Origin of the sequence: Streptomyces sp. S3(2020) (genome assembly GCF_013044505.1) — a bacterium.
Classification (GTDB): domain Bacteria; phylum Actinomycetota; class Actinomycetes; order Streptomycetales; family Streptomycetaceae; genus Streptomyces.
On sequence record NZ_JABERD010000075.1, the window covers coordinates 1 to 43,293 of the forward strand.

38 protein-coding genes, 1 tRNA gene and 1 pseudogene are annotated in these 43,293 nt (G+C 71.3%); 13 read left to right on the forward strand and 27 right to left on the reverse strand.

Going from position 1 to position 43,293, the window contains the following annotated elements:
• The 5 genes and pseudogenes from HLK59_RS23635 to HLK59_RS23655 all read right to left on the reverse strand — a co-directional run.
• Positions 1-277 (reverse strand): annotated as a pseudogene (locus tag HLK59_RS23635) (hypothetical protein); the annotation flags it as partial.
• A gap of 234 nt (positions 278-511) precedes the next feature.
• On the reverse strand, positions 512-1,540 hold the full coding sequence (locus HLK59_RS23640) for an L-idonate 5-dehydrogenase (protein ID WP_171143508.1): 1,029 nt from the start codon (positions 1,538-1,540) through the stop codon (positions 512-514).
• Positions 1,540-2,298, reverse strand: a complete 759-nt coding sequence (locus tag HLK59_RS23645; protein ID WP_171143509.1) for an SDR family oxidoreductase — start codon at positions 2,296-2,298, stop codon at positions 1,540-1,542. The genes HLK59_RS23640 and HLK59_RS23645 overlap by 1 nt, the downstream gene beginning before the upstream one ends.
• A gap of 10 nt (positions 2,299-2,308) precedes the next feature.
• Positions 2,309-3,706 (reverse strand): gluconate:H+ symporter, encoded by a 1,398-nt coding sequence (locus tag HLK59_RS23650; protein ID WP_171143510.1) that lies wholly within the window; start codon positions 3,704-3,706, stop codon positions 2,309-2,311.
• A gap of 73 nt (positions 3,707-3,779) precedes the next feature.
• Positions 3,780-4,286, reverse strand: coding sequence for a gluconokinase (locus HLK59_RS23655; RefSeq protein ID WP_171143511.1), 507 nt, complete (start codon positions 4,284-4,286; stop codon positions 3,780-3,782).
• 128 nt (positions 4,287-4,414) lie between these two features.
• On the opposite strand from HLK59_RS23655, the gene HLK59_RS23660 reads away from it, so the two are divergent.
• Positions 4,415-5,116: a FadR/GntR family transcriptional regulator gene (locus tag HLK59_RS23660; RefSeq protein ID WP_171143512.1), complete on the forward strand. Its 702-nt coding sequence runs from the start codon at positions 4,415-4,417 to the stop codon at positions 5,114-5,116.
• A 25-nt stretch (positions 5,117-5,141) separates the two neighbouring features.
• Here the strand turns inward: HLK59_RS23660 and HLK59_RS23665 are convergent, their stop codons facing one another.
• The 5 genes from HLK59_RS23665 to HLK59_RS23685 form a co-directional block, all read right to left on the reverse strand.
• Complete coding sequence (locus HLK59_RS23665; protein WP_171143513.1) at positions 5,142-5,519, reverse strand: YchJ family metal-binding protein; 378 nt, start codon at positions 5,517-5,519, stop codon at positions 5,142-5,144.
• 19 nt (positions 5,520-5,538) lie between these two features.
• Entirely contained in the window at positions 5,539-6,882 is a 1,344-nt protein-coding gene (locus HLK59_RS23670) for a M1 family metallopeptidase (protein WP_171143543.1), read from the reverse strand.
• 74 nt (positions 6,883-6,956) lie between these two features.
• Entirely contained in the window at positions 6,957-10,808 is a 3,852-nt protein-coding gene (locus HLK59_RS23675) for a Pls/PosA family non-ribosomal peptide synthetase (protein ID WP_171143514.1), read from the reverse strand.
• A 230-nt stretch (positions 10,809-11,038) separates the two neighbouring features.
• On the reverse strand, positions 11,039-12,586 hold the full coding sequence (locus tag HLK59_RS23680; protein WP_171143515.1) for a polysaccharide lyase family 1 protein: 1,548 nt from the start codon (positions 12,584-12,586) through the stop codon (positions 11,039-11,041).
• A gap of 173 nt (positions 12,587-12,759) precedes the next feature.
• Positions 12,760-12,847, reverse strand: a tRNA-Leu gene (locus tag HLK59_RS23685).
• Positions 12,848-13,034: 187 nt separating this feature from the next.
• Here HLK59_RS23685 and HLK59_RS23690 point away from each other — a divergent pair.
• The 3 genes from HLK59_RS23690 (at position 13,035) to HLK59_RS23700 (ending at position 15,765) form a co-directional block, all read left to right on the forward strand.
• Positions 13,035-14,360 (forward strand): M20/M25/M40 family metallo-hydrolase, encoded by a 1,326-nt coding sequence (locus tag HLK59_RS23690; protein WP_171143516.1) that lies wholly within the window; start codon positions 13,035-13,037, stop codon positions 14,358-14,360.
• 158 nt (positions 14,361-14,518) lie between these two features.
• Entirely contained in the window at positions 14,519-14,752 is a 234-nt protein-coding gene (gene chpH / locus HLK59_RS23695) for a chaplin ChpH (RefSeq protein WP_037739130.1), read from the forward strand.
• A gap of 140 nt (positions 14,753-14,892) precedes the next feature.
• Positions 14,893-15,765 (forward strand): chaplin, encoded by an 873-nt coding sequence (locus tag HLK59_RS23700; protein ID WP_171143517.1) that lies wholly within the window; start codon positions 14,893-14,895, stop codon positions 15,763-15,765.
• A 66-nt stretch (positions 15,766-15,831) separates the two neighbouring features.
• On the opposite strand, the gene HLK59_RS23705 is transcribed toward HLK59_RS23700, so the two are convergent.
• Positions 15,832-16,020, reverse strand: a complete 189-nt coding sequence (locus HLK59_RS23705) for a DUF5703 family protein (RefSeq protein WP_005485166.1) — start codon at positions 16,018-16,020, stop codon at positions 15,832-15,834.
• A 47-nt stretch (positions 16,021-16,067) separates the two neighbouring features.
• Here HLK59_RS23705 and HLK59_RS23710 point away from each other — a divergent pair, with 47 nt between their 5' ends.
• A complete protein-coding gene (locus HLK59_RS23710; RefSeq protein WP_171143518.1) occupies positions 16,068-16,751 on the forward strand; it encodes a hypothetical protein in 684 nt (227 codons plus the stop codon).
• A gap of 145 nt (positions 16,752-16,896) precedes the next feature.
• On the opposite strand, the gene HLK59_RS23715 is transcribed toward HLK59_RS23710, so the two are convergent.
• Both HLK59_RS23715 and HLK59_RS23720 read right to left on the reverse strand, forming a co-directional pair.
• The gene (locus tag HLK59_RS23715) at positions 16,897-19,092 is read right to left on the reverse strand and encodes a helix-hairpin-helix domain-containing protein (RefSeq protein ID WP_171143519.1); all 2,196 of its coding nucleotides are present in this window, start codon (positions 19,090-19,092) and stop codon (positions 16,897-16,899) included.
• Positions 19,089-20,072 (reverse strand): aldo/keto reductase, encoded by a 984-nt coding sequence (locus tag HLK59_RS23720; RefSeq protein ID WP_171143520.1) that lies wholly within the window; start codon positions 20,070-20,072, stop codon positions 19,089-19,091. The genes HLK59_RS23715 and HLK59_RS23720 overlap by 4 nt, the downstream gene beginning before the upstream one ends.
• A 178-nt stretch (positions 20,073-20,250) precedes the next feature.
• Here HLK59_RS23720 and HLK59_RS23725 point away from each other — a divergent pair, with 178 nt between their 5' ends.
• Positions 20,251-21,306: an LLM class F420-dependent oxidoreductase gene (locus HLK59_RS23725; RefSeq protein ID WP_171143521.1), complete on the forward strand. Its 1,056-nt coding sequence runs from the start codon at positions 20,251-20,253 to the stop codon at positions 21,304-21,306.
• Between the two features lie 234 nt (positions 21,307-21,540).
• On the forward strand, positions 21,541-22,329 hold the full coding sequence (locus HLK59_RS23730) for a ferritin-like domain-containing protein (RefSeq protein ID WP_171143522.1): 789 nt from the start codon (positions 21,541-21,543) through the stop codon (positions 22,327-22,329).
• Between the two features lie 15 nt (positions 22,330-22,344).
• Here the strand turns inward: HLK59_RS23730 and corA are convergent, their stop codons facing one another.
• Positions 22,345-23,343: a magnesium/cobalt transporter CorA gene (gene corA / locus HLK59_RS23735; RefSeq protein ID WP_171143523.1), complete on the reverse strand. Its 999-nt coding sequence runs from the start codon at positions 23,341-23,343 to the stop codon at positions 22,345-22,347.
• 62 nt (positions 23,344-23,405) lie between these two features.
• Between corA and HLK59_RS23740 the strand changes: the two genes are divergently transcribed.
• The 4 genes from HLK59_RS23740 to mshC all read left to right on the forward strand — a co-directional run bounded on the left by HLK59_RS23740 (position 23,406) and on the right by mshC (position 26,847).
• The gene (locus HLK59_RS23740) at positions 23,406-24,092 is read left to right on the forward strand and encodes a histidine phosphatase family protein (RefSeq protein WP_171143524.1); all 687 of its coding nucleotides are present in this window, start codon (positions 23,406-23,408) and stop codon (positions 24,090-24,092) included.
• 67 nt (positions 24,093-24,159) lie between these two features.
• A complete protein-coding gene (locus HLK59_RS23745; protein ID WP_171143525.1) occupies positions 24,160-24,750 on the forward strand; it encodes a DUF3090 domain-containing protein in 591 nt (196 codons plus the stop codon).
• Complete coding sequence (locus HLK59_RS23750; RefSeq protein ID WP_171143526.1) at positions 24,714-25,523, forward strand: SCO1664 family protein; 810 nt, start codon at positions 24,714-24,716, stop codon at positions 25,521-25,523. Before HLK59_RS23745 ends, HLK59_RS23750 begins: the two co-directional genes overlap by 37 nt.
• Positions 25,524-25,617: 94 nt before the next feature.
• Positions 25,618-26,847 carry a cysteine--1-D-myo-inosityl 2-amino-2-deoxy-alpha-D-glucopyranoside ligase gene (mshC, locus tag HLK59_RS23755; RefSeq protein ID WP_171143527.1) on the forward strand — a complete coding sequence of 410 codons (1,230 nt, stop codon included), beginning with the start codon at positions 25,618-25,620 and terminating at the stop codon, positions 26,845-26,847.
• A 66-nt stretch (positions 26,848-26,913) separates the two neighbouring features.
• On the opposite strand, the gene HLK59_RS23760 is transcribed toward mshC, so the two are convergent.
• Both HLK59_RS23760 and HLK59_RS23765 read right to left on the reverse strand, forming a co-directional pair.
• Positions 26,914-27,531 (reverse strand): hypothetical protein, encoded by a 618-nt coding sequence (locus HLK59_RS23760; protein ID WP_171143528.1) that lies wholly within the window; start codon positions 27,529-27,531, stop codon positions 26,914-26,916.
• Between the two features lie 41 nt (positions 27,532-27,572).
• Complete coding sequence (locus HLK59_RS23765) at positions 27,573-29,303, reverse strand: S8 family peptidase (protein ID WP_171143529.1); 1,731 nt, start codon at positions 29,301-29,303, stop codon at positions 27,573-27,575.
• A 276-nt stretch (positions 29,304-29,579) separates the two neighbouring features.
• Here HLK59_RS23765 and HLK59_RS23770 point away from each other — a divergent pair, with 276 nt between their 5' ends.
• The gene (locus HLK59_RS23770) at positions 29,580-30,518 is read left to right on the forward strand and encodes a superoxide dismutase (protein WP_171143530.1); all 939 of its coding nucleotides are present in this window, start codon (positions 29,580-29,582) and stop codon (positions 30,516-30,518) included.
• Between the two features lie 36 nt (positions 30,519-30,554).
• Here the strand turns inward: HLK59_RS23770 and HLK59_RS23775 are convergent, their stop codons facing one another.
• The 8 genes from HLK59_RS23775 to HLK59_RS23810 form a co-directional block, all read right to left on the reverse strand.
• On the reverse strand, positions 30,555-31,541 hold the full coding sequence (locus HLK59_RS23775) for a PAC2 family protein (protein ID WP_171143531.1): 987 nt from the start codon (positions 31,539-31,541) through the stop codon (positions 30,555-30,557).
• A 711-nt stretch (positions 31,542-32,252) separates the two neighbouring features.
• Positions 32,253-32,924, reverse strand: coding sequence for a FadR/GntR family transcriptional regulator (locus HLK59_RS23780; protein ID WP_171143532.1), 672 nt, complete (start codon positions 32,922-32,924; stop codon positions 32,253-32,255).
• Positions 32,925-33,055: 131 nt separating this feature from the next.
• On the reverse strand, positions 33,056-34,351 hold the full coding sequence (locus tag HLK59_RS23785; RefSeq protein WP_171143533.1) for an amidohydrolase: 1,296 nt from the start codon (positions 34,349-34,351) through the stop codon (positions 33,056-33,058).
• The gene (locus tag HLK59_RS23790; protein WP_171143534.1) at positions 34,348-35,100 is read right to left on the reverse strand and encodes a nucleoside phosphorylase; all 753 of its coding nucleotides are present in this window, start codon (positions 35,098-35,100) and stop codon (positions 34,348-34,350) included. The genes HLK59_RS23785 and HLK59_RS23790 overlap by 4 nt, the downstream gene beginning before the upstream one ends.
• Positions 35,097-35,963, reverse strand: a complete 867-nt coding sequence (locus tag HLK59_RS23795; protein WP_171143535.1) for an ABC transporter permease — start codon at positions 35,961-35,963, stop codon at positions 35,097-35,099. The genes HLK59_RS23790 and HLK59_RS23795 overlap by 4 nt, the downstream gene beginning before the upstream one ends.
• Entirely contained in the window at positions 35,963-37,003 is a 1,041-nt protein-coding gene (locus HLK59_RS23800) for an ABC transporter permease (protein WP_171143536.1), read from the reverse strand. Before HLK59_RS23800 ends, HLK59_RS23795 begins: the two co-directional genes overlap by 1 nt.
• 1 nt (position 37,004) lies before the next feature.
• A complete protein-coding gene (locus tag HLK59_RS23805; RefSeq protein WP_171143537.1) occupies positions 37,005-38,534 on the reverse strand; it encodes an ABC transporter ATP-binding protein in 1,530 nt (509 codons plus the stop codon).
• On the reverse strand, positions 38,515-39,564 hold the full coding sequence (locus HLK59_RS23810) for a BMP family ABC transporter substrate-binding protein (protein WP_171143538.1): 1,050 nt from the start codon (positions 39,562-39,564) through the stop codon (positions 38,515-38,517). The genes HLK59_RS23805 and HLK59_RS23810 overlap by 20 nt, the downstream gene beginning before the upstream one ends.
• A gap of 307 nt (positions 39,565-39,871) precedes the next feature.
• Here HLK59_RS23810 and mtnA point away from each other — a divergent pair, with 307 nt between their 5' ends.
• Positions 39,872-40,903 carry an S-methyl-5-thioribose-1-phosphate isomerase gene (mtnA, locus tag HLK59_RS23815; protein ID WP_171143539.1) on the forward strand — a complete coding sequence of 344 codons (1,032 nt, stop codon included), beginning with the start codon at positions 39,872-39,874 and terminating at the stop codon, positions 40,901-40,903.
• A gap of 53 nt (positions 40,904-40,956) precedes the next feature.
• Here the strand turns inward: mtnA and mtnB are convergent, their stop codons facing one another.
• Genes mtnB through HLK59_RS23830 form a run of 3 tightly spaced genes read right to left on the reverse strand, consistent with a single transcriptional unit; the run spans position 40,957 to position 42,892 of the window.
• On the reverse strand, positions 40,957-41,565 hold the full coding sequence (gene mtnB / locus HLK59_RS23820; RefSeq protein ID WP_171143540.1) for a methylthioribulose 1-phosphate dehydratase: 609 nt from the start codon (positions 41,563-41,565) through the stop codon (positions 40,957-40,959).
• Positions 41,562-42,296 carry an acireductone synthase gene (gene mtnC / locus HLK59_RS23825; protein WP_171143541.1) on the reverse strand — a complete coding sequence of 245 codons (735 nt, stop codon included), beginning with the start codon at positions 42,294-42,296 and terminating at the stop codon, positions 41,562-41,564. Before mtnC ends, mtnB begins: the two co-directional genes overlap by 4 nt.
• On the reverse strand, positions 42,293-42,892 hold the full coding sequence (locus HLK59_RS23830; RefSeq protein ID WP_171143542.1) for a cupin: 600 nt from the start codon (positions 42,890-42,892) through the stop codon (positions 42,293-42,295). Before HLK59_RS23830 ends, mtnC begins: the two co-directional genes overlap by 4 nt.
• Positions 42,893-43,293 lie beyond the last annotated feature (401 nt).

Sequence of the window (43,293 nt, forward strand, 5' to 3'; positions counted from 1 at the left end):
GGGTGGGCGAGGCGTCCGGGCTCCGCAGCGGCCCGGGAGTGGCGGTGGGGCTGTTCACATGTCCGTCGGCCTTGGGCCGTGCCGGGACGACGGGTGGGGCGGGTGAGCCGGTACCGCCCGCCGGCGCACGGCCCGAGGGGCCGACCGTGACGATCGTGGCCCCGCCGTCGCCTCTGTCCGACGGGTCACTCCCGTCACCGGTGAAGGCCGCGGCGGCCACCGCCACCGCTCCGACGACGAGCAGCCCCGAGATACGCATCCCGAGGGAAACCGCCATGACGCCCCCCGACACGGTCGCCCCTGGGATGCCGTTCCCAGGGGCCTTCCATCATCGGGCCGACCGCGTCGGGACGGAAGCCGATTCGGTCCCGAAGTCGAGCAGGATCTTGCAAGCGAACGGGCTCACGGCTTCCGCTTCACGAAGCGGAAGCCGCAGTCAACCCCCGAAGCCCAGCAGGATCTTGCAGGACGACGAAGGAGCCCGGTCCGGCTGCCGACGCGGGAAGCCGGCTCAGCCCTCGAAGTCCAGCAGCACCTTGCAGGACACGGTCCGGTCCGCGGCCAGCGCGAACGCCGACTCCGCCGCCCGGACCGGTACCACCGCGCTGACCAGCCCGTCGAACGACGGCTCGGCCGCGAGCAGATCCAGCGCCGCGTCGAACTCCCCGTCGAAACGGAACGCCCCCCGCAGCTCGATCTCCCGGCTCACCACCAGATTCCCGGCGAACGGCGACTGCCCCGGCGGCAGCATCCCGAGCTGCACGACCACACCCCCGCGCCGCACCAGCCTCAGACAGGTGTCCAGCCCGGCAGCGACCCCGGAAGCCTCGACGGCCACGTCCACCTCGGACGGCCACCCGGCATCATCCGGATCGTCGGCCCGTACGACGGTGTCGGCGCCGGCGATCTCCGCGTACCGCAGTGCCGCGGGCAGCAGATCCGTCACCGTCACCCGGGCCGCACCGGCCGCTTTCGCCGCCGCGACCACCAGACAGCCGATGGGCCCGGCACCGGTGACGAGCACATGCCTGCCCGCGACCTCCCCGGCCCGCCGCACCGCGTGCAACGCGACGGACAGGGGCTCGGCGAGAGCCGCCCGGCGGAGGTCGAGACCGTCCGGCAGCGGCCTCAACTGTTCGGCGGGCACCACCACTTGGGCGGCGAACCCGCCCTGGACATGCGGAAAGCGTGCCGCGCTGCCGAGATAGCGGGTGTCCCGGCAGACATTGCGCCGACCGTCGGCGCACTCCGGACACACCCCGCAGGGCGTGGCCGGGTGCACCGCGACAGCTGTACCGGGAAGGGGACCTGACGCTCCGTCACCGTACGAGAGGACCGTGCCGACCACCTCGTGCCCGAGCAGCATCGGCTCCCTCAGCCGGAAGTCCCCGACCCCGCCGTGCCGCCAGTAGTGCAGATCGGAGCCGCAGACCCCGCCGTAGCGGACCGCGACCAGGGCCTGCCCCGGACCGGGCGACGGCGCCGCCAACTCCTCGACCCGCAGGTCGCCTTGCCCATGGATCACACAACCGAGGGTCATCACAGCACGCTCGTCATTCCGCCGTCGACGTACAGGATCTGCCCGCTGACGAAGTCCGCGGCGGGCGAGGCGAGGAAGAGCACCCCGCCCACCAGGTCCCGCGTACGGCCCCAGCGGCCGGCCGGGGTGCGGCGACGCACCCAGGAGCTGAACTCCTCGTCCTCGACGAGGGCCCGGGTCAGTTCGGTCTCGATGTAGCCGGGGCCGAGGCCGTTGACCTGGACGCCGTGCGGACCCCAGTCGGCGCACATGCCCTTGGTGAGCATCTTCAGCGCGCCCTTGGTGGCCGCGTAGGGCGCGATGCCCGGGCGGGCCACCTCGCTCTGGAGCGAGCAGATGTTGACGATCTTCCCGTGGCCGCGTTCCGTCATCCGCCGGGCCGCCTCCCGGCCGACCAGGAACGCGCTGGTCAGGTTGGTGTCCAGGATGCGGTGCCAGTCGGAGTCGGTGAACTCCAGGAGCGGGGCCCGCAGTTGCATGCCCGCGTTGTTGACCAGGATGTCGAGCGGGCCGACCCGTTCCTCGACGTCCGCTATCCCGGCGGCCACCGAGGCGGAGTCGGTCACGTCGAACACGGCCGTGCGCACATCCCCGGGAAGTCCGGCGGCGGCCTCGGTGAGCCGCTCGCCGTCCCGCCCGTTGAGGACCACCGTGCAGCCGGCCTCCGCGAGACCCCGGGCCAGGGCGAGTCCGATGCCCCGGCTGGAGCCCGTGACCAGGGCGGTCCTGCCGCTGATGTCGAACAGAGGGTGACTCATCGTCGTACCCCTAGATGATGAGGGAGAGCAGCAGGACGAAACCGCCCGCGACCACCGAGATGATCGTCTCCATGACGGACCAGGTCTTGAGCGTCTGGCCGACACTCAGGCCGAAGTACTCCTTCACCAGCCAGAAACCGGCGTCGTTGACATGGCTGAAGAAGAGGGAACCCGCGCCGATGGCGAGGACCAGCAGGGCCGCGTGGGTCGTCGACATGTCGGCGGCCAGCGGTGCCACCAGACCGGCCGCGGAGACGGTGGCCACCGTCGCGGAACCCGTCGCCAGACGGATCGCGACCGCGATCAGCCAGGCCAGCAGCAGGGCCGGGATCGACCAGTCCTTGGAGATGTCGAGGATCATCGCGCCCACGCCGGTGTCGATCAGCGTCTGCTTGAAGCCGCCGCCCGCGCCGACGATGAGGAGGATGCCCGCGATGGGCGCGAGACCCTTCTCCACCAGGCCGGAGACCCGGTCCTTGCCGAAGCCCGCGGGCCGCAGCAGCGTGAAGATGCCGAGGAGCACGGAGGCGAGCAGGGCGATCAGCGGCGAACCGATGACGTCGAAGACCCGCTGGGTGGTGTTCTCCTTGTCGTCGATGATGATGTCGACGAGCGCCTTGGACAGCATCAGGATGACCGGCAGCATGATCGTGATCAGCGTGGCGCCGAAGCCGGGACGCTTCTCCAGGTCCTCGGAGACGCGCTGGGGGATCATCTTCTCGGGCGCCGGGACGTCCACCCAGCGGGCCGCGTACCGGGAGAACAGCGGACCGGCGATGATCACGGTCGGGATGGCGACGAGCACACCGAGCGCCAGCGTGACACCCAGGTCGGCCCCGATCGCGTCGATCGCGACCAGCGGGCCGGGGTGCGGCGGGACCAGGCCGTGCATCACGGACAGACCGGCCAGCGCCGGGATGCCGATACGCATCAGCGAGTAGTTGCCGCGCTTGGCGACCATCAGGACGACCGGGATCAGCAGCACGACGCCGACCTCGAAGAACAGCGGCAGACCGATCACCGAGGCGATCAGCACCATCGCCCACGGCATCGAGCGGCCGCCCGCCTTGGCGAGGATGGTGTCGACGATCTGGTCGGCGCCGCCGGAGTCGGCGAGCATCTTGCCGAGGACCGCGCCCAGCGCGATCAGCACACCCACACCGGCGACGGTGGTGCCGAGGCCGGTCGTGAAGCTGGTGATGGCCTTGTCGAGCGGCGCTCCGGCGAAGGCGCCCAGCGCCAGCGACCCGATGGTCAGCGACAGGAACGCGTGGAGCTTGAACTTGGTGATGAGCAGGACGATGACGGCGATGCCCGCCAGGACTGCGATGCCCAGCTGAGCGTGACCGGCCGAGGTGATGGGCTCGACCGGATCCGCTGCCAGCAACTCGACGCTGAGTCTGGTCACGGGGGTTCCCTTGCAGGTACGGGGATGGGGGAGAGGGTGCTACGGGGGTCCTACGGAGGTGCTGCGGGGGGTGTTACGGGAGCTCGGTCAGGGCCTTGGCCGCCCTGGCGGTGATCTCCTCGGGGCCGCCGGTGACGTCCACGACGACACCCGCCTCGTCGCTCTCCAGGGGCTGGAGGGTCGCGAACTGGGAGTCGAGGAGCGCGGTCGGCATGAAGTGCCCCTGTCGATGGGACATGCGGTCCTCGATGAGGGCGCGATCGCCCGCGAGGTGCACGAAGACGAGCCCGGGAGCGGCGGTGCGCAGCCGGTCGCGGTACGAGCGCTTCAGCGCCGAGCAGCTGACCACCCCGCCGAGCCCCGCCCGGCCGTCCGCCCAGTCGCCGATGGCGTCCAGCCACGGCCACCGGTCGTCGTCGGTGAGCGGGGTGCCGGCCGACATCTTGGTGATGTTGGCCGGCGGGTGGAAGTCGTCGCCCTCGGCGTACGGGACGCCGAGACGGGCGGCGAGCAGCGGACCGATGGTGGTCTTGCCGGTGCCCGCGACGCCCATCACCACGACGACATGGGGGGTGTTCATCGCTGCCTACCTGTCTTCGTTGACGTGATGTCGACGCAACTGAAACCCATTAGGTACGACGAATTCAAGAGTCTGTGACAAATAAGTCTGACTTTTTGGGTCCGTGATCTGACGCGTACGCTGAGTGCATGAGCACATCGGGCCGGGGGCTGCACGGCCAAGTACTGGAATCCCTCGGCCCCGCGATCACCGCGGGCGAGTACCCGCCGGGCAGCGTCCTGCGCACGGACGAGCTGGCCCAGCAGTTCGATGTGTCCCGCTCGGTGATGCGCGAGGCGGTCCGCGTCCTGGAGTCCATGCACCTGGTCGAGTCCCGCCGCCGCGTCGGCGTCACGGTCCGCCCGAAGGCGCAGTGGAACGTCTACGACCCGCAGGTCATCCGCTGGCGCCTGGCCGGCGCCGACCGCCCCCAGCAGCTGCGGTCACTGACCGTGCTGCGCTCCGCGCTCGAACCGGTCGCGGCGGGCCTGGCCGCGAAGCACGCCACGGCGGAGCAGTGCGCCGAACTCACCGAGTGCGCGCTGGGCATGGTCGCCCACTCACGGGGCCATCAACTGGACGGCTATCTCGTCCACGACATGGCCTTCCACCGCGTGATCCTCACCGCCTCCGGCAACGAGATGTTCGCCCGCCTGGGAGACGTCGTCGCCGAGGTCCTCGCCGGCCGCACCCATCACGAGATCATGTTCGAGGACCCCGACCCGGCCGCGGTCACCCTCCACGTCCAGGTCGCCGAGGCGGTCCGCGCGGGCGACGCGGTCCGCGCGGAGACCCTGACCCGGGAGATCACGGTGGGGGCGTTGCAGGAGCTGGACATCCTCGCGCCCTGAACGGGCCGTCGGGCGCCCTGAACGGTCAGTCTCCGAGAAACTCCCCGTCCACGTACACCCACGCCCCGTCCACCCGCTCGAACCGGCTCCGCTCATGCAGCGACCCGCCCCGGAACGAGGCCCGGAAGGTCACCGTCCCCACGGAGTGGAACGCCGACCCGTCACCCGTGCCGAGGATCTCCAGCCCGGTCCAGCGCATGCCCGCATCGAGGTCGAGGCGGGCCGGGCGGGTCCTCGGGTGCCAGGTGCGCAGCAGATAGGCGGCGTCCTGCTCGACGAACGCGCAGTACCGCGACCGCATCAGCGCCTCGGCGGTCGGCGCGGCGGCGGCGCCGGAGTGATAGCGGCCGCAGCACTTGTCGTAGGACTCGGGCAGGCCGCAGGGGCAGGAACGCGTGCTCATGGCCGACATTCTCCCGGAACTAGCCGGCCGCCCGTGTCTCCGGCATCGGCACCGGCGGCAGCGCCGTCCCGTACACCCACGCCTGGAACACCTCGTCCAACGGCTCGGGCGAGAAGCGGGAGGCGTGTGCGGTGAACGTCGTCGTGGTCACCGCTCCGCTCCGGTGCAGCCCCGCCCAGCCGCGCAGCATACGGAAGAAGGCCACGTCGCCCATGGCGCAGCGCACCGCGTGCACGGCGAGGCCGCCCCGTTCGTAGAGCCGGTCGTCGAACATCGACTTGCGGCCCGGATCGGCGAGCTTGAGGTCCTGTGGCAGGGACGACAGCAACCGGTGTGCCGCTCCCGCGAGTTGCTGGGCCGTCCGCCCGCCCGACCGCTCCGACCACAGCCACTCGGCGTACTTCGCGAACCCCTCGTTCAGCCAGATGTGCCGCCAGTCGGCGATGGACACGCTGTTGCCGAACCACTGGTGGGCCAGCTCGTGCGCGACCAGCCGCTCCGAACCCCGCGCCCCGTCCACATGGTTGGCGCCGAACAGCGACAACCCCTGTGCCTCGACCGGGACATCGAGCTCCTCCTCCGTCACCACGACCGCGTACTCGTCGAAGGGATACGGGCCGAACAGCTCCTGGAACAGGCCCATCATCTGCGGCTGGCGCGCGAAGTCCCGGGAGAACTGGGGAAGCAGATGCGACGGGATGTGCCCGTGCTGCGGCACCCCGCCGAGGCCGGGATCGCCCAGCAGCACCGTCTGGTACTTGCCGATCGACAGCCCCACCAGATAGCTGGACGTCGGCGCCGACTGCTCGTACACCCAGGTCGTCGTCGAGGCCTTCGTCGTACGGGTCAGCAGCCGCCCGCCCGCCACCACCGAGTACGCGGACGGCGTGGTGATCGAGATCTGGTACGACGCCTTGTCCGCCGGCCGGTCGTTGCACGGGTACCAGGACGGCGCCCCGATCGGCTGGCTCGCCACCAGCGCCCCGTCCTCCAGCTCCTCCCAGCCCAGACCGCCCCACGGGCTGTTCACCGGCTTGGGATTGCCCGCCCAGTGCACCTCGACCGTGAACGCGGCCCCGGCCCGTAGCGGCTTCGCGGGCCGGATCCGCAGCTTGCCGCCGCGATGCGTGTAGTGCGGCTGCCGACCGTCCACCCGCACCCGGCCGACCTTGAAATCGGCCAGGTTCAGGAAGAACTCGCCCAGCGGCGACCGTCCCGCTATGGCGTTGATCCGGACCGTGCCCGACAGCCGGTTCGGGCCCGGACGGTAGTCCAGCGCGAGCTCGTACCGGTGCACCCGGTACCGCGCGTCACCGTTCTCCGGGAAATACGGGTCCGAACCCGCCGCCTGCTGAACCGCCACCGCTGTGTCTACTCCCTGTGCCATGCCACCACTCCGCTCGGGTCCACCGCTCTCCCGTGCCGAGTGGCCGGCGTTCAGGGACGCCATGCCTCGATCGGGTTGCCGAGCCAACGGGTGTCGTCGGGGACGGACTCCGCTGCCATGACGAGCGACGCGGGACCCAGGGTCGTCCGGGCCCCGATCGTGCTGCCGGGCAGCACGATCCCGCCAGGACCCAGCGTCGCGCCCTCACGGAGGACCACAGTATCCGTCCGCAAGATCCGGTCGTGGAAGAGGTGCGTCTGGAGCACGCAGCCCCGGTTCACCGTCGCCGCGTCCTCCAGGGTCACCAGATCCGTCTCCGGCAGCCAGTAGCTCTCCACCCACACGCCCTTGCCGACGCGCGCACCGAGCCCCCGCAGCCACGCCGTCATCAGTGGCGTACCGGGCACGGAACCCGCCAGCCACGGCACCGCCACGACCTCGACGAACGTGTCCGCGAGCTCGTTGCGCCACACGAAGCCGCTCCACAGCGGATGCTCCCCACTGCGGTGCCGCCCCACGAGCAGCCACTTGGCGACGACGGACACCAGCGCGGCCACGGCACCCGCCGCGAGCAGCACCAGGCCCGACAGCGCCCACGCCCACACACCCAGCGCACACAGCGCCGCCACCGTCAGCACCCCGATCGCCGCCGAGCAGAACACCGGCACGATCCGGCACAGCTCCACCAGACCGCGCGCCCACAGCAGCCGCGCCGGCGGGTCGTACGTCCGGCTCTGGTCGCCGCCGGCGGCGGCCCGGGGCAGCTTCACCGGCGGCAGCCCCAGATACGAGCTGCCCTTCTTCGCCTTCTTCGGCGTCGCCGACAGCACACCGACCAGCCCGCCGTCCGGCACGGACCGCCCCGGCGCGGTCATCCCCGAGTTCCCGAGGAAGGCCCGCCGCCCGATCTCCGCCCGCCCGATCCGCATCCAGCCGCCACCGAGCTCGTACGGCGCGGTCAGCGTGTCGTCGGCCAGGAACGCGCCCTCACCGACCGTCGTCAGGCTCGGCAGCGCGAGCACGGTCGACACCTCCGCGCCCCGCCCGATCCGCATCCCGAGCAGCCGCAGCCACACCGGCGTGACCAGCCCGGCGTACAGCGGGAACAGCACCTCCCGCGAGCGGTCCATCAGCTGGGTGACGGTCCAGGCCTGCCAGCCGACCCGGCTGTGCGTCGGATGCGTGCCCTCACGCAGCCCCAGGCTCAGCAGCCGTACGGCGACCAGGATCAGCAGCGCGTACGCCAGCCCGAACGCGAGCGTCGCCGGTACCAGGGCGGCCATCGCGCCCCGCAGGGGCTGGTCCGGCGTGAAGAGCTCGCGTCCCACGAGGAACGCGGCCACCCCGGCCAGCACCGGAAGCGCGCTGAGCGCGAAGCCCGTCAGGCCGTACATCACCCGCCAGTACGTGCCCTTGCGCGGCCGCTCCTTGGGCCAGTTCCGCTTCGCCTTGCCCAGCTTGACCGCGGGCGCGCCCGCCCAGCGCTGACCGGTGGGCACCTGCCCGGTGACCGCCGAACCCGGCGCCACCTCGGCCCGCTTGCCGACCCGCGCGCCCGGGAAGAGGATGCTGCGCGTCCCGACGACCGCGTGCGCGCCCACCTTGACCGTGCCGATCTCCAGCCGGTCGCCGTCCAGCCACCACCCGGACAGATCCACCTCGGACTCGACGGCCGCACCCCGGCCCAGCTTGAGCATGCCGGTCACCGGCGGCAGCGAGTGCAGGTCGACATCAGGGGCGACCTTGGCGCCCAGCGCCCGTGCGTACCGCTCCAGCCACGACCCGGTCAGCGAGGTCGCCCCGCTGAACTCGGCCAGCCGCTCGGCCGCCCACAGCCGCAGATGCACCCCGCCACCGCGCGCGTACCGCCCCGGCTGCACACCCCGCAGCAGCAGCCGCGCACCACCGGCCGCGATCGCGAGCCGACCGGGCGGGCTGAACAGCACCAGCGCCGCCGCCCCGACCAGCCACCAGGAGGCGGTCGGCAACCACGCATAGGGCAGTACGTTGCCCAGCGCGGCCAGCACCACGGTCCAGCGCAGTCCGAGCACCGTGAACAGGGGGATCAGGGCGAGGAGTTGGACCACCTGGGCGCGCACCGGCACCGGGGCGACGATCCGCGCGGCCCCGTCGTCCTGCGCCGACTCCTCCAGATGCCGCGCCAGTTTCCGCAGCACGGGCTGCTGGTAGATGTCGAGGACGGCCGCGCTCGGGTAACGGGTGCGCAGCCGAGTGGTGAGCTGGGCGGCGGCCAGGCTGCTGCCGCCGATCGCGAAGAAGTCGTCGCGCGCGCTCGACACCGGGATGCCGAGCACCTCGCTCCACTGCTCGGCGAGCCACGCCTCGGTGCCGTACAACTGCTCGGCGGGGCCGCCCGTTTCCAGACCCTCCAGGGGCCAGGGCAGGGCGTTGCGGTCCACCTTGCCGCTGGTGCGCGTCGGCAGTTCGTCGACCGGCGCCAGCAACGGCACCAGCGCCGCGGGCAGTTCAGCCCGCAGCTTCCCGACGGCCGCCGCGTGGTCCCAGCCGTCCTGCGTGACGACGTACCCGACGAGGAGCTGATTGCCGCTGCGGGCGGTGCGCACGGCGGCGGCCGCCCCCGCGACCCCGGGCAGCGCCTGGAGGGCGGCGTCGACCTCACCGAGCTCGATACGGCGCCCACCGAGCTTGATCTGCTCGTCGGCCCGCCCGAGGAAGACCAGCCCCTCCGGCTCCGCCTTGACGAGGTCACCGCTGCGGTACGCCCGCTCCCAGCCCAGCGACTGAAGCGGCGCGTACTTCTCCGCGTCCTTCTCGGCGTCCAGGTACCGGGCCAGACCGACCCCGCCGATCACCAACTGCCCACTCGCGCCCATCGGCACGGGCTCCCCGGCCTCGTCGACGACGGCCAGCTCCCAGCCGTCCAACGGCAGCCCGATCCGGATCGGCTCCGCGCCGCTCATCAGCGAGGCACAGGCCACCACGGTCGCCTCGGTCGGCCCGTACGTGTTCCAGACCTCGCGCCCCTCGGTCACCAGCCGCTGCGCCAGCTCGGGCGGGCACGCCTCACCACCGAAGATCAGCAGCCGTACGTCGTTGAGGGTCTCCGGCTCCCAGAGCGCGGCGAGCGTCGGCACCGTCGACACGACGGTGATCTCCTGCTCCACCAGCCACGGCCCCAGATCGGCGCCGCTCCTGACCTGCGCACGCGGCACCGGCACCAGACAGGCCCCGTACCGCCACGCCAGCCACATCTCCTCGCAGGACGCGTCGAAGGCGACCGACAGCCCCGCCATGACCCTGTCAGCCGGACCGATGGGGTCGTCCGTGAGGAACAGCGCGGCCTCGGCGTCCACGAACGCGGCGGCACTGCGGTGACTGACGGCGACACCCTTGGGCTTGCCGGTGGACCCGGAGGTGAAGATGACCCAGGCGTCGTGCCCGATGCCGGGCCGGGCGGCGAGGACCTCGCTGCGTCCGGTCACGGTCAGCTCGTGACCGGCCCCGACGACGGCACGTACGTCCGCCTCCCCGAACACCAACTCGGCCCGCTCGTCCGGGTCCTCGGCGTCCACCGGGACGTAGGCGGCACCGGCGGCGAGCACGGCGAGAATCGCGACGTAGAGGTCGTTGGTCCCGGACGGCACGCGGACGCCCACCCGGTCGCCGAGCCCGACCCCGGCGTCCGCGAGCCCGCGGCGCAGCCGCTCGACCTCAACGGCCAGCGCACGGTAGGTCAGACAGGTCGTGCCGTCGTCCAGAGCGGGCTCGTCCGGGTACGACCGCACGGAGGCGTCGAAGACGTCGACGAGGGTGCGCGCGGAGGCCGCCGGGCCCCCGGAGAAACGTGCCGTATCACCGAACCGCTCGCGGATCTCTTCCTCGAGCAGGCCGAGAGCGCTGCTCTCGTGTATGGCTGCCATCGGTCCTCGCGTCTCGATCCCGGAAGCCTCCGGGGCGCTGGCGGGCCCGCAGGTCTGCCTGGGGTTGTCCGGGTCCAGCTCCGTAACAAGCCGGAAATTTTAGTACGACGCTAGGTACGAGCCCTCTGAACGGCCACCGGAGAGGCCCGTTCGGGTGGCTTCCCGAACGGGCCTCGTATGGTCTGACCTGCGGTTCGATACGCAGGGCGAGACATGCCCCACATTGCGTTCTACTGGGCGTACGTCTCGAATTCGGCGATCTGGACAGTGCTGTTGGAGCTGGTGACGCTGAAGGTGAGCTTCTTCAGGGAGGTCTGCGGGAAGGTGATCGTGCCCGCTCCGCTGCCGGAGGCCAGGACCGCGCCGGTGTCGGCGTCGAGGAGCTGCCAGGAGCCGATGGCTCCCGCGCCGGCCGAGGTCTCCTTGATGACGGCCTTCGAGACTGTGGTGGCCGCGCCCCACTTGACCGACACATAGCCGGTCGAGCCGTTCGGCGACCAGTACGTGCTCGGGTCGCCGTCCCGCACATTGCCGTAACTCGTGCCGTCGGCCTTGCTCGAACCGTCGGCCCCCGCCCCGATGCTCAGGTTGGTCCCGCCGGTGGCCGTCGGTGTGGGTGTCGCAGTGGTCGTGGGAGTGGTCGTGGCGGTCGGTGTCGCTGTCGGCGTCTGGGCCGTGCAGCTGCCGTCCGACACGGCCAGACCCGTGCCCGCGCCCGCCGTCCTGGCCACGACGGCGGGCACGCAGGACGCCTGGTCGAGGGTGTAGGCGTACGGAATGCTCACCGAGGTGTTGGACACCGGGTCGGGTCCCGCCGGGTTGTTCTCGTCCCCGGCGGCGGACCACGTCACGTTGTCGAAGACGTTCCCGCTGACCTGCCAGTACCCGGCCAGGTCGGTGTAGAAGGTGCCGAGGACGTCCTTGGAGTCCTCGAAGTAGTTGTTGTCCACCTTCGCCTTGGCGCCGGCCCGGGAGTTGATGCCGGACTCGTTCAGGCTCACGTAGTGGTTGTTGTAGAGGTGCGCCGTGCCGCCGCGCAGCAGAGGGGCGCGCGAGTCGATGTTCTCGTACAGGTTGTGGTGGAACGTGACGTAGCTGCTGGTCAGGTCGCTGTCACTGGAGTTGATGAGACCGCCGCGGCCCGAGTTGCGCAGGGTGCTGTACGAGAGGGTGACGTACTGGGTGTTGTCCTTGAGGTCGAAGAGCCCGTCGTAGCCCTCCGACTCGCCGCCGGACGCGACGAGCGAGACATGGTCGACCCAGACGTTGCGGACATCGCTCTCCATGCCGATGGCGTCACCGCCGTTGGAGGTCGGCGAGCCCGACTTCTTGACGTTCTGGACGGTCACGTTCTGGATGACGATGTTGCTCGACTCGCGGATATGGATGCCCAGTTGATCGAAGACGGCACCGCTGCCGACGCCGATCAGGGTGACGTTGCTGATCTGCTTCAGCTCGATCACACCGGCGGCCGTGTTGCAGCTGTCGCCCGAGACCTTCGCCGTGTTGCCGTGGTTGATCGTCCCCTCGACCTCGATGACGATCGGGGTGCTGCTGCTGGCCCGGCCGCACAGGGCCGCGTGGATCTGCGTCCCGGTGGTGGCCCGCACGGTCGTCCCGCCCGCGCCGCCGGTGGTTCCGCCGTTCTGGGTCGCGTAACCGGTGGCGGCCGCGGTGGCCGCCGAGGCCTCCGGCATCACCAGTACCGCGCCGGTCGCGATGGCCAGGCCCAGCCCGGCCATCGCCGCGTACAGCCGTGGTGCACGTGCTCGTCTCATCCGCTTCATCCCTGTTCGTCCCTGAATAAGGGGTGCTGGATGGTGCACTGTCAGGGAGTGGTGACCGCGGAGGGGCACGAAGTTGCCGACTCGGCGGGGGAGATTTCGCAGATGCGCGGGAAGACCAGATGCGCGGGAAAAGCAAAAAACCCCTGATCAACAGGGGTTTCAGCTGGTGTCCGAGGGGGGACTTGAACCCCCACGCCCGATAAAGGGCACTAGCACCTCAAGCTAGCGCGTCTGCCATTCCGCCACCCGGACAAGGTGTCTGTCGCGCGGGGTTCCCCTCGCGGCGACAAAGGAAACATTACCAGGCTTTCGAAGTGCCCCGATCACCCCCTCGTCCCGGCGTGAACGGCGTGTGACGGGCCGGGTCCGCTCTTGGGCGCGGCCGGTCGGGGAGGGAGGATGAGGGGAACCACCAGCAGTGACAGCGGGAGGAACCACCGTGAGCGGGACGGACACGACCAGGCACGTCACCGGCGAGGACGAGGTCGTGGACCTCTGCCGAGAGCTGATCCAGATCGACACCAGCAACTACGGCGACCACTCGGGCCCGGGCGAGCGCAAGGCCGCCGAGTACGTCGCCGAGAAGCTCGCCGAGGTGGGCCTCGAACCGCAGATCTTCGAGTCCCACCAGGGGCGCGCCTCCACGGTCGCCCGCATCGCGGGCGAGGACCCCTCCAAGCCGGCGCTGCTCATCCACGGGCACACCGACGTCGTCCCGGCCAACGCGGCGGACTGGACCCACCACCCCTTCTCCGGCGAGGTCGCCGACGGGTGTGTGTGGGGGCGCGGCGCCGTCGACATGAAGGACATGGACGCGATGACCCTCGCGGTCGTCCGTGACCGGCTGCGCAGCGGCCGCAAGCCCCCGCGTGACATCGTCCTCGCCTTCCTCGCCGACGAGGAGGCGGGCGGCACGTACGGCGCCCGGTATCTCGTCGACAAGCACCCCGATCTCTTCGAGGGCGTCACCGAGGCGATCGGCGAGGTCGGTGGGTTCTCCTTCACCGTCAACGAGAACCTGCGGCTCTACCTGGTCGAGACCGCCCAGAAGGGCATGCACTGGATGCGGCTCACCGTGGACGGCACCGCGGGCCACGGTTCGATGACCAACGACGACAACGCCATCACCGAGCTGTGCGAGGCCGTCGGCCGGCTCGGGCGGCACAAGTGGCCGGTGCGGGTCACCAAGACCGTGCGGTCCTTCCTCGACGAGCTCTCCGACGCGCTCGGCACCGAGCTCGACCCCGAGAACATGGACGAGACCCTCGCCAAGCTCGGCGGCATCGCCAAGATGGTCGGCGCGACCCTCAGGAACTCGGCGGCGCCCACCATGCTCGGCGCCGGCTACAAGGTCAACGTCATCCCCGGCCAGGCCACCGCCCACGTCGACGGCCGCTTCCTGCCCGGCTACGAGCAGGAGTTCCTCGCCGACCTCGACCGGATCCTCGGCCCGCGCGTGCGCCGCGAGGACGTGCACGGGGACAAGGCGCTGGAGACCGACTTCGACGGGAGGCTCGTCGACGCCATGCAGACCGCCCTCAGCGCCGAGGACCCGATCGCGAAGGCGGTGCCCTACATGCTCTCCGGCGGCACCGACGCCAAGTCCTTCGACGACCTCGGTATCCGCTGCTTCGGCTTCGCGCCGCTCCAGCTGCCGCCGGAACTCGACTTCGCCGGCATGTTCCACGGCATCGACGAGCGGGTGCCCGTGGAGGGGCTCAAGTTCGGTGTACGGGTGCTCGACCGGTTCATCGACGCTTCCTGACGCCGGTAAGCCGGGCCTTGACGTCGATATTCGACAGCCCGTGCGGAAATGAATGAGAAGGGTGAATGCGCTCATAGGCTCGTAGCTTCAATACTCCCTCCTCGTTACAGGTGATGCGATCGGCAACACGAGATCGCTTTTGCCAACAAGGAGGAATAATGATCAAGAAGGTCGTCGCCGCTGCGGCTGCCACTGGTGGCCTGGTTCTCGCGGGTGCGGGCCTCGCCGTCGCCGACTCGGGTGCTCAGGGTGCCGCTGTGCACTCCCCGGGTGTCCTGTCCGGCAACGTCGTCCAGGTGCCCGTTCACATCCCGGTGAACGTCTGCGGCAACACGGTCTCCGTGATCGGCGTGCTGAACCCCGCCTTCGGCAACACCTGCATCAACAAGTGACGCCGACCCCCGGAGGGACATTCCTCTGAGGGGCGTTTACACGACCGTCGGCCTCGGAGCGCGCGCCATGCGCTCCGGGGCCGACCGGTCTTTTCACGAGGATTGCAGGTCGTAAGCGAAAAGGCAGGGGGAATTCAGGAATGCGACAGGTGACCCGCAAGGGCCTGATGACGGTGGCGGCCGCGACCGGGGTGATCGCCGCAGCGGGCGGCGCCGCCCACGCCGACTCGGCCGCGAACGGATCGAGCTCGAACTCGCCCGGCGTGCTGTCGGGCAACACGGTGCAGGCGCCGGTGCACGCGCCGGTGAACGTCTGCGGCAACACCGTCGACGTGGTCGGGGTGCTCAACCCGGCCATGGGCAACAAGTGCGCCGACAAGAGCGGATCGTCCGGCGGGTACGGCGACGACGGCGGGTACGGGGGCGGGTACGGCGGCGGGCACGGGGGTGGCTCCGGCGGCGGTGGTTCGTCGTCCGACGGTCACGCGAGCGGTTCGCCGGGCGTCGGCTCCGGCAACCATGTCGAGGCCCCGGTGCACGTCCCGGTGAACGTCTGCGGCAACAGCGTCGACGTCATCGGGATCGGGAACTCCACCACGGGCAACGACTGCGCGAACGGCGGCGGCTCCGGCGGCGGGCACCCCGGCACACCTCCGGGTGGTGGCGGCCAGACGCCTCCGGGCGGTCCGGGCCAGCCGGGCGGTCCGGGCCAGCCGGGCAACCCTGTGGAGCCGGGCACCCCAGGGTCTCCTGGAACCCCTGGAACCCCGGGCACCCCTGGAACCACTCCGGGCACCCCTGGAACCCCGGGCACGCCGCCGTCCTCGGCTCACGGGACGCCGGGCTCACCGGGCGGCGACCACTCCGGTACCCAGTCGGTCACCCAGCCGTACGGCGATGCCCAGCTCGCCCACACGGGCAGCGACCTGCCGCTGGGGCTCACCCTGCCGGTCGGGGCGGGCGTACTGCTGGCGGGCGCGGTGCTCTACCGCAAGGCGCGGGCGTCCGCGTAGCGAACCCGGCGCATGACGGAGCGGGCCCCGCAACGGCGGGGCCCGCTCCGTTTCCGTCGCGTCATCTCACCAGGTGGCACGAACCTGGCGGATGATCCTGCGGCGCAGCCGCACCCTGCGGCTTCCGTCACGCAGCAGGCTCAGGCGGTCCAACTCCCAGTGTCCGTACTCCGCATGGTCGGTCAGCAGTCGTGTGGCGTCCTTGCGGGAGACCCCGCGCGGTACGTACACGTCGACAAATTCGTATTCCGGCATCGCATCTATTGTGCGGGCTGGGGCCCGGTACGGATAGCGTCTGCACTATGTCTGATGCTGTGCAGCCCACCGCTGCCGAGGTACGTGCCGCCGCCGAGGCGGTCAAGACCGCACTCGACCGCCACCTGGCCGCGGTCGAACGCCGGTCGGGGGAGGACGACCCGGCCGTCTACGAGGCGTTCAACGAGCTCGCCGCGGCCGCCGAGGCGTACGACGAGCTGCTCTACGACCGCTACGACGAGGTCACTCCCTTCGAGATCCCCGGCACGGACGACGTGCCGCCGTACACCGGTCCCGAGGAACCGCACGCGGTGAGCGTGCTGATCCGCCGTGACTACGCGGTGGCGGAGCCGCAGCGGCTGCTGGCGCAGGCCCAGCGGGTCGAGGCGGCGGACTACGAGGACGGTGCGGAGGCGTCCGCCACGGTGCACGGAGCGTTGGACATCCTGTTCGGAGAGTTCGAACCGGACGAGATCGCCTCACGGCACAAGGAGTTCGGCCTGGAGGAGGGCGACTCCACGCTGTGGGTGATCGCGGCGGACGAGCAGGCCGCTCCCGGTGAGTGGCTGGCGGGGCCCTTCGAGCAGATCGACCCGCAGCGGGTGGTGTGCCGGTTCGACGTCAGCGCGGTGTTCGACGACGAGATCGACGACGTCGACGACGTCGAGGACGAGCTGGACGAGCTGGACGCGGAGCTGGACGAGGACGAGGATCTGGAGCGGCACGCGTAACACCGCGCTGTGCGCCGGGCTTGGGCGGCGGCGGTCACGGAGGGTTCCGTGACCGCCGCCGTCTTGCGTGTGCGGCTGCGTCGTGGCTGGTCGCGCCCACGCGGCGGAGCCGCGAATCGATACAGCCCCGCGTCCCCGAGGTGGGTCAGCCGGACGCTGGTACCTGCGTCCCCAGCAGCACGGGAAGCCGGGTCGTGCGGGGCTTCGCCTGGATCTCGGCCACGGCTCTCGGGAGGGCCTGGTCCGCGCCCTGGACCACGGAGAGATGGCGTTCCGCCCGGCCGAAGGCCGTGTAGACCCACGGGCGGCTGAGGGCTTGTGCCGCGTCTCCCGGGAGCACCACGACCACCGCCGGCCAGCGGCCGGCCGCGGCCTGGTGGGCGGTCAGGGCCCAGCCGTGGCGTACGGACTCCTCGACACGCTCCTTCGGTACGACGACGGGCTCGCCCGCGCAGGACAGATGGAGTCCCTCCGCGTCCGCCTTCACCACGTGGCCCGGCAGGGAGCGGCCGGGGGCGGGGGAGTAGGCGACGCGGTCGCCGGGGTCGAAGCCGCCGAAACGGCCCGGGCCCGGGTTGAGGCGCTCCTTGAGGGCCGCGTTCAGGGCTCGTGTGCCCGCCGCGCCGCCATGGCCCGGCGTGATCACCTGGGTCTCCTCGGGCGGAACACCGATCGCCCGCGGCACCGAGTCCGCGACCAGTTGCACGGTCCGGTGCACGGCCTCGCCCGCGTCCCGCGCCGGCACGATCACGACCTCCTTGCCGGGGGCCTCGACCTGGTTCAGCTCGCCGATGCCGATACCGGAGACCAGCTCGCCGAGGGGGCCCGGGTCCGGCCGCCGGGAGGCGATCTGGGGGCAGACGCGCGCGGCCAGCAGATCGCTGAACACCCGCCCCGGCCCCGCCGACCCCAGCACCGCCGGATCCCCGGCCAGCACCAGCCGCGCCCCGTCCGGCAACGACTCCGTCAGCAGCGCCGCACTCTCCACGTCCAGCTGCGGAGCGTCGAGGACCACGAGGAGGTCGAGGTCGAGCGCGCCGTCGGCATCGCGGCCGGGACCTTCGGCGCCGGAGAGGAGGCCGGTGACGGTGGTGGCGGTGTCGCGGGAGGCCAGCGCCGCGAAGCGGTCCCGTCCCAGGGGGCCGTGGGCCGCCGCCCAGGCGCGCAGACCGAGTCCGTGGGCCGCCTGGAGCAGGGCCGCCGGTTCCGCCAGGGACGCCTCGCCGCCGGTGTGAAGGACCAGTCCGCCGCCCGCGACCGCGCGGATCAGTTCACCGGCGGAGCCCTTGGCCGAGTCGGCGGCACGCTCCCAGTCCTCGGCCGAACCGTCCTGCTTCGGTACGGAGTTGATCAGCCGGGCCAGTCCGTCGGCGAGGCTCTCCTCCGCCATCGCGTACCGCTCCAGGCCGACCAGGACACGGACCGGGCGCTCCTCGCCCTCCTCCGGTTCCGGGGCCCGCGGGTCGAGGGCGTCCTGGAAGGCCAGCGCCTCGGCCTCCGCGAGGGTGCTCTGCACGGCCGCGTCGGCATCCGGCACGCCCTGCTTGCCCAACGCCGTCGTGAGCGTGGGAAGTTCGAGAGCCGTGTGCCCGGCCACGGCCGCCTGTTCCAGCAGCCAGACGGTCATCGCCCGGCCCCGCCGCTCGTCGTCGGGACCGCACTCCGCGCCGAGCAGCGCCCGCGCGAACCCGTCGGCCTGCTCGGGCCGCACCCCCGCGACCCGCAGCAACTGCCAGGGGTCCTCGCGCAGCTGCTCGGCGGCACCCTCGCCGAGCGCGGCGGCGACCTGCGGGACGAGGGCCTCCGGCGCACCGCCGTCGGCCAGTACCCGGCGTACGGAATCGACGGTCTGCGCCGAGGGAGCCGAGGGAGCCGCGGGCACGTCGGCCGAAACCGGCTGAGGGCGCTGTACGGGCTCCGGCGCGGGCCGGCGCGGTGGCTCGGGCTCGGCGAACACGGTCGCCGCCGGCTTGGCCCCGCTCTCCACGGCCCGTACGGCGGCCAGCAGATCGGCGGCCTTCCCGCTGAGCTTGGTGCCGGCCTCGACGGGTCCCTGCTTCTCGGCCTTCCGCCGGGCGATCCGCTCCCGCTCCAGCTTCTGCGCCGCGAGCTCGGCCGCGGCCTCGGACAGCTTCGCCGCGGCCTCGCCCTGCTCGCCGTCGGACGCGGAAGCCTCACCGGACGCCTCGTCCGAGCCGCCCTCGGCGTCCGCGGCCGTCTCGCCCTCGTCACCTGCGGCCACCGCCCCCGCCTCGGTGTCGTCGGCCTCGGCGACCGCGTCCTCCGCGGTGCCCGGCGATTGCGGCTCGGTCTCCTCCGTGGGCTCCGGCTCCGTGCTCACAGCGTGCTCCAGTCGTGATCGGGATAGCGGTGCACGGGCGCCGACACATCGTCGAGCGCCCGGCAGATCTCGTCAGGAAGACTAAGGGCCTCCACTGACAATGCCGCCGTGAGCTGCTGCGCGTTGCGCGCGCCGACGATCGGCGCGGTCACGCCGGGCCGGTCGCGGACCCAGGCGAGGGCCACCTGGAGAGGGGTCACCGCGAGCCCGTCGGCAGCGGTCTGCACGGCGTCCACGATGTGGCCGGCCGTGTCGTCGAGGTAGGGCGCGACGAAGGGGGCGAGATGCTCCGAGGCGCCCCGCGAGTCGGCCGGCGTGGCGGTGCGGTACTTGCCCGTCAGGACCCCGCGGCCCAGCGGGGACGACGGCAGCAGGCCGATGCCCAGGTCCAGCGCCGCGGGCAGCACCTCGCGCTCGATGCCGCGCTGGAGCAGGGAGTACTCCAGCTGTGTCGCGGCCAGCCGGGTCCGGGTGCCCGGGGCCGCCAGCTGCCAGGTCGCGGCCTTGGCGAGCTGCCAGCCGCAGAAGTTGGAGACCCCGGCGTACCGCGCGCGGCCGCTGCTGACCGCGAGGTCGAGCGCCTGGAGGGTCTCCTCCAGCGGGGTGTCCGGGTCGTAGGAGTGGACCTGCCACACATCGACGTAGTCCGTGCCGAGCCGGGCCAGCGAGGCGTCCAGCGCGGAGAGCAGATGGCCGCGCGAGCCGTCGAACCGCCGATCCGGGTCGGGCACGCTGCCCGCCTTGGTGGAGATGACCAGATCCCGGCGCGGGATCAGCCCTTCTATGAGACGTCCGAGCAGATACTCGGACTCCCCGTCGCCGTACACGTCCGCGGTGTCGACGAGGCTGCCGCCGGCTTCCCAGAACGTCTTCAAGAGGTCCGCGGCGTCGTGCTCGTCGGTGTCCCTGCCCCACGTGAGGGTTCCGAGTCCGATGCGGGACACACGCAGGCCGGTGCGGCCGAGATGCCTCTGCTCCATGAACGCCGACATTACTGGCCTGAACCAGTGGTGTGGGGGCCTGTGGACAACCAGTTTCCCCCAGCGACACGCGCGTTCATGTGGGCGGAAGAACACGACCGCCAGCTGCCCCGATCCGCGCGCCCCGCGCTAAGGTCGGGAAACAAGGGACGTTACTGATGGGTAAGGGGAATCGGCCATGCAGCTCGGCATCAACCTCGGTTACTGGGGCGCCGGAATGGACGCGGACAATCTCGCCGTCGCCCAGGAGGCCGACCGACTCGGGTACGCCGTGTGCTGGGCCGCCGAGGCCTACGGCTCCGACGCGGCCACCGTGCTCAGCTGGGTCGCGGCGCAGACCGAGCGCATCGACATCGGCTCGGCCATCTTCCAGATCCCGGCCCGTCAGCCGGCGATGACCGCGATGACCGCCGCCACCCTCGACTCGCTCTCCGGCGGCCGCTTCCGCCTCGGCCTCGGCGTCTCCGGGCCGCAGGTCTCCGAGGGCTGGTACGGCGTCAAGTTCGACAAGCCGCTGGCACGCACGCGTGAGTACGTCGGGATCGTCCGCAAGGCGATGACGCGCGAGCGGCTGTCGTTCGACGGCGAGCACTGGACGCTGCCGCTGCCCGGCGGCCCCGGCAAGCCGCTCAAGCTGACCGTGCACCCCGAGCGCGAGCACATCCCGCTCTACATCGCCGCGATCGGACCGAAGAACCTGGAGCAGACCGGCGAGATCGCCGACGGCGCGCTCCTCATCTTCCCGTCCGCCGAGCACCTTGAGGAGACGACCCTCAAGCACCTGCGTGCCGGACGCGAGAAGGCGGGCAAGACCCTCGACGGGTTCGACGTCCACCCGACGCTCCCGCTCGCCCTCGGCGAGGACAAGGACGTGGCCACGCTCGCCGACACCTTCCGCCCCTACACCGCGCTGTACGTCGGCGGCATGGGCAGCGCCAAGCAGAACTTCTACAACCAGCTCGCCCAGCGCATGGGCTACGAGGCGGCGGCCGCCGAGGTCCAGGAGAAGTACCTGTCCGGTGATAAGCAGGGCGCCGCGGCCGCCATCCCGCACGACCTGATCGACAAGACGGCACTGCTCGGTTCCGTGGACCGCATCGCGGACCGGATGAAGGAGTACGCGGCGGCCGGCGTCACCACGCTGAGCCTCGCGCCCGCGGGCTTCACGCTCGACGAGCGGATCGCCGCACTGCGGGCCGGATCCGAGGCCCTGGAGCGCGCCGGCCTGGCGTGACACACGCCGGATCCGCCGGAGGTTTCTGCGGCCGTGGTGGGGGCTCGGGGGTCTTCCCCGCCACGGCCGTCACGCAGAACAACGCGCTCGCGCCCGTGTGGTTACGCCTCCGTCGTGACCGCCGGGGTCCTCCTTTTGGCGGAGTTGTCCGACACAGCTGTTGCAGCACCTCTCGCGCCGCATTTGACTCGTTCTTTGCGGAATGCCGCGGAGTCCCGCAGAGAGGTGTCCACGATGCTTTCGGCCAAGAGTCTGTTCCAGGAGATCATCGACAACGACGAGTCCTTCCGCCTGTTCTGCTCCATCGCGGCCAGCGGGGAGTCGCAGGGCGGCTGGGAGAACGCCCGCATTGCCGCGCTCGTCCCGGACAGCGAGCGCGACCTCGCCCCCAAGATCACCCGGCACGGCGCGGACGAGGACAAGCACGGGCGGATCTTCAACGCCCTGATGAAGAAGCGCGGCCTCGAACCCGTCCCCGTACCGGCCGACACCGACTACACGATGCTCCTGGAGCACAGCGGCATCGGTCTCGCCCACGAGAAGCTCAAGGCCGACCAGTCACTGACCGTGCAGGACATCGTGACCTACCTCGCCCACAGCCGCGTCACCGAGCAACGCGCGTCCGAGCAGATGGAACTGCTGCGCAAGCACTTCGCCGACCACCCGGACCTGGGCCGCGCGGTGAAGATGATCTCGGCCGACGAGGACAACCACCTCGCCTACTGCCACGAGGAGTTGCTGCGCTTCGCCCACGCCGGGCACGGCCGGGACATCCAGCGGACCCTGCGGGAGTGCGCACTCGCCGAGATCCGCGTCTACCGGGACGTCAGCCTCGCGGTCATGGCCCACATGGGCCGCGTCCTGGGCTGGCCGACGGCGAAGTCGGCCGTCCTCGCGGCGGGCATCCACGCGGTCTACGCCTACGAACGCGCCGCCGGCTGGCGCCGGATGGTCTCCCTGAAAACGCCCGAGCGACGCGACGCCCTCGGCGGACCGGCCACCTCGGCCCCCGAGTTCGCCTGAACCCGGTGAACAGCCCTACAGCCAGCCCCGGCGCTTGAACAGCCGGAACACCAGGACCTCCAGGACGGCCATGACCGCGATCAGCGCGGGGTACGACCACACCCAGTGCAGCTCCGGCATGTGATCGAAGTTCATGCCGTAGATCCCCGCGATCATCGTGGGGATCGCGGCCATGGCCGCCCAGGCGGAGATCTTCCGCATGTCGTCGTTCTGCCGGACGCTCATCTGCGCCAGATGGGCCGACAGGATGTCCGACACCAGCCGGTCCAGGCCCTCCACGGACTCGTTCACGCGCGTGAGGTGGTCGTTCACGTCACGGAAGAAGGGCTGCGCCTTCTCGTGGACGAACGGGACGCGCACGCCGGACAGACCGCCGCCCGCGAGCCGGGCCAGCGGCTGCGCCAGTGGCCCGGTGGCCCGGCGGAACTCCAGGATCTGCCGCTTGAAGGCGTAGATGCGGGACGCCGTGTGCCGAGAGCCCCCGCCGGTCGGCGAGAACACCTCCGTCTCCAGCTCCGCCAGGTCGGTGCCCAGTTCCTCGGCCACCTCGACGTAGTGGTCGACCACGGCGTCGGCGATCGAGTACAGCACCGCGGTGGGCCCGTGCCGGAGCATCTCCGGCTCCTCCTCCAGCCGGTGCCGCACGGCCGCGAGAGGCGCCTCCTCGCCATGGCGCACGGTCACCACGAACGAGTCGCCGACGAAGACCATGACCTCACCGGAGGTCACGATGTCGCACTTCGGCTCGTACCCCACCGGCTTGAGGACCATGAACAGCGAGTCGTCGTACACCTCCAGCTTGGGCCGCTGATGGGCGTTGAGGGCATCCTCGACGGCCAGCGGATGCAGCCCGAACTCCTCCGTGACCCGGTCGAACTCGTTCCCCGTCGGCTCGTACAGGCCGATCCAGACGAAGGCGTCACCCCCGCGACGGCACTGCGCCAGGGCATCGGAGAAGTCCTGGGGCCCCTCCGTCCGGCGCCCGTCGCGGTAGATGGCGCAGTCGACGATCACAGTGCGTATTCTCCCGCCGCTCGCCGGCCGTCGCACGCGCGCGTACGCCTACGCTGGGCCGCATGCCCACGTTGATCCTCGTCCGCCACGGACGATCCACCGCCAACACCGAGGGACTGCTCGCCGGGTGGACGCCCGGGGTCGCCCTGGACGGACGCGGGGCCGCGCAGGCCGCCGCACTGCCCGCGCGGCTCGCCGGGCTGCCGATCTCCGAGGTCGTCAGCAGCCCGCTCCAGCGCTGCCAGGAAACGATTCAGCCGCTCCTCGACGCCCGTCCCGAGCTGAACCCGCACACCGACGAGCGGATCGGCGAGTGCCACTACGGCGACTGGTCCGGCCGCAAGCTCGCCGAGCTCATGGACGAGCCGCTGATGGAGGTCGTCCAGGCCCACCCGTCGGCGGCCGCGTTCCCCGGCGGCGAGTCGATGCGGGCGATGCAGACCCGCGCCGCCGAGGCCGTACGCGAGTGGAACGCGCGCGTGGAGCGCGACCACGGCGCCGACGCCGTCTATCTCATGTGCTCGCACGGCGACATCATCAAGTCGCTCGTCGCGGACGCGCTCGGACTCCATCTCGACCTCTTCCAGCGGATCTCCGTGGAACCGTGTTCCATCACCGTGATCCGTTACACCCGTCTGCGGCCGTTTCTCGTGCGCCTCGGCGACACCGGTGATTTCGCCTCGCTCGCACCCCGCGAGGAGCCTCCCGCGGGCGACGCCACGGTCGGTGGTGGTGCAGGCGCACCGTGATCGTCGGGCGCAGTAGGGTGAAGCGGTCGCAGCAGCGCCGTACCCACGATTCCAATGGAGACAGGACGTGTCCCGTCAGGTGTTCCTCTATGACCCACCGGAGCGTTTCGTGGCCGGCACGGTCGGACTGCCCGGGCGCCGTACGTTCTTCCTCCAGGCCTCGGCCGGCGCCCGGGTGACCAGCGTGGCCCTGGAGAAGACCCAGGTCGCCGCGCTCGCCGAGCGGATGGACGAGTTGCTGGACGAGGTCGTGCGCCGCAGCGGCGGCAGCGCCTCCGTCCCGGCCATGGCACCCACCGAGATCTCCGACGCCGCCCCGCTGGACACCCCCGTCGAGGAGGAGTTCCGCGTCGGCACCATGGCGCTCGCCTGGGACGGCGAGGAACAGCGGATGATCGTCGAGGCACAGGCCCTCGTGGAGCTCGACGCCGACTCCGAGGAAGACCTCGCCGAGGCCGAGGAGCGGCTCCTCCAGGACGAGGAGAACGGGCCCCCGATGCTGCGGGTCCGGCTCACCGGCGTACAGGCGAGGGCCTTCGCCAAGCGCGCCCTGGATGTCGTCAACGCCGGTCGGCCGCCGTGTCCGCTGTGCAGTCTCCCGCTCGACCCGGAAGGACACGTATGTCCGCGCCAGAACGGATACCGCCGCGGAGCGTGACCACGGCGGAACTGCTCACCCGGGGTGAGCTGACGGTGCGCGGACAGATCCGCGAGGCCTCCAACGCGGTGCTGTACTGCACCGTCTCGCACGAGGGACAGGAGGCCGCGTGCGTCTACAAGCCCGTACGCGGCGAACGCCCCCTGTGGGACTTCCCCGACGGCACCCTCGCCCAGCGCGAGGTCGCCGCGTACGAGGTCTCCGAGGCGACCGGCTGGGGGCTCGTACCGCCCACCGTGCTGCGGGACGGGCCCTACGGCGAGGGCATGGTCCAGCTGTGGATCGAGGCCGAGCCGGGCCCCGAGCTGCTGACGCTTCTCGACGCGCAGGAGCCGGGGCCGGGCTGGAAGGCGATCGGGTTCGCCGAGGTCGGCGACGGGAAGACGGCGCTGCTGGTGCACGCCGACGACGAGAGGCTGCGACGCCTCGCCGTGCTCGACGCCGTGATCAACAACGCGGACCGCAAGGGCGGCCATCTGCTGCCGGCCGGGGACCGTCTGTACGGCATCGACCACGGCGTCACCTTCAACGCCGAGAACAAGCTGCGCACCCTGCTGTGGGGCTGGGCGGGCGAGCCGCTGCCGGGGGACGCCGTCGACGTGCTCAAGGCCCTCAAGGAGGCCCTGGCCGGCGACCTGGGCACCCGGCTGGCCGAACTGATCACGCCCGACGAACTCGACGCCACGCGCGCGCGTGTCGAGTCCCTGCTGTCCACCGGCAAGCACCCGGAGCCAAGCGGTGAGTGGCCGGCCATTCCCTGGCCGCCGGTCTAGCAGCACACTGGCCGGTAGCGCACAAGAAGGCCTTACCGGCCATCCGGCCCGGTCCGGTTCGTATACGGAACATCCGTCCGGTTAGGCTCATGACATGCATGCCTGGCCCGCTTCCGAGGTCCCCGCCCTGCCTGGTCAGGGCCGCGACCTGAGGATCCACGACACCGCGACCGGCGGTCTGGTCTCCCTCGACCCCGGTCCCGTCGCCCGTATCTACGTCTGCGGCATCACGCCGTACGACGCCACCCACATGGGGCACGCGGCGACCTACAACGCGTTCGACCTCGTTCAGCGCGTGTGGCTCGACACCAAGCGCCAGGTCCACTACGTCCAGAACGTCACCGACATCGACGACCCGCTCCTGGAGCGCGCCCAGCGGGACAGCGTCGACTGGGCCGCCCTCGCCGAGAAGGAGACGACCCTCTTCCGCGAGGACATGACCGCCCTCAGGATGCTGCCTCCGCGGCACTACATCGGCGCGGTCGAGGCGATACCCGGGATCGTCCCGCTCGTCGAACGGCTGCGGGACGCGGGCGCCGCGTACGAGCTCGAAGGGGACGTCTACTTCTCCGTCGAGTCCGACCCGAACTTCGGCAAGGTCTCGAACCTCGACGCCGCCGCCATGCGGCTGCTGTCCGCCGAGCGCGGCGGCGACCCGGACCGTCCGGGCAAGAAGAACCCGCTCGACCCGATGCTGTGGCTGGCCGCCCGTGAGGGCGAGCCCAGCTGGGACGGCGGCTCGCTGGGCCGCGGCCGGCCCGGCTGGCACATCGAGTGCGTCGCCATCGCCCTGGACCACCTGGGCATGGGCTTCGACGTCCAGGGCGGCGGCTCCGACCTCGCCTTCCCGCACCACGAGATGGGCGCCTCCCACGCCCAGGTGCTCACCGGCGAGTTCCCCATGGCCAAGGCGTACGTCCACGCCGGCATGGTCGCCCTGCACGGCGAGAAGATGTCCAAGTCCAAGGGCAACCTGGTCTTCGTGTCGAAGCTGCGCTACGACGGCGTCGACCCGGCCGCGATCCGGCTCGCCCTGCTGGCCCACCACTACCGGGCCGACTGGGAGTGGACCGACCAGGTGCTCCAGGACGCCGTCGCGCGGCTCGGTGCCTGGCGTGCGGCCGTCTCCCGACCCGACGGGCCCGCCGCCGACGCCCTGGTCGAGGAGATCCGCGAGGCCCTCGCCACCGACCTCGACACCCCCACCGCGCTCGCCGCCGTGGACCGCTGGGCGGCGTCCCAGCAGGACCAGGGCGGCACGGACGAGGGCGCACCCGGCCTCGTGTCGCGCGCGGTGGACGCGCTGCTCGGCGTAGCCCTGTAAGCGGGGCACAGGCAAAGGGCGCTTCCTTCGCGTGAAGGAAGCGCCCTTCGTGTCACCCGGTGCCCGTCAGAGCTTGCGGATCTGGATGCTGCGCAGGATCTGCGGGGTCTGCGAGTCCCAGATACCGATGACCTGGTGGCCGAAGGCGAAGGCCTCCTGGACCTGGTCGTGGGTCTGGGCGTTCGGGTTGAACAGGACCCTCACCTGGTTGTTGATCACCAGGGCGATCAGGCTGGGCTGGCCCGGCAGCGGCTGGACGACGTCGATGTAGCCGGTGGCGATGCCGGCCTGCAACGCCTGCTGCTGGACCTGCTGCTGGATGTACTGGACGGCGATCTGGGCGATCTGCTGGAGCTGCTGTTGCACCTGCTGCTCGACCTGCTGTTGCTGGCCCTGCTGCTGGCCCATTTGCTGCTGGAACGGCTGCTGTTGGCCGAGCTGCTGGAGCAGTTGCTGGAACGGCTGCTGCTGGCCGAGCTGCTGGAGCTGCTCCAGCGAGCCGCTGCCCATGCCGAACGGCTGCTGGCCCTGCTGCCCGTACGGCTGTTGCTGCTGGCCGAAGCCCTGCTGACCGTATCCCTGCTGGCCGAACGGCTGCTGCTGTTGCTGCTGGTACGGCGAAGTGCTCGGGAACTGCTGTCCCTGCTGTTGTCCCAGTTGGCTCATCTGCGGGGTGGTGCTCATGCGGGTGCCACCTTCCCTGGATGGTTGGGATGTGCCGACCGTCAGCCCGTGACGACCAGGCCGACGATCTCGTCGTCCGCGAACCACACGCGGACGTCGGGACGTCCCCCCGCGAAGGCGGAGTGCACCGCCTGGCGGATCTCGGGGGACGGGTGGTTCAGGTTCCGCCAGCCGCCGGCCACGAACAGCCGGAGCCTGGGCGGGAGTTCGCGCGGGTACGGCAGGAGTTCGTCCCAGTACCGCTCGGCCTGGCCGGAGCCGACCGCGTGCGGCAGCAGATGGGTCACCGCCGCCTTGATGTCGGGCCGGCTGCCGATCCGCTGGGACGCGGGCCGGCCCGGCGCGTCCTGCTGCGGGGCCCCGGTCGCCCGCAGCACCGCGCGGGCCCGCTCCGGGGACAGCGGCGCCTGGGCGGCCGCCCGGAGCATGCCCTGGAGTGCGGCCAGAGCGCCGACCACCATCGGGGAGGCCGAGGAGGTCCCGGAGAACGTGTCCGTGTACCAGGCGATCTCCTCGGGCCCGCCCTGGAGGTCGCCGGGCCTGTCCCAGAAGCCGCCGGTGGTCGTGACCTCGCGTCCCCAGCCCTGGGCGTCCACGCGGGCACCGTAGTTGGAGAACGCGAGCCTGGAGCGGTCCGGTCCGTGGTCGCGGCCGTGCGTGCCGGGCGGCGGGGCGCCCGCGCCGACCAGGACGGCGCCGGAGGACTGGTTGGACGGGTTGAACGGGTTGCGCCACCAGTCGGGGAATTCGTCGGGGCGGCGCTCGTAGACCGCGTCGTCGAGGGACTCGCCGCCGTTGCCGGCGGCCGCCACGACGAGGATGCCCTTGGCGGTGGCGTAGCGGACGGCCGCGAAGTCGTCCGGCCACCACTCCAGGGCGACGTAGCCGCGCTGGTCGTCGCGCTCGGCGAACTCCGACCGCGGTCCGGGCCGGTGGAGTTCGACGAGGACGATGTCACCGGGGCCCAGCCGGTCCGCCGCCGCGTGGATCGCGGCCGCGGTGCCGATGCCCTGGAAGGACGCGGCCGCGGTGGTCGCCTCCGGCACGATGCCGGTGACGCCGTGCTCGCCCTGGTCGCCGCCGATCACGCCGATCACGGCGGTGCCGTGGTTGCGCCAGGCGATGTCGGTCAGCGGGGTGCCGACCACGACACCGGCCAGCTTGGCCGCCAGGTCCTCGTGGCCCAGCTGCCAGGAGCCCTCGACGTCGATCACCGTCACGCCCTGACCGGTCCCGCCGGGCCGCTGCCAGGCCCAGTGCGCGTCGACCCCCTCGGGAGCCGGCCGCAGATAGCCCTGCCGGCTGCTGAAGTCCGGGGTGACCGGGGCGCCTTCCTTCAGCCGCCCGCTCTCCTCGCCGACCTGCCCGACGGCGGCCGGCACGGCGGGCGGCTTCACGTACGCCGTGTCGATGCCCGGCAACGCGGCGATCCGCGACCGCAGTTCCGGGGCACGGCTGCGGTCGCCGCGCACCCGGTAGAACAGCGCGAGATCGGGCACGTTCCCGGAGTCGGCCGCGGCCGACTGCTGCAACCTCTCCTCGCTTCCGAACAGCGGCTCCAGAGCGAGCTGTTCGTCGCTGAGGAACATGTTGAGGGCCGACACGTCGGCGCCCGCCGCCGACCGGACGTCCTCGGCCCGGGCGCGCAGCCGGGCCTCGGGACGGGCGACCACGATCAGTTCCTGCTCGGCCCCTCGATAGGTGAATCCCGCGCCGTCGGGCCCCGGCCCGGAGGCTCCCGGGCCCTGCGCCGGCTGTACCTGGTCCGTCATCGGGTACCGCTCCCTTCGGTCCTTGCGGGTGCCTGGTTGCGGGTTGGTGCGCCTCCGAGGGACAACCAAGCACTCCTGCGGCCCGCCGTCCACCCCTCGTTTCGTGAACTTGGTTTGGAAACAGTTGAATTGGGTAACGTGTGCAATCCGTCCTGAAACAGATGTCACGCCACAATCCGGCCAAAGACTGCGGGGGTGGCTGTCGTGTGATGGGGTGGCAGGCGTCTGTTGACCGTCCGGCCGGCCCTCCGCCGGCCCCTGGCAGAAGGACGCACCGTGGCACCCACAGACCGTTCCTTCGCACGTCGAAGACTCCTCACCGCGACCGCCGCGCTGACCGGGACAGCGCTGCTCGGCGGCACGGCCCACGCGGCCGAAAAGCCCAAGGGCGCCTGGCCCGACCGGTTCCCGCTGCCCGACGGCTTCCAGCCCGAGGGCATCGCCATCGGCACCCGGCCCTTCGGGTACTTCGGTTCCCTGGCCGACGGCGCCGTCTACCGGGCGAGCCTCGCCACCGGCCGCGGCTCCGTGATCAGCAAGGGCCTCGGCGCGGGGCACCAGACCGTCGGCCTGAAGATCGACCGCCAAGGCCGCCGGCTGTTCCTCGCCGGCGGCGGCAGCGGCGAGATCCGCACGGTGGACGTCCGCTCCGGCGAGATCGAGAAGGTGTACGCCACCGGCGGCACCTTCGTGAACGATGTGATCCTCACCCCGGGCGCCGCCTGGTTCACCGACTCGTTCCAGCCACAGCTCTACAAACTGACCAGGGCCGGCGTGGAGACCGTCCCGCTGACCGGCGACTGGGTCCAGGGTGACGACTTCACCGCCAACGGCATCGAGCGCACCCCCGACGGCCGCGCCCTGCTCGTGGTGAACGCCTTCGCCGACGGCGGCACCCTCGAACGGGTCGACCCGCGCACCGGAGCCGCCCGCGCGGTCGACCTCGGCGGGTCCAAGATCCCTAACGGGGACGGCCTGTTGCTGCTCGGCAGGATCCTCTACGTCGTCCAGCAGCAGCAGAACGCGATCGATGTGTTCCGGCTGAACGCCACCGGCACGAAGGGCACGGCGATCACCAGGATCACCGACTCCCGCTTCCGTATCCCGACGACCGTCGCGGCCTGGGGCGAGAAGCTGTATCTGCCCAACGCCCGCTTCGACGTGGAACCGGCACCCGACACCGAGTACGACGTGGTGGCGGTACCGCAGGTGTGACCGTGAGGAGGGCGGTGCGCACCGCCCTCCTCCGTCTCACTCCTCCGACGACTCCTCGTCGTCCGTGCCGCCGCCCGCCTTCGGCGGCTTCGGCGGCCGTGCGCGACCGCTGGGGTTGTCCCGCAGATACGACGTACCGTCGCCGCTCTCGGTCGCGTGCCCGCCCGGCGGGGTCGGCCCGCCGCCGTCCCGTCTGCGCAGATACCGCTCGAACTCGCGGGCGATCGCCTCACCCGACGCCTCCGGCAGCTCGGCGGTGTCCCGGGCCTCCTCCAGCGTCTGCACGTACTCGGCGACCTCGGTGTCCTCGGCGGCCAGCTGGTCCACACCCACCTGCCAGGCGCGCGCGTCCTCGGGCAGCTCGCCCAGCGGGATGCGTACGTCGATCAGGTCCTCCAGCCGGTTCAGCAGCGCCAGCGTCGCCTTCGGGTTCGGCGGCTGCGACACGTAGTGCGGTACGGCCGCCCAGAGGCTGACCGCCGGTACGCCCGCGTGCGTGCACGCCTCCTGGAGGACGCCGACGATGCCCGTGGGGCCCTCGTACTTGGTCTCCTCCAGGTCCATGCGCTGGGCCAGGTCCGGGTCGGACGTGGTCCCGCTGATCGGGACCGGACGCGTGTGCGGAGTGTCTCCGAGCAGGGCGCCCAGGATCACGACCAGCTCCACGCCCAGCTCGTGGGCGAAGCCGAGGAGCTCGTTGCAGAACGAGCGCCAGCGCATGGACGGTTCGATACCTCGGACCAGGACGAGATCACGCGGTTTGTCGCCGCCGACGCGCACGACCGACAGTCGGGTCGTGGGCCAAGTGATCTTGCGCACACCGCCGTCCATCCACACCGTGGGGCGGTTCACCTGGAAGTCGTAGTAGTCCTCGGCGTCCAGCGCCGCGAACACCTCGCCCTTCCATTCCCTGTCCAGATGCGCGACCGCGGTGGAGGCGGCGTCGCCGGCATCGTTCCAGCCCTCGAACGCGGCCACCATGACCGGGTCGATCAGCTCGGGTACCCCCTCGAGCTCGATCACCCAGTGCCTCCTTCCGACGTGCCCTCACGTACGCCCCAACCTTACGGCGTCCAACGGGGGCGTCCGCAGCCCCCTTGCACGGGGGAGTGAACGCATCACTGCCCCATTAGCCACCCCGGAACACCCCTCATTCCTCGGATCTGTACCGGATCACCGAGCCCGACTGTCCCTACAGCGGCCAGGTGACCCGGGTAGACGTCGGATGATCTGGAGAGCTCCGATGACCAGCGGGATTGTTCCCTCACTCGTGTGGCGGTACGGCGACCAGGGCGCCCGACGTGGGGCTCGTGCGCAACTCTTCGTCGGGTGAGCGGAGTTGCCCCAGAGGCGCGGCTACGGCGTGTCGGGATCGTGCACCTGTTCCTGTTCGGCACGGGACCGCGGGGGCACTGGTGGCGGCTCTGCATGTCCAGGACCCCGCGGCCGTGGTCGCCGCGCGGGCGGTGGACCCCGATCTGGTGGAGGTGGCACCTGCGGGCGGGGTGGAGGAGATCGGGGACGGGATCGTCGGCGTCGTGCTCTGCTTCGTGCTCCAGGGCATGCGGATGGCACCCGTGGACCTCGGAGCCCCGGTCGACGCATGGCCCTGCTGCACGGCGGCTCGCCGCTGCATCACCCTGCGGTGGGGCCTCCCGCGCGATGTCGTCGCTTTCCTCGCCGACGCCCACGAACACCGCGGTGTCCTCCGCCGCGTCGGCGCCGTCCGCCAGTTCACAGCGAGGCCCGCAGCCACTGCTCCACGCTCGCGATATGCACCGTCGCCCACGACCTGGCCGCCTCCGCGTCGCGGTCCCGGAGCGCGGCGAGGATCATGCGGTGCTCGTGCAGGGTGCGGCTGACCGCGTCCTCCTGGGTCAGGCCCCGCCAGATGCGAGCCCGGGTCGTGGGGCCCGACAGACCGTCGAGGAGGGAGCAGAGGACGGAGTTGCCGGAGCTCTGCACGATGCCCCGGTGGAAGTCGAGGTCGCAGGCGACCAGTTCCTCCACCGACGGCTCGGCGCCCAGCTTGTCCAACTGGGCCGACAGCGCGTCGAGTTGCTGCTCACTGATCCGCAGCGCCGCCATCGAGGTCGCGGCCGGCTCCAGGATGCGGCGTACGGCCAGGAACTCCAGGACCGTGTCGTCGCGGTGGAAGTCGACGACGAAGCTCAGCGCCTCCAGGAGGAGTTGAGGATCCAGGCTCGTCACATACGTGCCGTCGCCCTGCCGCACGTCTAGGATCCGGATCAGCGACAGGGCACGCACCGCCTCCCGCAGGGAGTTGCGGGACAGCCCGAGCTCGGAGGCCAGCTCGCTCTCCTTGGGGAGCCGGTCGCCGGGGCGCAGGGCGCCCGAGACGATCATGTCCTTGATCTTCTCGATCGCCTCGTCGGTGACTGCCATGGCCGGCCTCCCTGTGGTTCCCGCATGCCCGTCAAGACATCCGATGTCTTACGTCATTATGGGGGCCGACCTGCCGATCGGAGTGCCGAACGCCCCGCTCGGAGTGCTGAACGCCCCGCTCGGACAAGAGTTCAGACCAGGGCCTCCAGGCCGGCGATCACCGCGCGCTCGTCGAGCGTCGTCAGCACCCGGTCCCGCAGGAGGACCCGCCCGTCGACGACGGTGTCCCGTACGTCCGCCGAGTGCGCCGCGTACGCGAGCGTCGACCACGGATCGTGCAGCGGCCGCAGATGCGGCGCGCCCAGGTCGAGCACGACGAGGTCGGCCCGCTTCCCGGCCTCCAGCGAACCCAGCTGCTCCCCGAGCCCCAGCGCCCGCGCGCCCTCGATCGTCGCCATGCGTACGGCCTGCTCGGCGCCGACCGCAGTCGGGTCACCGCCCGCCTTGTGCACCAGCGCCGCCTGCCGCACCGCCCCCAGCACATCCAGCGTGTTGGAGCTGACGGCCCCGTCCGTACCGAGCCCGACGGTCACCCCGGCGCTCAGCAGCCGCGGCACCGGCGCGATCCCGCAGCCCAGCTTCAGGTTGGACACCGGGCAGTGGGCGACCGACGTCCCGGTGCGGGCCAGCGCCGCGATCTCCGGGCCCGTCAGATCCACCGCGTGCGCGAGCAGCACGTCCGGGCCGAGCAGACCGAGCGAATCGAGCAACTCCACCGGCCGCTTGCCGTACTTGACCTCGACGGTGGCGACCTCGGTCGCGTTCTCCGAGGCGTGGATGTGCAGCAGGGCCCCGAACTCCCGGGCCAGCGCGAAGATCTCGGTGAGCTGGTCAGGGCTCAGGGTGTACGTGGAGTGCGCGAAGAGGATCGGGCGGGTGCCGGGGCGGGCCGTGCCACGGGCCTCCAGATCCCGGCGCGCCCACTCCAGGCGGTGCTCGTAGGCGAGACCGTCCGGCGGTTCCGGCACGTCCATGAACGTGGGCCCGGTGTGCAGCCGCCAGCCCGCCTCCCGGGCCGCCTGCTCGGCCGCCTCGTGGAACCAGTACATGTCGAGCGCCGAGGTCACCCCCGCCCGTACGCTCTCGGCGACCGCCAGCCGCACCGCCGCCGCCACGTTCTGCGGCGTCAGCAGCTCGGCCTCCCACTTGAGCACCCGCTCCAGGAAGCCTTGCAGGGTGACGTCGTCGGCGCGACCGCGCAGCAGGGTCATCGCGAGGTGGGTGTGCGTGTTGACCAGGCCGGGCAGGACCAGACAGCCCGCGGCGTCGATGGACTCGGCGGCCGTGAAGCGCGCACGCAGTTCCTCGGCGGGACCCACGGCGACGATCTCGCCCTCGTGGACGGCGACAGCCCCGTCCCGTACGACGGTTCCCTCGTCGTCCACGGTCAGCACATCGCCGCCGTGGACCAGCAGATCGATGCTCACGCCTGGTACTCCTCCGCCAGCAGCCGCAGCGCTTCGAGGGACACCACCGCGCCCCGCTCGACGCCCGCCGCGACGACATCGCGGTGCGGGTCGTAGGCGCTGGCGCCCTCCTCGTCCACCAGCTCGTCCGCGTTCGCCCCGTCGACGACGAGGACGCCGCCCGCGACCAGGCCGCGCAGCGACGCCGTGACCAGCAGCGCGGAGAGCTCCATCTCGATGGCGGCGAGGCCGGCACCGTCGTAGGAGAAGAGCGGGAGGAGGCCGGGCTGGAAGGCCGCCCGGGTCCAGACGATGCCGCGGTGGTGCGGGGCGTTCGCCGCGCGGGCCGCGCGCTGGAGCGCGATGACCGCCTCGGGGGAGGAGACCGCGGGGTACTCCGGCGGCAGCAGCTGCTGGGTGACGCCGTCGTCGCGGACGGCCGCCTCCGCGATGACGAGGTCGCCGTCGCCGATGCCCGGCTTCATCGCGCCCGCCGTACCGAACCGCAGGATGGTGCGGACGCCCGCGTCCGCGAGCTCCTGGAAGAGCAGGATCGCGCCCGGACCGCCCACCCCGTGCGAGGCGACGACGACCGGCAGGCCCTTCCAACTGCCGCTGAACGTACGGTATTCGCGGTGGTACGAGACCTCCTCCGCGCCGTCGAGCAGCTCGGCGACGGCCGCGGCACGCGCCGGGTCGCCGACGACGACCGCGTGCGCGGGCAGGCCGGTGCGGGGTATGCGGGTGATGGGAAGCAGGTCCTGCGTCATACGGCGGCTCCGGTGGACGGACGGGTACGGCGACGGCGCGCCGTCGTGAGGAAGAGGGCGCCGAGCGTGACGACGTACGGCGCGGCGTCGGTCGCCTGCTGCGGCAGGCCGAGACCCTGGAGGCGGAAGCCGGCTGCCTCGGCGAGGCCGAAGAGGAGCGCGGCGAGCAGCACACCCAGCGGCAGGGCGCGACCGAGCATGACGGCGACGACAGCGATCCAACCACGGCCCGCGGTCATGTTCTCGGTGAACAACGTGACGTTGCCGAGCGCGAGTTGGGCTCCGGCGAGACCGCACAGCACACCGGAGACCAGTACGGCCGCGTACTTGTACTTCGCCGGGCTCACCCCGAGCGTGGCCGCCGCGTCCGGCGCCTCGCCGACCCCGCGCAGCCTGAGGCCCCACACATGCCGTGACAGCATCACCGCGGCCACCGCGACCGCCGCCCACGACAGGTAGGCGAGCGGGCTGAGGCCGCCGATCAACGGGAGGCCGAGCAGGGACGGGTCGTCGAAGGTGCCCTGCACGCCGAAGACCGTACGCAGCAGGAAGCTGGTCAGGCCCACGGCCAGCAGGTTCATCGCGATGCCGAGAACCACCGCGTCCCCGCGCAGGGTCACCGTCCCGACCGCCAGGATCAGCGAGTACGCCGCCGCGGCCAGCGCCGCCGCGAGGACTCCCAGCCAGGGGCTGCCGGTGAACCAGCTGGTGGCCACCGCGGTGAAGCAGCCCATCAGCATCATGCCCTCGAGGCCGATGTTGAAGACGCCCGCACGCTCGCAGACGGCTCCGCCGAGCGCGGCCAGCAGGATCGGGGTCAGCGCCCGCAGCGCGGACATGAGGAGGTCGGAGTCGAAGAACATCACGCGGCCTCCTCGGCCTTGCGGCGCGCCAGGCGCGGGAACCGCAACCGGGCCGCCAGGAACACGATCACGATGGCCTGGAGCACCTGCGTCAGTTCCCGCGGCACCTCGGTCGTCCGCTCCATCGCGAGACCGCCGACCGAGAGGACGGCGAAGAAGAACGAGGCGATGACCGTGCCGAACGGGGCGGCGGCGGCCAGCAGCGCGGCCGTGAGTCCCGTCCAGGTGTAGCCCGGTGCGGTGAGCGAGCCGTCGACGAAGCGGTACGGGAAGCTCAACACCCCGATGGCGCCCACGAGTCCGGCGATCGCCCCCGACACGGACATCAACTTCAGGGTCAGGCCCCGGCGTTCGACACCCGCGTACGCGGAGAAGCGCGCGTTGAGACCCGTCATGCGTATCTCGTACCCGATGGCGGTCCGCCGGTCCGTGAACCAGTACGCGGCCGCCGCGAGCACGACCAGAACCAGTCCGAAGGTGACCGTGGAGTCACCGAAGGCGGGCAGCGCCACCCCGTCGGGCATCGCCCGCGTCTGCGGCAGGCTGGACCCGGGCTCCTTGAGCGGGTAGCGCGCCAGATAGGAGGCGAGCGACACCGCCGGGTAGCTCAGCAGCAGGCTGCTGACCAGGAGCGGGACACCGAGGTGGTTCTCGCACAGGGCGGCCAGCAGCGCGTACGCGGCGCCCGCCGCCATGCCCGCCAGCAGCGCGAGGACGACGGTGAGGGGCGCCGGCAGCGGGGAGTACAGGCCGGTCACGGCCGCGGTGATGCCGCCGAGGACCATCTGGCCGTCGCCGCCGAGGTTGATGAGCCCGGCACGCAGCGGGATCGCCAGTGCGAGGGCCATGCCGAGCACGCTGGTGACGGTGGTGAGCGTGGCGCCGATGCCGTCGGCGCCGAGCGAGCCGGTGAGGACCGCCTCGTACGCCGCGATCGGGTCCGCGCCGGTGCCGACCAGGAAGAGCGCGCCGATGAGGACGCCCGCGAGCACGGAGAAGGTGATGGGGGAGCGCAGGGCTCCGGATATCCGGTTGTTCATGTCAGTCGACGGCCTCCACCGTGACCTGGGCGCCCGCCATCGCGAGGCCCAGCGTCCGTTCGTCCGCCTCGTCCTTGTCGTACGACGCCGTGATCCGGCCCTCGTACATGACCAGCACCCGGTCCGCCAGGCCCCGGATCTCGCTCAGCTCGGCCGAGACGAGAAGGACGGCGTGACCGGCGTCGCGGTAGGCGATCAGCTGGTCGTGGATGTTCTGGATGGCGCCGATGTCGACACCGCGGGTGGGCTGCTCTACGAGCAACAGCGGTGAGTCATGGGCGAGTTCGCGGCCGATCAGCAGCTTCTGGAGATTGCCGCCGGACAGCGCGGAGGCGGGCACCTCGGGGCTCGACGCCTTGACGCCGAACTGCTCGATCAGTCGCTTCGCGTGCTCGCGGACCGCCGTCGGCGGCAGCAGGCCGCGGGAGGACAGGGACGTACGGTGGTGGCCCATCGCGAGGTTCTCGGCGACCGACGCCGCAGGCGCCGTACCGACCGCGTGCCGGTCCTCCGGGACGTACGCCAGGCCCTTGAGGCGGCGTTCGGTGGCGGAGGCGTGGGTGATGTCCTCGTTCTTGAGGGTCACCCGTCCCGCGGTGGTCGGCCGCAGACCGGCCAGCGCCTCGACCAGCTCGCTCTGGCCGTTGCCCGCGACGCCCGCGATGCCGACGATCTCGCCGGCGCGGACGGTGAGTCCGGCGTCACGCACCCCGTCGGTGGTGAGGCCGGTCACGTCCAGTACGGCGTCACCGGGTGTGCCCTCGGCGTGGACACGGTCGAGTTCGACCGCGCGGCCGGTCATCGCCGCCGCGATCTCGTCGGCGGAGGTCTCCGCGGTGACCAGCCGGGCGACCACCCGGCCGTCGCGCAGGACGGTCACGTGGTCGCTGCCCTCCAGCACCTCGCGGAGCTTGTGCGTGACGAGGATCACCGTACGGCCCTGTGCGGCCAGCGACTTGAGCACCGCGAACAGGGCGTCGGCCTCGGCCGGGGTGAGCACCGCCGTCGGCTCGTCGAGGATCAGCGTGCGGGCGCCGCGGTGCACCAGCTTGAGGATCTCCACCCGCTGGCGCAGCCCCACGGGCAGCTCGCCGACCCGCGCGTCCGGGTCCACGGCGAGGCCGTGCTCCTCGGCGAGCTCACGCACCCGGCGGCGGGCCGCGGCACGGTCCACCAGGCCGAAGCGGCGCGGCTCGGCGGCGTAGACGACGTTCTCGGCGACCGTCAGCGAGTCGAACAGCTTGAAGCTCTGGTGGACCATGCCGAGCCCGGCGGCCATCGCGTCGGACGGGCTGCCGAAGCGGACGTCCCGACCGTCGATACGGATCGTCCCGGCATCCGGACTCTCCATGCCGTACAGGATGGACATGAGCGTGGACTTGCCCGCGCCGTTCTCGCCCATCAGGGCGTGGATCTCGCCGTGGCGGACGCTCAGGTCCACGGAGTCGTTGGCGAGCGTGCCGGGGAACCGCTTGGTGATTCCCCGGAGCTCGACAGCGGGGCTCTCGACGTCAGCTCGCGGCGGGGTCATCGACCTTCAGCTCTCCGGAGACGATCTGGTCGCGCAGCTTCTCGACCTTCGCCAGGACGTCCTTGTGGTCGGCGATCACGCACTTCGACGAGTCGACGCCGTCCTCCAGGCCGGTCAGGCTGATGCCGCCCTCCTTGAGGCCGTAGGAGACGGTGCCCGTCTTTCCGGCCAGGACCGACTCGATGCCCTTCTCCACGGCGACGTCCGTGCGCTTGATCACGTTGTCGACGACGGTGCCCGGCGCCGAGACGCACTGGTTGACGTCGACGCCGTACGCGTAGGCGCCCTTGGCCTTCGCGGCCTCGAAGACGCCGTAGTTGCCGGCCGCGGCGGCCGCCATGATCTGGTCGTAGCCCTTGGAGAGCAGGGTGTTTGCCTGCTCCTTGGCGCGCGCCGAGTCGTCGAAGGGGGACTGGCCGCCGACGAAGCGCGTGGACGTCTCGGTCTTGGCGGCGACCTTCTTGGCGCCGGCCGCGAACGGGTCGCTGTAGCGGCGGAACTGGGGCGTGTCGAGGACGTCGACCGCGCCGACCTTGCCGGACTTGCTCAGCAGACCGGCCTCGGCGCCCGCGAGGTAGACGCCCTCGTGCTCGCGGAAGACCGCGCAGCTGACGTTCTCGAAGGTCTTGGTGGTGCAGGCGTCGATGATCAGGAACTGCTGCTTCGGGTTCTTCTCGGCCTGCTGCGCGACGATGTCGGCGAACTCGAAGCCGACCAGCACGATGACGTCCGGCTTGGCGTCGACCGCGGCCTGGACGTTCTGCTGCTGGGAGGCGGTGTCCGTGGACTCGTAGACCTTCTGCGAGCCGTCGTGCTGCTTCGCCGCGTCCTTGACGCCGCTGACGGCGAGCTTCAGGAACTCGTTCTGGCCGACGGCGTCGGGCGTGACGAGGGTGAAGGTCTTGCCGCCGCTCTTGGCGGAGTCGGCGGAGGTGTCGTTCTTCGCGGCGGCGTTGCAGGCGGTGGCCGCGGTGACCATGAGGGCGGTGGCGGCGGCGATCTGCAGGGAGCGGCGGTGTCTACGGGACATCGGGGGACCTTCCGGGTACGGCGACGCGGGCTCCGGCGGGAGCGCGAGGAGGGTGAGCGGCGGAGAGTGAGAGAGGGACGCTGCAGCGGGGACGGGTCAGCGTCGACAGCCGTCACCGGCACACCGGCCGAAGTCGAGGAAACGGCGCTTGGTCAGCAGCACGGGCTTCCTCCTCCGTCTCGGTCTGCGGACTGATTGCCGGACAGTAGCATCCGTTTCCGGACACCTGCCCGACTGTCTCGAACTATGGTTCTCCCAGGTCATGTACCGTGGCCGGACACCACCGGAACATCAGGAGTGTCCCGATATGTCCCAGGAATTGCGTGCCGTCGACTGGACCGGAGACGGTCTCGCACTCATCGACCAGACGCTGCTCCCGCATCGCAACGAGACGATGGCTGTCCGCGATGTGGACACTCTGGTCGACGCGATCCAGCGGCTCGTGGTGCGCGGCGCTCCCGCGATCGGCGCGGCCGGCGCGTACGGCGTCGCCCTCGCGCTGGTGCAGGGCGAGCGCGAGGGCTGGACGGCGGACGAGATACGGGCCGCCGTCGCCCGCATCCGGGAGGCCCGGCCCACCGCCGTCAACCTGATGGTGTGCGTGGACCGCGTGATGACCCGCTTCGACGAGGGCCTGGACGCCGTCCTGGCGGAGGCCGTCGCCGTCCAGCGCGAGGACGTCGAGGCGAACCGGGCGATGGGCGCCCACGGCGCCGACTGGCTGCTCGAAACGGTGGGCGTCGACCGGCCGTTGCGCATCCTGACCCACTGCAACACCGGCGCCCTTGCGACAGCCGGGTGGGGCACGGCACTCGGCGTCATCCGCGAACTCCACGCGCGCGGACGCCTGGAGGTCGTCTACGCCGACGAGACCCGCCCCCTGCTCCAGGGATCCCGCCTCACCGCCTGGGAGTTGGTCCAGGAAGGCATCCCGCACTACGTCCAGGCCGACGGCGCCGCCGCCGGCACCATCCTGCGCGGCGAGGTCGACGCGGCGATCGTCGGCGCGGACCGCATCGCCGCCAACGGCGACACCGCGAACAAGGTCGGCACGGTGGGCGTGGCACTCGCGTGCGCGGACGCCGGGATCCCGTTCCTGGTGGCGGCGCCGACCACGACCGTGGACCTGTCGACCAAGACCGGCGACGAGATCCACATCGAACTCCGCGGCGAGGACGAGGTGTTGGAGTGGGGCGGGGTGCGGACCGCGCCCGCCGAGTCGCGCGGTCACAACCCGGCGTTCGACGTGACGCCGGGGCGCCTGGTGACCGGACTGGTCACGGAACGGGGCGTGCTGGACGTGGCGTCCGGTCAACTGCCCGGCGAATACCTGAAGTAGGGAAAGAGGGGGACCCCCGAGGCCGGGGGTCCCCCTCTTTTCTTCCCCTGTGCTCAGCGCTGCGAGAGCTCCAACTCCAGCAGCCACTCCACGACTTCGGTGTGATGCCTGGCCTGACGGGGATCCGAACCCCACACGTACAGCCCGTGCCCCGCGACCACCACCGCCGGCATCCGCGGATCCCGCGCGGCCTCCAGACGGTCCCCGAGCACCTTCATGTCCTGGCTGTTGGCGATGACCGGCAGCGTCACCTCGACGTCGTGCGCGGGCTGGCCGACGCCCTTGAGCATCTCCACGTCCTTGAAGACGATCCCGCCCGGCTCCCGCCGGCCCATGGCCACGGAGGCGACCGTGTGCACATGCACCACGGCCCCGGCCCCCGTCAGCGCGGCGACCCGCGCGTGCAGCTCGGCCTCCGCGGACGGCTTGCCGCCCCGCACCGCGGCGCCCTGGCCGTCGACCAGCACCACGTCCGCGGGCGTCAGTTCGCCCTTGTCGTGGCCGCTGGCCGTCACAGCCAGCCGCAGCGGCTCACGGGTGAGCACGACGGACAGGTTGCCGGAGGTGCCCCGCATCCAGCCGAAGCCGGCGAAGCGCGCGGACTCGGCGGCGAGGACCGCCCCCGCCTCCTCCAGGTCCAGTTCGGTGATCTCGGCGGTCATACGGTGCTCCCGATGGTGCTGATGGTGATCTCGTCGAACGTCCCCGCCTCGGCGTGGTCGCCGACGCCCTGCTCGTAGTACGGCTCCCCGGGCCGCCGGATGCCGACGGCGTGCCAGCCGGCCGCGCGGGCCGCGTCCAGCTCGCCGGGGCGGTCGGAGAGGAAGAGGAGCCGCGAGGGCTCGACGCCGGTCGCCTCCGCGATACGGCGGTACGACTCCGGCTCCTGCTTGGGTCCCGCGTTCTCGGTGTCGTACAGACCGGAGACGAGCGAGGTGAGGTCGCCCTCCGGGCTGTTCGTGAACCACGCCCGCTGGGCGGCCACCGAGCCGGACGAGTAGACGTACAGCCCGGCGCCGGCCCCGTGCCAGGCACGCAGCCGCGGTACGACGTCGTCGTAGAAGTGCGAGACGAGGTCGCCGCGCGCGAAGCCCTCGGACCAGATGATGCCCTGGAGGGTCTTGAGCGGCGTGGCCTTGACGTCGGCGTCGAGCCAGGCGTTCAGGGCCTTCTCCACCGCGGCCGCACCGGCCTGCGGATCGCCGAGCTCCGTACGCACCTGCGCGACGGCCCGCGCCACCTCCGGATCGCCGGCCCGCTCGCTCAGCAGCTCGCCGAAACGGGAGCGCGAGTACGGGTACAGCACGTCGACGACGAAGCCCGTGGCGCTCGTGGTGCCCTCGATGTCGAGCACCACGGCGTCCACGTCGTACGTCAGGCCCCGCAACGTCACGCGGCGGCCTTGTCTGCCTCGTAGCCGGCCGCGATCGTGTCGTAGTCCGGGAAGCGGCCGGCGATCGTCGAACCGGTGAAGTTGCCGATCCAGCCGTCCTCCTCGTGGAAGAAGCGGATCGCGGTGAACGACGGGCTGGTGCCCATGTCGAACCAGTGGGTGGTGCCGCGCGGCACGCCCAGCAGGTCGCCCTTCTCGCAGAAGACCGCGTGCACCTCGCCGCTCACGTGCAGATAGAAGATGCCGGAGCCGGAGACGAAGAAGCGGACCTCGTCATCGTCGTCGTGCGTGTGCTCCTGGAGGAACTTCGCGCGCGCGGCCGCGGCCTTCGCCGGGAACTCCGGGTCCTCGCTCGGGTGCAGACCGAGGACGTCGACGGTGGTGAAGCCCTCCTCGGCGTTCAGCTTGTCGATCTCCGGGCCGTACGCGGCGAACACCGTGTCGCTGTCGGCGTCGAACGGGACGTCCTCGCGGATCGGCCACTGCTCGTAGCGCACACCGAGCGGCTTGAGGGCCTCGGCGATCTCGGCGGGGTCCGAGGTGCGGCGGACCAGCGTCTCGGGGCCGGACTCGGACCAGGTCGTCAGCAGGGTCATGGGAGCAACTCCAGGCGTCTGGAAGGGATGTCCGAATACCGAGACAAGCACCGGACGGGCGGGGGAGGAAGAGGGCGGCGACGGACAGCTGTCAGCCGCGACACGCGGCGCCGGGACAGTGGCGGCGCATGCCGGGCATGCGCAGCGCTGTCGCGCGTGGTGTCGTCATCAGGGCCTCACTGGTCCGGGGTGGGGTACCGGTTTTGTGATGGTAACTCGACACGGCACGTCGACCGGGTGTGACGAAGTTGTTGTCTCAAGCAGTGAGAAAGCGTGTTCAGTGCTTTGACGAATGGCCGGAATCGTTCCCATGATCTCTCTATGAAGACGCTGCTGCTTGTGCGGCGGCTGCACGTGGATCTGCTCCGGACGGCCACGGCCAGCTGTCGCTGACCCCACCC

Bases quoted from the DNA above. Each gene is read 5' to 3' on its own strand.
- HLK59_RS23645 (WP_171143509.1), bottom strand. From the start codon at position 2,298: ATGAGTCACCCTCTGTTCGACATCAGCGGCAGGACCGCCCTGGTCACG.
- HLK59_RS23790 (WP_171143534.1), bottom strand. From the start codon at position 35,100: ATGACGCAGGACCTGCTTCCCATCACCCGCATACCCCGCACCGGCCTG.
- HLK59_RS23805 (WP_171143537.1), bottom strand. From the start codon at position 38,534: ATGACCCCGCCGCGAGCTGACGTCGAGAGCCCCGCTGTCGAGCTCCGG.
- HLK59_RS23750 (WP_171143526.1), top strand. From the start codon at position 24,714: ATGTCCGCGCCAGAACGGATACCGCCGCGGAGCGTGACCACGGCGGAA.
- HLK59_RS23640 (WP_171143508.1), bottom strand. From the start codon at position 1,540: ATGACCCTCGGTTGTGTGATCCATGGGCAAGGCGACCTGCGGGTCGAG.
- HLK59_RS23720 (WP_171143520.1), bottom strand. From the start codon at position 20,072: ATGGAGCAGAGGCATCTCGGCCGCACCGGCCTGCGTGTGTCCCGCATC.
- HLK59_RS23680 (WP_171143515.1), bottom strand. From the start codon at position 12,586: ATGAGACGAGCACGTGCACCACGGCTGTACGCGGCGATGGCCGGGCTG.
- HLK59_RS23795 (WP_171143535.1), bottom strand. From the start codon at position 35,963: ATGTTCTTCGACTCCGACCTCCTCATGTCCGCGCTGCGGGCGCTGACC.
- HLK59_RS23740 (WP_171143524.1), top strand. From the start codon at position 23,406: ATGCCCACGTTGATCCTCGTCCGCCACGGACGATCCACCGCCAACACC.
- HLK59_RS23710 (WP_171143518.1), top strand. From the start codon at position 16,068: ATGTCTGATGCTGTGCAGCCCACCGCTGCCGAGGTACGTGCCGCCGCC.
- HLK59_RS23660 (WP_171143512.1), top strand. From the start codon at position 4,415: ATGAGCACATCGGGCCGGGGGCTGCACGGCCAAGTACTGGAATCCCTC.
- HLK59_RS23705 (WP_005485166.1), bottom strand. From the start codon at position 16,020: ATGCCGGAATACGAATTTGTCGACGTGTACGTACCGCGCGGGGTCTCC.
- HLK59_RS23675 (WP_171143514.1), bottom strand. From the start codon at position 10,808: ATGGCAGCCATACACGAGAGCAGCGCTCTCGGCCTGCTCGAGGAAGAG.
- HLK59_RS23730 (WP_171143522.1), top strand. From the start codon at position 21,541: ATGCTTTCGGCCAAGAGTCTGTTCCAGGAGATCATCGACAACGACGAG.
- chpH (WP_037739130.1), top strand. From the start codon at position 14,519: ATGATCAAGAAGGTCGTCGCCGCTGCGGCTGCCACTGGTGGCCTGGTT.
- mtnA (WP_171143539.1), top strand. From the start codon at position 39,872: ATGTCCCAGGAATTGCGTGCCGTCGACTGGACCGGAGACGGTCTCGCA.
- HLK59_RS23810 (WP_171143538.1), bottom strand. From the start codon at position 39,564: ATGTCCCGTAGACACCGCCGCTCCCTGCAGATCGCCGCCGCCACCGCC.
- HLK59_RS23700 (WP_171143517.1), top strand. From the start codon at position 14,893: ATGCGACAGGTGACCCGCAAGGGCCTGATGACGGTGGCGGCCGCGACC.
- HLK59_RS23800 (WP_171143536.1), bottom strand. From the start codon at position 37,003: ATGAACAACCGGATATCCGGAGCCCTGCGCTCCCCCATCACCTTCTCC.
- HLK59_RS23725 (WP_171143521.1), top strand. From the start codon at position 20,251: ATGCAGCTCGGCATCAACCTCGGTTACTGGGGCGCCGGAATGGACGCG.
- HLK59_RS23765 (WP_171143529.1), bottom strand. From the start codon at position 29,303: ATGACGGACCAGGTACAGCCGGCGCAGGGCCCGGGAGCCTCCGGGCCG.
- HLK59_RS23780 (WP_171143532.1), bottom strand. From the start codon at position 32,924: ATGGCAGTCACCGACGAGGCGATCGAGAAGATCAAGGACATGATCGTC.
- HLK59_RS23655 (WP_171143511.1), bottom strand. From the start codon at position 4,286: ATGAACACCCCCCATGTCGTCGTGGTGATGGGCGTCGCGGGCACCGGC.
- mshC (WP_171143527.1), top strand. From the start codon at position 25,618: ATGCATGCCTGGCCCGCTTCCGAGGTCCCCGCCCTGCCTGGTCAGGGC.
- HLK59_RS23760 (WP_171143528.1), bottom strand. From the start codon at position 27,531: ATGAGCACCACCCCGCAGATGAGCCAACTGGGACAACAGCAGGGACAG.
- mtnB (WP_171143540.1), bottom strand. From the start codon at position 41,565: ATGACCGCCGAGATCACCGAACTGGACCTGGAGGAGGCGGGGGCGGTC.
- HLK59_RS23830 (WP_171143542.1), bottom strand. From the start codon at position 42,892: ATGACCCTGCTGACGACCTGGTCCGAGTCCGGCCCCGAGACGCTGGTC.
- HLK59_RS23665 (WP_171143513.1), bottom strand. From the start codon at position 5,519: ATGAGCACGCGTTCCTGCCCCTGCGGCCTGCCCGAGTCCTACGACAAG.